This is a genomic window from Pseudoxanthomonas mexicana (assembly GCF_014397415.1).
In the GTDB taxonomy this organism is placed as follows: domain Bacteria; phylum Pseudomonadota; class Gammaproteobacteria; order Xanthomonadales; family Xanthomonadaceae; genus Pseudoxanthomonas_A; species Pseudoxanthomonas_A mexicana.
Genome location: NZ_CP060731.1, coordinates 896,881 through 954,551 on the forward strand (window position 1 = coordinate 896,881; position 57,671 = coordinate 954,551).

The 57,671-nt window shown below is 68.2% G+C and carries 44 protein-coding genes and 3 pseudogenes (2 of these 47 only partly in view); 28 read left to right on the plus strand and 19 right to left on the minus strand.

All coding sequences use genetic code 11. The annotated features are described in order from the left end of the window. The 3 genes in view from IAE60_RS04085 to IAE60_RS04095 are tightly spaced (at most 54 nt apart) and all read right to left on the minus strand, a layout consistent with a single transcriptional unit that may run on beyond the window. Positions 1-745: the 5' portion of a MurR/RpiR family transcriptional regulator gene (locus IAE60_RS04085; protein WP_185894767.1), read on the minus strand. It extends 113 nt beyond the left edge of the window; the window shows 745 of its 858 coding nt (coding positions 1-745); it begins with the start codon at positions 743-745; the stop codon falls past the left edge of the window. Positions 746-799: 54 nt separating this feature from the next. Continuing rightward, on the minus strand, positions 800-1,897 hold the full coding sequence (locus IAE60_RS04090) for a dipeptide epimerase (protein WP_185894768.1): 1,098 nt from the start codon (positions 1,895-1,897) through the stop codon (positions 800-802). Then, the gene (locus IAE60_RS04095; RefSeq protein ID WP_187573975.1) at positions 1,894-3,348 is read right to left on the minus strand and encodes a C40 family peptidase; all 1,455 of its coding nucleotides are present in this window, start codon (positions 3,346-3,348) and stop codon (positions 1,894-1,896) included. The genes IAE60_RS04090 and IAE60_RS04095 overlap by 4 nt, the downstream gene beginning before the upstream one ends. Before the next feature lie 260 nt (positions 3,349-3,608). Between IAE60_RS04095 and IAE60_RS04100 the strand changes: the two genes are divergently transcribed. The 7 genes and pseudogenes from IAE60_RS04100 to IAE60_RS04130 all read left to right on the plus strand — a co-directional run bounded on the left by IAE60_RS04100 (position 3,609) and on the right by IAE60_RS04130 (position 15,873). Then, entirely contained in the window at positions 3,609-5,024 is a 1,416-nt protein-coding gene (locus IAE60_RS04100) for a transglutaminase-like domain-containing protein (protein ID WP_187574654.1), read from the plus strand. Positions 5,025-5,078: 54 nt separating this feature from the next. Continuing rightward, positions 5,079-8,108, plus strand: coding sequence for a TonB-dependent receptor (locus IAE60_RS04105; protein ID WP_187573976.1), 3,030 nt, complete (start codon positions 5,079-5,081; stop codon positions 8,106-8,108). Positions 8,109-8,247: 139 nt separating this feature from the next. After that, positions 8,248-9,024: an N-acetylmuramoyl-L-alanine amidase gene (locus IAE60_RS04110; protein ID WP_187573977.1), complete on the plus strand. Its 777-nt coding sequence runs from the start codon at positions 8,248-8,250 to the stop codon at positions 9,022-9,024. 365 nt (positions 9,025-9,389) lie between these two features. Beyond that, complete coding sequence (locus IAE60_RS04115; RefSeq protein WP_187573978.1) at positions 9,390-12,266, plus strand: TonB-dependent receptor plug domain-containing protein; 2,877 nt, start codon at positions 9,390-9,392, stop codon at positions 12,264-12,266. A gap of 152 nt (positions 12,267-12,418) precedes the next feature. After that, positions 12,419-13,879 (plus strand): annotated as a pseudogene (locus IAE60_RS04120) (serine hydrolase); the annotation flags it as partial. 60 nt (positions 13,880-13,939) lie between these two features. Then, positions 13,940-14,611, plus strand: a complete 672-nt coding sequence (locus IAE60_RS18950) for a M15 family metallopeptidase (protein ID WP_187574655.1) — start codon at positions 13,940-13,942, stop codon at positions 14,609-14,611. After that, a complete protein-coding gene (locus IAE60_RS04130; RefSeq protein ID WP_187573979.1) occupies positions 14,608-15,873 on the plus strand; it encodes an NAD(P)/FAD-dependent oxidoreductase in 1,266 nt (421 codons plus the stop codon). The genes IAE60_RS18950 and IAE60_RS04130 overlap by 4 nt, the downstream gene beginning before the upstream one ends. A 184-nt stretch (positions 15,874-16,057) precedes the next feature. On the opposite strand, the gene trmL is transcribed toward IAE60_RS04130, so the two are convergent. The 3 genes from trmL to IAE60_RS04145 all read right to left on the minus strand — a co-directional run bounded on the left by trmL (position 16,058) and on the right by IAE60_RS04145 (position 18,133). Continuing rightward, complete coding sequence (trmL, locus tag IAE60_RS04135) at positions 16,058-16,537, minus strand: tRNA (uridine(34)/cytosine(34)/5-carboxymethylaminomethyluridine(34)-2'-O)-methyltransferase TrmL (protein ID WP_162110027.1); 480 nt, start codon at positions 16,535-16,537, stop codon at positions 16,058-16,060. Positions 16,538-16,644: 107 nt separating this feature from the next. Next, positions 16,645-17,034 carry a hypothetical protein gene (locus tag IAE60_RS04140; protein WP_185894776.1) on the minus strand — a complete coding sequence of 130 codons (390 nt, stop codon included), beginning with the start codon at positions 17,032-17,034 and terminating at the stop codon, positions 16,645-16,647. A 394-nt stretch (positions 17,035-17,428) separates the two neighbouring features. Then, positions 17,429-18,133: an SDR family oxidoreductase gene (locus tag IAE60_RS04145; RefSeq protein ID WP_162110025.1), complete on the minus strand. Its 705-nt coding sequence runs from the start codon at positions 18,131-18,133 to the stop codon at positions 17,429-17,431. 144 nt (positions 18,134-18,277) lie between these two features. Here IAE60_RS04145 and IAE60_RS04150 point away from each other — a divergent pair, with 144 nt between their 5' ends. The 4 genes from IAE60_RS04150 (at position 18,278) to IAE60_RS04165 (ending at position 23,662) form a co-directional block, all read left to right on the plus strand. Next, entirely contained in the window at positions 18,278-21,142 is a 2,865-nt protein-coding gene (locus IAE60_RS04150; protein WP_187573980.1) for a M16 family metallopeptidase, read from the plus strand. Positions 21,143-21,244: 102 nt separating this feature from the next. After that, the gene (locus IAE60_RS04155) at positions 21,245-21,562 is read left to right on the plus strand and encodes a DUF4156 domain-containing protein (protein WP_162110023.1); all 318 of its coding nucleotides are present in this window, start codon (positions 21,245-21,247) and stop codon (positions 21,560-21,562) included. Positions 21,563-21,687: 125 nt separating this feature from the next. Then, complete coding sequence (locus tag IAE60_RS04160) at positions 21,688-22,704, plus strand: 3-oxoacyl-ACP synthase III (protein ID WP_162110022.1); 1,017 nt, start codon at positions 21,688-21,690, stop codon at positions 22,702-22,704. A gap of 67 nt (positions 22,705-22,771) precedes the next feature. After that, positions 22,772-23,662, plus strand: a complete 891-nt coding sequence (locus IAE60_RS04165) for an alpha/beta fold hydrolase (RefSeq protein WP_187573981.1) — start codon at positions 22,772-22,774, stop codon at positions 23,660-23,662. A gap of 22 nt (positions 23,663-23,684) precedes the next feature. Here IAE60_RS04165 and IAE60_RS04170 read toward each other — a convergent pair whose 3' ends face one another. Then, a complete protein-coding gene (locus tag IAE60_RS04170) occupies positions 23,685-24,065 on the minus strand; it encodes a YkgJ family cysteine cluster protein (protein ID WP_187574656.1) in 381 nt (126 codons plus the stop codon). A gap of 92 nt (positions 24,066-24,157) precedes the next feature. Between IAE60_RS04170 and oleC the strand changes: the two genes are divergently transcribed. The 5 genes from oleC to ubiB all read left to right on the plus strand — a co-directional run bounded on the left by oleC (position 24,158) and on the right by ubiB (position 29,635). Then, a complete protein-coding gene (oleC, locus tag IAE60_RS04175) occupies positions 24,158-25,801 on the plus strand; it encodes an olefin beta-lactone synthetase (RefSeq protein ID WP_187573982.1) in 1,644 nt (547 codons plus the stop codon). Continuing rightward, entirely contained in the window at positions 25,798-26,799 is a 1,002-nt protein-coding gene (gene oleD / locus IAE60_RS04180; RefSeq protein ID WP_187573983.1) for a 2-alkyl-3-oxoalkanoate reductase, read from the plus strand. Before oleC ends, oleD begins: the two co-directional genes overlap by 4 nt. Positions 26,800-27,069: 270 nt before the next feature. After that, positions 27,070-27,228 (plus strand): DUF1328 domain-containing protein, encoded by a 159-nt coding sequence (locus IAE60_RS04185; RefSeq protein ID WP_082563134.1) that lies wholly within the window; start codon positions 27,070-27,072, stop codon positions 27,226-27,228. A 116-nt stretch (positions 27,229-27,344) separates the two neighbouring features. Beyond that, a complete protein-coding gene (locus IAE60_RS04190; RefSeq protein WP_187573984.1) occupies positions 27,345-27,986 on the plus strand; it encodes a ubiquinone biosynthesis accessory factor UbiJ in 642 nt (213 codons plus the stop codon). After that, entirely contained in the window at positions 27,983-29,635 is a 1,653-nt protein-coding gene (gene ubiB, locus IAE60_RS04195; RefSeq protein WP_187573985.1) for a ubiquinone biosynthesis regulatory protein kinase UbiB, read from the plus strand. The genes IAE60_RS04190 and ubiB overlap by 4 nt, the downstream gene beginning before the upstream one ends. 62 nt (positions 29,636-29,697) lie before the next feature. On the opposite strand, the gene IAE60_RS04200 is transcribed toward ubiB, so the two are convergent. Continuing rightward, positions 29,698-30,123, minus strand: coding sequence for a hypothetical protein (locus IAE60_RS04200; RefSeq protein WP_187573986.1), 426 nt, complete (start codon positions 30,121-30,123; stop codon positions 29,698-29,700). 109 nt (positions 30,124-30,232) lie between these two features. Between IAE60_RS04200 and IAE60_RS04205 the strand changes: the two genes are divergently transcribed. After that, complete coding sequence (locus tag IAE60_RS04205; RefSeq protein WP_162110016.1) at positions 30,233-30,799, plus strand: type 1 glutamine amidotransferase domain-containing protein; 567 nt, start codon at positions 30,233-30,235, stop codon at positions 30,797-30,799. A gap of 33 nt (positions 30,800-30,832) precedes the next feature. Here IAE60_RS04205 and IAE60_RS04210 read toward each other — a convergent pair whose 3' ends face one another. Further along, positions 30,833-31,243: a hypothetical protein gene (locus IAE60_RS04210; RefSeq protein ID WP_187573987.1), complete on the minus strand. Its 411-nt coding sequence runs from the start codon at positions 31,241-31,243 to the stop codon at positions 30,833-30,835. A gap of 132 nt (positions 31,244-31,375) precedes the next feature. Here IAE60_RS04210 and IAE60_RS04215 point away from each other — a divergent pair, with 132 nt between their 5' ends. Next, a complete protein-coding gene (locus IAE60_RS04215) occupies positions 31,376-32,209 on the plus strand; it encodes an endonuclease/exonuclease/phosphatase family protein (RefSeq protein ID WP_187573988.1) in 834 nt (277 codons plus the stop codon). Between the two features lie 394 nt (positions 32,210-32,603). Here the strand turns inward: IAE60_RS04215 and IAE60_RS04220 are convergent, their stop codons facing one another. Then, positions 32,604-35,390: a M16 family metallopeptidase gene (locus IAE60_RS04220; protein ID WP_187573989.1), complete on the minus strand. Its 2,787-nt coding sequence runs from the start codon at positions 35,388-35,390 to the stop codon at positions 32,604-32,606. Positions 35,391-35,472: 82 nt separating this feature from the next. Here IAE60_RS04220 and IAE60_RS04225 point away from each other — a divergent pair, with 82 nt between their 5' ends. From IAE60_RS04225 to IAE60_RS04235, 3 genes are all read left to right on the plus strand, one after another. Next, entirely contained in the window at positions 35,473-36,201 is a 729-nt protein-coding gene (locus IAE60_RS04225; RefSeq protein ID WP_187573990.1) for a pseudouridine synthase, read from the plus strand. Positions 36,202-36,300: 99 nt separating this feature from the next. Continuing rightward, a complete protein-coding gene (locus IAE60_RS04230) occupies positions 36,301-37,080 on the plus strand; it encodes a cytochrome b/b6 domain-containing protein (protein ID WP_187573991.1) in 780 nt (259 codons plus the stop codon). Continuing rightward, positions 37,064-37,645 (plus strand): helix-turn-helix transcriptional regulator, encoded by a 582-nt coding sequence (locus tag IAE60_RS04235; protein ID WP_222937204.1) that lies wholly within the window; start codon positions 37,064-37,066, stop codon positions 37,643-37,645. The genes IAE60_RS04230 and IAE60_RS04235 overlap by 17 nt, the downstream gene beginning before the upstream one ends. Here IAE60_RS04235 and IAE60_RS04240 read toward each other — a convergent pair. The 3 genes from IAE60_RS04240 to IAE60_RS04250 all read right to left on the minus strand — a co-directional run bounded on the left by IAE60_RS04240 (position 37,614) and on the right by IAE60_RS04250 (position 40,735). Continuing rightward, a complete protein-coding gene (locus IAE60_RS04240) occupies positions 37,614-38,006 on the minus strand; it encodes an MAPEG family protein (RefSeq protein ID WP_187573992.1) in 393 nt (130 codons plus the stop codon). The genes IAE60_RS04235 and IAE60_RS04240 overlap by 32 nt on opposite strands. Before the next feature lie 280 nt (positions 38,007-38,286). Beyond that, positions 38,287-39,990, minus strand: coding sequence for a M28 family metallopeptidase (locus IAE60_RS04245; RefSeq protein WP_187573993.1), 1,704 nt, complete (start codon positions 39,988-39,990; stop codon positions 38,287-38,289). Between the two features lie 85 nt (positions 39,991-40,075). Beyond that, complete coding sequence (locus IAE60_RS04250; RefSeq protein WP_187573994.1) at positions 40,076-40,735, minus strand: DUF4097 family beta strand repeat-containing protein; 660 nt, start codon at positions 40,733-40,735, stop codon at positions 40,076-40,078. 154 nt (positions 40,736-40,889) lie between these two features. On the opposite strand from IAE60_RS04250, the gene gpmI reads away from it, so the two are divergent. The 3 genes and pseudogenes from gpmI to IAE60_RS04265 all read left to right on the plus strand — a co-directional run. Beyond that, positions 40,890-42,416 (plus strand): 2,3-bisphosphoglycerate-independent phosphoglycerate mutase, encoded by a 1,527-nt coding sequence (gene gpmI, locus IAE60_RS04255; RefSeq protein WP_244966650.1) that lies wholly within the window; start codon positions 40,890-40,892, stop codon positions 42,414-42,416. Beyond that, positions 42,416-43,675, plus strand: coding sequence for a murein hydrolase activator EnvC family protein (locus IAE60_RS04260; RefSeq protein WP_187573996.1), 1,260 nt, complete (start codon positions 42,416-42,418; stop codon positions 43,673-43,675). The genes gpmI and IAE60_RS04260 overlap by 1 nt, the downstream gene beginning before the upstream one ends. A gap of 116 nt (positions 43,676-43,791) precedes the next feature. Beyond that, positions 43,792-45,111: pseudogene (locus tag IAE60_RS04265) on the plus strand (S41 family peptidase); the annotation flags it as partial. Between the two features lie 31 nt (positions 45,112-45,142). Here the strand turns inward: IAE60_RS04265 and IAE60_RS04270 are convergent. The 3 genes and pseudogenes from IAE60_RS04270 to IAE60_RS04280 form a co-directional block, all read right to left on the minus strand. After that, complete coding sequence (locus tag IAE60_RS04270) at positions 45,143-46,408, minus strand: cation:proton antiporter (protein WP_187573997.1); 1,266 nt, start codon at positions 46,406-46,408, stop codon at positions 45,143-45,145. A 63-nt stretch (positions 46,409-46,471) separates the two neighbouring features. Beyond that, complete coding sequence (locus IAE60_RS04275; protein WP_162108593.1) at positions 46,472-46,792, minus strand: DUF1820 family protein; 321 nt, start codon at positions 46,790-46,792, stop codon at positions 46,472-46,474. Between the two features lie 82 nt (positions 46,793-46,874). Further along, a pseudogene (locus IAE60_RS04280) lies at positions 46,875-47,438 on the minus strand (rhomboid family intramembrane serine protease); the annotation flags it as partial. Positions 47,439-47,792: 354 nt separating this feature from the next. Here IAE60_RS04280 and IAE60_RS04285 point away from each other — a divergent pair. Next, a complete protein-coding gene (locus tag IAE60_RS04285) occupies positions 47,793-49,175 on the plus strand; it encodes an OmpP1/FadL family transporter (protein WP_185894798.1) in 1,383 nt (460 codons plus the stop codon). 61 nt (positions 49,176-49,236) lie between these two features. Here IAE60_RS04285 and IAE60_RS04290 read toward each other — a convergent pair whose 3' ends face one another. The 3 genes from IAE60_RS04290 to putA all read right to left on the minus strand — a co-directional run bounded on the left by IAE60_RS04290 (position 49,237) and on the right by putA (position 54,824). Continuing rightward, positions 49,237-50,190, minus strand: a complete 954-nt coding sequence (locus tag IAE60_RS04290; protein WP_244966651.1) for an SMP-30/gluconolactonase/LRE family protein — start codon at positions 50,188-50,190, stop codon at positions 49,237-49,239. 14 nt (positions 50,191-50,204) lie between these two features. After that, positions 50,205-51,365 carry a GGDEF domain-containing protein gene (locus IAE60_RS04295; protein ID WP_187573998.1) on the minus strand — a complete coding sequence of 387 codons (1,161 nt, stop codon included), beginning with the start codon at positions 51,363-51,365 and terminating at the stop codon, positions 50,205-50,207. 243 nt (positions 51,366-51,608) lie between these two features. Next, positions 51,609-54,824: a bifunctional proline dehydrogenase/L-glutamate gamma-semialdehyde dehydrogenase PutA gene (gene putA / locus IAE60_RS04300; RefSeq protein ID WP_187573999.1), complete on the minus strand. Its 3,216-nt coding sequence runs from the start codon at positions 54,822-54,824 to the stop codon at positions 51,609-51,611. Between the two features lie 262 nt (positions 54,825-55,086). Here putA and IAE60_RS04305 point away from each other — a divergent pair, with 262 nt between their 5' ends. The 3 genes in view from IAE60_RS04305 to ctaD are tightly spaced (at most 35 nt apart) and all read left to right on the plus strand, a layout consistent with a single transcriptional unit that may run on beyond the window. After that, on the plus strand, positions 55,087-55,563 hold the full coding sequence (locus IAE60_RS04305) for a DUF2244 domain-containing protein (protein WP_187574659.1): 477 nt from the start codon (positions 55,087-55,089) through the stop codon (positions 55,561-55,563). An 18-nt stretch (positions 55,564-55,581) separates the two neighbouring features. Further along, on the plus strand, positions 55,582-56,496 hold the full coding sequence (gene coxB, locus IAE60_RS04310; protein ID WP_187574000.1) for a cytochrome c oxidase subunit II: 915 nt from the start codon (positions 55,582-55,584) through the stop codon (positions 56,494-56,496). A 35-nt stretch (positions 56,497-56,531) separates the two neighbouring features. Further along, positions 56,532-57,671: the 5' portion of a cytochrome c oxidase subunit I gene (ctaD, locus tag IAE60_RS04315; protein ID WP_162108601.1), read on the plus strand. The gene runs 474 nt beyond the window's last position; only the first 1,140 of its 1,614 coding nucleotides appear in the window; it begins with the start codon at positions 56,532-56,534; its stop codon lies beyond the right edge, outside the window.

Here is a 57,671-nt window from a genome sequence, read left to right on the forward strand (position 1 = left end):
ACGAGCGGTAGAGCAGCTGTTCCACGTGCGCCGCCGGATCGTGCGCGGAGATCACCAGGGCGGCGTCGGCATGCGCGCGCAACGGGTTGGCGGTATGGCGGGTGATCGAGATGACCTTGCCCTCGCACGCCTGGAACTGCCGGCTGACCTGCGAAAGTTCGGGCAGCTTGCCGAACTCGGAGAACATCAGCAGCACGTCGCCCGGCCGCGCCGCGGACAGGTTGGCCATCATCAGGATGGGGTCGGCATGATGGACCGTCAGCAGTCCCAGCAACGACAGCCGCATGGCGAACTCGCGCGCGAACAGGCCGTCATCGCCCAGGCCGCAGACGAACACCTTGCCGGCCTGGTCGATCATCTCCACGATCGGCTCGATCTGCGTGCGGGGATTGAGGCTGCGGGTCTCTTCCTCGGCGGCCAACTTGCTGCGGCGCAATCCATCCTGCAGCCGCTGGTAGGCGTCGGGCGCATCGTCCTGGACGGCCTCCGGTAGCTGGGTGTGGCCGTTGCCGTTGCGGGCGATCGCTTCGCCGATGGTGTACTTGAGGTCGGGATAGCCCTTGAAGCCGGACTTCTGGGCGAACTTCACCACGCTGGACTGGCTGATGCCCAGCGCGCTGGCCAGCTGCTGCGAGGAGTAGTCGCGCAGCAGGTGCGCGTTGTCCAGGATGAAGTCGGCGATGCGGCGCTCGATGGCCGACATCTGGTCGCGTTCGGAACGGATCTTCACCAGGGGGTTCGTCATGGCCGGAGTGTGATGGGGCCGGACGGCGCTGACAACGGGCCGTCGCCGCCGGGCTCAGCCCGGCAGCAGCTCCAGCCCGCGGATCTCGCGGATGCCCAGGCCCGGCGCATCGGTGATGGTGATTTCCGATTCGTTGAAGATCACCCCGCCTTCGACCGGGTTGAACTGCCCCAGCGACGGACCGTCCAGGTCCACCTTGGTGATGACGTTGGCCTTGGCCGCGGCCACGTGCACGGCGGCGGCCACGCTGATGCTGGTCTCGATCATGCAGCCGATCATGCATTCCACCCCGTACAGCGAGGCGATGTCGGCGATGCGGATGGCGTTGGAGATGCCGCCGGTCTTCATCAGCTTGATGTTGATGATGTCGGCGGCGCGCATCTTGATCAGGTCGATCACCTCGGTGGGGCCGAACACGCTCTCGTCCGCCATCACCGGCGTGTGCACGCGATCGGTGACGTACTTCAGTCCGTCCAGGTCGCGCGCTTTCACCGGCTGTTCCAGCAGCTCCAGCACCACCCCGGCCTCCTCCAGGTGCTGCATGGCGAACACCGCCTGCTTGGCAGTCCAGCCCTGGTTGGCGTCCAGGCGCAGCAGCGCGCGGCCCTCGACGGCCGAATAGATGGCCTTCACCCGCTCGATGTCCAGGCCGATGTCCTTGCCCACCTTGATCTTCAGCGATTCGAAGCCGCGCTCCACCGCGCTGATCGAGTCGGCCACCATCTTGTCGATGTAGTCCACGCTGATGGTGATGTCGGTGGTGATGACCGGATCGCCGCCGCCCAGCATCTTGTACAGCGGCGCGTCGTAGAGCTGCGCCCACAGGTCGTACACCGCGATCTCCACCGCGGCCTTGGCGCTGGTGTTGCGCTCCAGCGCGGTCTGGATGAGGTCGGTGATGCGGTTGAGGTTGGCGATGTCCTGGCCGATCAGGCGGGGCCGGATGAACTTGCCGACCGCTTCGACGATGGAGCCATGCGTGTCGCCGGTGATGACCGCGGTCGCCGGCGCCTCGCCATAGCCGACGTGGCCGGTGTCCGTGTGCACGATCACCACGATGTCCTCCACCGTGTCCACCGTGCGCAGGGCGGTCTTGAACGGTGTCTTCAGGGGCACGCGCAGCATGCCGAACTTGATATCGGTGATCTTCATGGAGCCCCTTGGGGACGGATGCGCTGGATGGCGGTGATGCGGTCGACGGTGGACTGTTCGCTGTTGAACAGCAAGGGCTCCAGCGGGGTGACCGCGACGGAGTTGAGCCTGGCGCGCACGGTCTTGCCGTCGGCGCCGCGATAGGTGATGCCGGTGGTGTCGTGGATGGTGTAGGTGATGCCGTTGTCGTGGCCGATCACCATCATCACGTGGCCGGGGATGTACACCAGGTCGCCCACCTGCAGCGTGCGCAGCACGGCCAGCCGCTTCTCGTGGCTGTCGCCGGGGTCGAAGCCGATGCGTTCCAGCGCCGGGCTGACCGCCTGCGCACTGGTGTTGCGGGGCAGGACGATGCCCATGCTGCGGTAGACCTCGGACACGAATCCGCTGCAATCGCGGCTGTCGTACCCGTGCCCCCAGCCGTAGCGCTCGCCCAGGAACTTGAAACCCTGCTGCAGGAGGTTGGCCGGCGTCAGCGGCAGATAGTCCGGCGCCACATCGGCGGTGCGCGGCAGCAGGGCAGGCAGCAGGGCCAGCGAGCCGTCCCCGCGCCGCACCGGCAGCTGGATCACGTGCGAGGTGTAGGGGTGTTGCCCGTTCACCGGGGCATCGGCCGGCCAGTCGGCCAGCACCGGTACGCGCACGCCCATGTCCAGTTGCAGCGCCGACAGGCCGGGCTCCTCGGGGTTGTAGACGGTTCGGGCGGTCGCGCCCGTCACCACCAGGCCCGGGCCGCTGCGGCCGTAGCCGAACACGGCGTCGCGGCTGCCCACGGCGACATGCCGCTTCTCGATCCAGGCGGCATACAGCGGGCTCACCACGAAGTACCACGCGCCGTCCGCACTGGTATGCGCGATGACCACCGGCGTGCCGGGGAACAGGGCGCTTTCCTGGAAGCGGTCGATGTCGGTGTCATCCGCGCTGTTGAACACGCGCTCGCGGGTGGGGAACGTCCGCAGGTCCGCGCGGTGCACCACCAGGCCGTAACTTGCGGGGGCCTGTTCGGCCACGGCATCGACCGCCGCGTTGGCCGCGATCGCCGCCAGGCGGGCCGCCGCGATCTCGCGGCCCTGGTCGTCGTACAGCGTGCGGGTGGGCGGGGCCGACAGCGGATCCAGCCATGCACGCACATCGGTGCGCGTCAGCGTCGCGGGCAGGGCTTCCAGGTCGTGGACGTGGCGGTCCTGCTGGCGCATGCGCGCGTTCTGCGCGGCGACCCCGGGGGCGTCCAGCAGGAGGCGCTGCGGCTGGGCCAGCCTGCCGATCCAGTAGTCGGCCTGCAGGTGGTGGTCTTCGACCCCGATGACCGCGTGGCGCGGCACCGGCAGGGGCTCGCGTGCGGTGGCCGACAGCGTGGCGCCCAGCAGGACCAGCGCCAGTGCGCGGGCCAGGGCGCCGCGTCCGGGTGTGCGCGGCCACGCGCTGGGCCGGTACGGCGTCGATACGTTCATCCACTCCCCTCCATCAGTCCCGCCCTTGGATGCACATGACGCCATGCCGGGGGTGGGTTCTGCAAGAATATTTATTTCTCACGAGATAAAAATCAAGAATAAATTATTGACCCTCGCATTTGCCTCGTGTTACACAACCGTGACCAGTCGGCTAGGGGATGTTCGACGTGGATGCCAGCGGTAGCCAGCACACCATTGCAGTACGCGGCAGGCGCCGGCAGCGCCGGCTGGCCGCGTGGCTGTGTCTGGGCGGGTGGCCGATGGTACTCCTGGCGCCGGGACTGGCCATGGCGGGCGATCCGCTGGCGGCGATCGTCGCCGACATCGACCGCGGGCGCTTCCACGAGGCAGATCAGGCGATCGATCGGGCGTTGCAGGCGCGCGGCGTCGCCGACGCCCGGGCGCTGCAGTTCCAGCGCGAGCGCATGCGCCGCATCCGACTGGACTTCGGCCTGGATGGTGCGACGGTCAGGCAGCGCATCCGCGCACAGGTACCGGACCTGCGCGAAGACGAGTTCCAGCGGTGGGACGCCGCCGGATTGATCGAGCGCCTCGACATCGACGGCGAGCCCCGCTACTTCAACCGCTCGGTGTCCAACCTGTTCCGGCTGAGCCCGGAAGCGGCCGCCCGCCGCGCAGCGCCGGTGCGCCCCTTCGTCCAGGGGCCCTACGAAACGCTGCATCGCCATCACCGCGACGTAGTGCAGGTATCCAAGGCGACGGGCGCGACCAGCGTGCTGCCCCGCCGCGTCCGCATCACCCACCGCATCACCGTCAAGCCCGACGCGGTGCCGGCTGGCGAGACGGTGCGCGCATGGATTCCCTATCCGCGTGCCATCGCCGGCCAGCAGGAAGCCATCGCCCTGGTCGAGAGCCGACCGGCCAGGCCGCAGGTCGCGCCCGAGCGCGCGCTGCAACGCACGGCCTATCTCGAACAGTCCGCCATCGCGGGCCAGCCGACGACCTTCTCGCTGACCTACGAAGTCACCGTGCACGCGCGCCGCGTCGCGATAGATCCGGACCGCGTGGTGCCGCCCACGCTGACGCCGGAGCTGGAGCCGTTCGTGGCCGAACGCGCGCCGCATGTGGTCTTCAGCGACGACCTGCGCCGCTTCAGCGCCGACGTCGTCGGCGACGAGACGAACCCCTACCGCATCGCGCAGAAGCTGTTCGCGGCGGTGGACCGCATCCCGTGGGCGGGCGCCCGCGAATATTCCACCCTCAGCAACATCAGCGACTACGCCTTCCGCGCCGGCCACGCCGACTGCGGACAGCAGACGCTGCTGCTGATCACGCTGTTGCGGATGAACGGCATTCCCGCGCGCTGGCAGTCGGGTTGGGCGTATTCCGAAGACGTCGAAGGCCACGACACCATGCACGACTGGGGCGCGCTGTACCTGGCGCCCTACGGCTGGGTGCCGATGGACGTGACCAGCGGTCAGTTGGCCTCGGACGATCCGGCCCTGCGCTGGTTCTACCTGGGCGGGCTGGATGCCTACCGCGTCGCCTTCAACGACGACTATTCGCGCGACTTCATCCCCGCCAAGCAGCACGAGCGCTCAGAGACGGTCGACCTGCAGCGCGGTGAAGTGGAGTGGAGGGGCGGGAACCTCTACTTCGACCAATGGGATTACCAGTTCGAATGGACCGTGCTGCCCCGGGACGGGCGCGGCTGATCGCAACACCACCACCACACGATTCAACACCATCTTTAGCAGGAGAGAGCGGGGATGAAAGGCAAGGTTCTGAAGAAGGCGGCACTGGGCATGGCGTTGGGCGCCTGCCTGGCGTCGATGGCGCCCCTGGCGATGGCGCAGAGCGCGACAGGTGCGGTCGCCGGCCGTGCAAGCGCGGGCGACCAGATCATGATCACCAACACCGCCACGGGCGCGACGCGCTCGGTGACGGTGGGCGGCGACGGCGGCTACCGCCTCAGCCAGCTGCCGGTGGGCGACTACCAGCTGCAGGTCAAGCGCAACGGCGAGGACGTGGGCGAGTCCGTGGCCGTCAACGTCGCGCTGGGCGGCACCACCACCGTCAACCTGGGCAGCGACGGCGGCGTGGTGAACCTCAACGCCGTGCAGGTGGTGGGTTCGCGCGTGATCAACCGCGTGGACGTGCGTTCGACGGAGTCGGCCACCACTATCAACCGTGAGGAACTGGCCCGCCTGCCGGTGGCGCAGGATCTCAGCTCGGTCGCCCTGCTCGCACCGGGCGTGGTCGGCGGCAATTCCAGCTTCGGCGGCATTTCCTTCGGCGGCTCGTCGGTGGCCGAGAACTCGGTATTCATCAATGGCCTGAACGTTACCGACTTCTACCGTCGCCAGAGCTTCTCCACTGCGCCGTTCGCGTTCTTCCAGGAATTCCAGGTCAAGACCGGCGGTTACTCGGTGGAATTCGGTCGCAGTACCGGTGGCGTGATCAATGCGGTGACGCGCTCGGGCAGCAACGAGTTCAAGGGCGGTGTCGAAGTGACCTTCGAGCCGGAAGCCGGGCGCGCGACGGCTGATGATCACCTGTTCTACGACACCGATGCGAACGGCAATCCGGTGCCGGTCTATTACCGCGCCAGCCAGGACAGGCGCACCTTCAGCAAGGCCAACGTCTGGGCTTCCGGACCTGTCGTGAAGGACAAGCTGTTCCTGTTCGCCATGTTCGAGCAGCGGGACAACCGCACGGGCTACACCAACGCCAGTGGCACCACGTGGACGACCGGCGAGTCGGGCAACGGGTTCTGGGGCACCAAGCTGGACTGGAACCTCAACGACGATCACCGTCTGGAGCTGCTCGCATTCTCCGACGAAGGTGATACCGACAGCACCACTTACGCGTACGACTGGGACACCGCCACCCGCGGTGGAATGAGCGGTGTGAGCACGACAGAGAGCGGCGGCAAGAGCGGCTCGCTGACCTACACCGGCCGCTTCGGCGACAACTTCTCCGTCAAGGCGATGTACGGCGAGAACAACAGCAGCAGCTTCGTGCGCTCGCCTGCCGATGCGCTGTGCTCGCAGGTGATCATCAACTCCAGCTACAACAGCGTCTACGCGGGCATGGGCCGGCCGCCGGTCAGCTGCCATCCGGGCGGCACGGTCATCAACCACGAGGACAAGCGCGAAGTCGGTCGTCTCGACTTCGAATGGGCGCTCGGCGATCACCTGTTGCGGTTCGGTCTGGATCGCGAGGTGATGACGACCGACCGCGCCTCGTTCTATCCGGGTCCGTCGCAGATGACCTATACGGTCTATTCGATGACGCCGGGGTCCGCACTGGACAACGGCGCCACCGTGCCGGCGGGCGTCAACGCCGTCGTAATGGGGCGCAAGCGCATCGATGGCGGCGTGTTCGACACCACCGCCAATGCCTGGTACGTCGAGGACAACTGGAGCGTCACGCCCAACCTGCTGCTGAACCTGGGCCTGCGCGTCGATGCGTTCAACAACAAGACCGCGGCCGGCAGCAGCTTCATCAAGATCGACGACCTCGTCTCGCCGCGCTTCGGTTTCTCGTGGGACATGAAGGGCGACGGCAGCACCAAGCTGTTCGGCAACCTGGGCCGCTACTACCTGCCGGTCACCAACAACATCAACTACACGTTTGCCGGCGGTCTGACCGACGAATACACCTACTGGGCGCTCAGCGGCTGGAGCCCGGCGACCAACCCGATCACCGGCTCCAGCTACATGCAGCCGGTGCTCGGGGCCCAGATCGGTCCGGTGGACGACGACATGAACGTCAGCGTCGGCGACCTGCGCCAGAGCGTGGATCGCGACCTCGACGCGGTCTACCAGGACGAGGCGATCCTGGGCTTCCAGACCATGATCAACCAGGCCTGGTCGTGGGGCGTCAATGCCACGTATCGCCGGATGACCAACGCGCTGGACGACATCCGCATCAACGCGCTGTGCGGCGTGCGCCACGGCAACCTGTGGCCTATCGCCAACCCCGGCGACCAGCTCACCCTCTGGGGCACCACCGCCATGGGCTGCGCCCAGGACGGCTGGGTCACCATCGACACCTCGCGGGAAGGCTACATCACCAGCGGCAGCAACCGGATCATCGGCTACTCCAAGCCCAAGCGCACCTACAAGGCGGTCGAGTTCCAGATCGACCGCGCGTGGGATGACAAGTGGGCGTTCAATGCGTCCTATCTGTGGTCGAAGTCGGAAGGCAACCACGAGGGCCCGGTCAACTCCGACACCAATTACGGTGACACCGGCATGGTCCAGCACTGGGACCACCCGGCCAACAACGAACGCTATGGCGTGCTGTTCAACGACCACGAGCACCAGATCAAGCTGCGTGCAAGCTACAAGTTCAACGAGATGTGGGCGGTGGGCGGTACGTTCACCGCGCTCTCGGGCGGTCCGATCACCGCGTTCGGCGTGACGTGGCCGGACGAGAACCTGGCCGTGGCCAGCTACACCAGCGAAGGCAGCGGCGGCGGCACCGGTTGGATCTGCGTGCAGAACTGCGGCGGCGCCTACGACCAGCGCGTCTATGAGTTCACCGAGCGTGGCGCATTCGGTCGCATGCCATGGACCTACAACCTGGGCGCCAACGTGACCTGGACGCTGCCGGTGGAAGGGATCGACCTGAAGGCGCGTCTTTCGGTCTACAACCTGCTCAATGACCAGGAAGTCATCAACGTGCGTGGTCGCTACGAGAAGCAGCCCGGGGTTTACCGCACGACGTTCGGTACCGGCACGCGCTGGCAGTCCCCCCGCTACACCCAGCTCGTGGTGACGTGGAACTTCTGATCGCGCAGCGCATGCGGTCGAAGCTGTGTCTCTCCCGTGGCCTGCCGTTCGCGGCAGGCCTTTCTTTTGCCCTGGTGCGCGTGCGCAGGGTGCGTGCGCCGTACTATTCCTGTAGCCCTGCCTTTGCGGAGGAACCGTCATGACCCTGTCCGTCCCACCCGCGCGGCGCATCCTGGCCGTCGCCGCCCTGACCGTGCTGCTGGCCGCCTGCGCGCACAGCGGTCCGCGCAACCCGCTGGCGACCTGGGTCCCGTCGAAGAACTTCGACGAGCGCCGGCCGGTGGTCATCGTGCTGCACTACACCGAGCAGGACTCCGTCGAGCAGTCGCTGGATACGCTGCGCAGCCGCAATAGCGGAGGACGCGTCAGTTCGCACTACCTGCTCGGCAAGGACGGAAAGATCTACCAGCTGGTCAGCGACGCGAAGCGTGCCTGGCATGCGGGCGCCGGACGCTGGGGCGCGATCACCGACGTCAACAACGCCTCCATCGGCATCGAGATCGACAACGACGGAAAAAGTCCGTTCCCCGATGCGCAGATCGACAGCCTGATCGTCCTGCTGCGCGACCTGACCACGCGTCTGCGCATTCCGCCCACGCAGATCATCGGCCACTCGGACCTGGCGCCGACGCGCAAGATCGATCCGGGCCCGCTGTTCCCGTGGAAGCGGCTGCACGATGCAGGTTTCGGCGTGTGGCCAGCCGACGCCACGCAGGACCCCCCGGCCGGGTTCGATCCCTGGTTGGCGCTGCAGGCCATCGGCTATTCCACCGACAACCGGGCAGATACCGTGCGTGCATTCCACCACCGTTTCCGCGGCATGGAAGGCACCGAACTGGACGCTCAGGACCTGCGCATCCTGCATGCGCTCACGCGCACCGCCGACACGACGCCACCCGCGCCGGCATCGCCCTGATCAGGAATATTCCAGTCAGTTTTTCTGTGATGCGAGAATAATTTATTGACTCATCGCAAGGGGCATGCTACACCGCTGTGAAAGGGGTTTTCCGTCGATCGCGGTAGGGGTCGACGGTGAGGTAGCCGGCGGGGGTGCCGGCGCAACAACCGAAGCATCAGGCAATGCCTGCAATGCGCGTCCGGAACGGGATGCGCCGGATGGCACGGATGGGGATCCATACGTTCCGGGGATGCATCAATGCGGTGTCCATGTCCTGCCAGGACCCACCGTACGCACGCAATCCCACGGGCGACGTGCTCCGCGCAATGCAGTGCATCGTATCGACCATGTAGTGCAGCGTCCTTTCAGCCCGGAGATCCCGCATGCCCATTCGCTCCCTTCCGCTCAAGCCAAGCCATCTCGCCGCCGCCATCATGTTGGGGCTTGCCGTTCCCGGCATCGGACTTGCGCAGGACGCGGCGTCTCCTCCCGAAAGCACGGCGCGCACGCTGGACACGGTGACGGTCACCGGTTCGCGCATCAAGCGCACGGAGATCGAGACCCAGTTGCCGATCACGGTGCTGCAGAAGGAGCGCATCGACGCCCTGGGCATTTCGTCCGCAGAGCAACTGCTGATGTTCCTCAACATCGCGGGCAATTCGTCCGACAACCTCGCCAGTAATGCCGGCATCGTGAGCGACGAACAGCGCGGCAACAACGGCGTATCGGGCGCCAACCTGCGCGGCCAGGGAGCCGACGCGACGCTGGTGCTGTTGAATGGGCGCCGCGTCGCCACTCATGGCCTGAAGGGCCGCGCGGTCGACCTGAATTCGATCCCCTTCGCGGCGATCGAACGGGTGGAGGTGCTGCGTGACGGCGCCTCGGCGGTTTACGGCACCGATGCCATCGGCGGCGTCATCAACTTCATCACCAAATCCGACTACACCGGTATTGAGGCATCCGCCTTCGTGGATGCCACCGAGGCCGGTGGCGGCAACATTTACCGGACCAACCTGCTGGCCGGCTGGGGCGACCTGGACCAGAACCGCTGGAACGTCTTCGGTTCGCTGACCTTCAAGAAGAACGACATCCTGCGCGGCAGCGACCGCGATTTCTCCAACACCTTCCAGCCGGACAGGGGCCTGTCGCCGGATACGCGGGGCACCCCGTTCGCCACCGTTTTCGGCCTGGCGGGCGGAATGATCGGGACGGGTCTGCAGGATCCCCAGGGTACGGCACGGCAGAGCGCCATCAACATCCTGAACCTGCCGGGCGGAGGCGGGTGCGAGGCCGGTGGCGATGCCATGGGGGCCTACGACTACCGGCTGTGGAATGTGCCGGGGTCGAAGTACGCATGCGCCTGGGATTACCCCGCCGCCGCGGTCATCCAGCAGCCGCAGGAAAGCGTGGATTTCATCGGCCGCGCGACGTTCAAGATCAACGACGACCATCAGGCCTACGTCGAGTTCATGGGCTCGCAGGTCGATGTCACCAAGATCTTCGAGCCCAACCAGATCTCGTCCAGCACCAGCGCCACGGCGGCGTTCAACCCCAACACCTGGTTCCCGCTCAATGCGACCACCCAGGACACGTACGACATGCTGTACGACGCCCTGTCCGATTACTTCGGACCGGCCGGCATCACGTACGGAAACCGCATCGCCTACCGCTGGCGCTGCATGGAGTGCGGTTACCGCCAGATCGACACGACCACCAAGGCCTATCGCCTGCTGGCCGCCTTCGAAGGCAAGTTCATCGGCAGCTGGGACTACAACGTCGGCCTGTCGCGCGCTTCCAGCGAGTCGTGGTCCGAGCTGGGCGGCGGCTACTTCTATACCGCCAACCTGCAGCAGCTGCTCGGCGACGGCATCCTGAATCCGTTCCTGCTGCCCGGCCAGAGCCAGTCGGCCGCTGCCATGCAGGGCCTGGCCGCGGCTTCCGCGCGCGGCGTACGGTTGTACGGCGGCGAATCGATCGTCACGACCCTGGATGCGTCGTTCTCCGGAAGCCTGGGCTTCTCGCTGCCGGGCGGTGACGTGCTGGCCGCGACCGGCTTCGACCTGCGCCGGGAGGAGTTCAAGTTCGACGGCAACACCTCGTCACAGGCGTCGCTGATCTTCAATGCGCCGTTCGACAACGCCAACATCCTCGACGACGTCAGTCGCGACATCAAGGCCGTGTTCGCGGAAGTCTATCTGCCTGTCACCCGCAACTTCGACCTGACGCTGGCCGCGCGTTACGACGAATACGACGGCTTCGGCGGCACCACCAACCCGAAGGTGTCCTTCAAGTACCAGCCCATCGAGGGTGTCGCGTTCCGTGGTGCCTACAGCACGGGCTTCAAGGTGCCTTCGTTCAACCAGCTGTTCAACGGCGTCACCGAAAGCCCTTACACCGGCCTGGATCTCGCGGATCCGGCAACGTGCCCGGGCGCCGTGGCCGATGCCAGCGTGCCGGGTTGCGAATCCATCCGCCCGGTCATCCTGACCGGCGGCAAGGAGGACCTGGATCCGGAGGAGTCCACGCAGAAGAGCTTCGGCGTGGTGCTGGCGCCGGTGGAATGGTTGAACGTGAGCGTGGACTGGTGGGAGATCGAACGCGAGAACACCATCCGTGGCGCTCCCCTGGAAACCCTCGTCGATTACTACGATCTGTTCTCGGCCAACTGGATCCGGGACGCGAGTGGCGAGGTGATCGCCATCGACCGCCGCTACATCAATTCGGGCGGCAGCCTGATGCGGGGCATCGAGATCGACGGCAACGTCATGGGCGAGCTGGCCGGTGGCAGCTGGCGCCTCAACCTCAACGGCAGCTACATCAACACCTTCAAGACCAAGGCGCTGGAAGCGCTGCCGTACACCGAGAGCCTGGTGGGCGACTACGTCCGCTACTACAACCTGCCGATCAAGTGGAAGCACACGCTCAACTTCGTCTGGCAGAAGGGCGACTGGGCGCACACGTTCAGCCAGATCTACCGCGACGGCTACAACGACGAGCTCCCCATCAGCGTGCGCAACGGCAGCTACATCCCCGAGAACTGGAATCCGCGCGTCTCCAACTACACCACGTACAACTACAGCCTGGCGTACTCCGGCTTCGACAACATGAAGCTGACCTTCGGCGTGAAAAACCTCACCGACGAAGATCCGCCGTTCACCGCGCACATGAACGACTATGCGGCGGGTGCGGGCTGGGAGACGCGTATCGCCGATCCGCGCGGGCGCGCCTACAGCCTGTTGGTCGAATACAAGTTCCGCTGAGCAATAGTGCGGAGCCCCAGGCGCGGCCGGTCCCTGGACCGGCCGCGCCGCATCAGTACGAACGCCACGTCGCTTCGGTGGCGGAGGAAGCAAGCGTGCGAAAGACAACGAACCTGCGACGGCCATTCCGGGGATGGCGGCAGGCATGCGCGATGCTGCTGGCCCTGTCGGGGCTGGGTGGCGGCCAGGTGCTGGCCGGTGACGATGGCCTGCGTGCGGCCCGCGACCGGGCCATCGACGAGGCCTTCGAACACTACCGCCTGCCCGGCCTTGCCGTCGGCGTGATCCGCGACGGCGAGATCGTCTACACGCGTACCCTGGGCGAACGCGAAGCCGGCGGCGGAGAACGGATCGACAACGCCACGCTGTTCAAGATCGCCTCCAACAGCAAGGCGATGACGGCCGGCGTGCTGGCGCGCCTGGTCGATGCCGGCAGACTGAAGTGGGACGACCCGGTCACGAAGCACCTGCCGCAGTTCCGCATGCACGACCCGTGGGTCACGCAGCAGATGCAGGTGCGCGACCTGCTGATCCACAACAGCGGCCTGGGCCTGGGCGCCGGCGACCTGATGCTGTGGCCGGAGCCCAACCGGTTCACCCGCGCCGACATCATCGCCGGCCTGCAGCACCTGAAGCCCACGCACAGCTTCCGTGCCGCCTACGCCTACGACAACCTGCTGTACGTCGTCGCCGGCGAAGTGGCCGCCGCGGCGGGCGGCGCGCCGTACGAGGAGCTGGTCAAGCGTGAACTGTTCCAACCGCTCGGCCTGTCGCGTTGCCAGGTCGGTGAATGGAACCGCGCCGAGGTAGGCAACGTGGCGCAGCCGCACATGCGCACGCCGCACGGCAACCGGGTCATCCGCGAGGACGAGACCATCGTGCCCAACGTCACCTCGATGGCCGCCGGCGGGATCCGTTGCAGCCTCGACGACATGCTGTCCTGGATGCGCATGTGGCTGTCGCCGGAGGCGCAGCCGGCCTGGTTGTCGCCCGCGCAGCGCCGGGCCGTCTGGACGGCCCACATGCCGATGCCCGTGAGCGCGCGCATGCGCGCCTGGGACAACAGCCACTTCTCCGCCTATGGCTACGGATGGCGGCTGTCCGACGTCGACGGCGCCTGGAAGGTGGCCCACACCGGGACGCTGGCGGGCATGTATTCGTCGGTGATCCTGCTGCCCGATCAGCGCACCGGCATCGTCATCCTGATCAATGGCGAAGGCGAGGCCGCGCGCACCGTGCTGGGGCAGGTGCTGACCAAGCAGATCACCCGGCCGGGCGAGACGCACAGCGTGGCGCACTACGCCGCGCTGCTGGACGAGGAGCGCGCCGGCGAACGCGCCGCCAAGCCGAAGCCGGATACCCGTCATCGCAAACCCGCCACCGCGGCGGCGCTGTCAGCCTGGACGGGCCGCTACCGGGATCCCTGGTTCGGCGATGCGACGGTCTGCGCGCAGGGCGATCGCGTGCGCTTCGCGTCGGCGCGTTCGCCGATGCTCACCGGCACCGTGATGCAGGTGGACGCGCGCTGGCTGGTCGACTGGGACGACGACAGCGTCGATGCCGAGCCCTGGCTGCATTTTTCGGCCGATGCCGGGTCGACCACGCTGGCGCTTTCGCACGTGGATCCCGAGGCGGACTTCAGCTACGACTACCAGGACCTCGCCTTCACCCGCGTGGCGGCGTGCGATGCGGCAGCCACGACGAAGGTCGACGTGTCGCCGGCCACCGATGCGGCCAGCGCGGGCCTGGTGGATGTCGCGCCGCTGGCGGAGGGCGTGCGACTGGACATGCGCTATGCCGGCACCGCCAACTTCACCGGCGCGCGCGTGCCCGGCTACGAAGCGAACACCTGCCTGCTGCTGGCGCCCGTGGCGCAGGCGCTGGCGAAGGTGCAGGCGGACGTGCAGCGCGAGGGCCTGTCGCTGAAGCTGTTCGACTGCTACCGGCCGGTGCGGTCGGTGAAGCATTTCGTGGCCTGGGCACGCGACGCCGCCGACCAGCGAACCAAGCCCGCGTTCTATCCCAACGTCGAGAAAGCGGCGTTGCTCGACGGCTACATCGCGGAAACCTCCGGGCACAGCCGCGGCGCCACGCTGGACCTCACGCTGACCCGCTGTGAGCGCGGAGCCTGCGTCGACCTGGACATGGGCACGCCCTTCGACTTCTTCGATCCCCGCGCCAACACCGCGCATGCCGACCTGTCGCCTGCACAGAAGGCCAACCGAGCGCGCCTGCTCGATGCGATGGCGCGGCACGGGTTCCATAATTACCCGATGGAATGGTGGCATTTCACCTTCCGGCCCGAGCCTTCCCCCCAGACCGCGTACGACGTTCCGATCCAATGACTTCCTCCCCCTCCTCCCTCCCGTCGCGGACCACCGATGTCGCGGTGATCGGCAGCGGCATCGTCGGTCTGTCGACGGCGCACCACCTGCTCGACCGCGGCCTGTCCTGCATGCTGATCGACCCCAAGGGTCCGGCGGGCGAGACGTCGTTCGGCAACGCGGGTTCGATTTCCGTCGGCAACGTGATGCCGCAGTCGACGCCGGGCATCGTGGTGAAGGCGCTGCGCATGCTCGCCAACCCGCTGGCGCCGCTGAAGCTGGACTGGGGCGTCAGCCCTTCGTATGCACGCTGGCTGCTGCAGTTCCTGGTGCAGGGACGTCCGCAGCACGTGCTGCCGATCATCGACGCGCTGAGCGCGATCAATCGCGCGTCGCGTGACGCGTGGCTCGCCCTGGGCGAGCGCATCCAGGCGCAGGACCTGATCGCGCATACCGGCTACCTGCATGTCTACAGCGAACAGGAGACGTTCGCGAAGGGCGAGTGGGAGCGCGACCTGATGCGCAGGCACGGCGTCGCCTTCGACGTGCTCGATGCCGCACAGCTGCGCGAGCTGGAACCCGGGATCGGTGCCGGCTTCCAGCGCGCGGTGTTCCAGCGCGAATCGCTGGCGATGCGCGACCCGGGCGATTTCTGCCGGCGCCTGTTCAACCACCTGAGCGCGCGCGGCGCCGTGCCGCTGACCGCGAGCGTATCGTCGATCGCGCGCCGCGACGGCGGCTACCAGGTCGATACCGATCATGGTCCGGTGCATGCGGGCCGTGTCGTCGTGGCGGCAGGCGCGTGGAGCAATGCGCTGCTGCGGCCGTTCGGACTGAAGATTCCGGTGATTCCCGCACGCGGCTATCACCTGATGTATCCGCAGGCGCAGGCCGTGGTCGGGCGCCCCACGCTGTGGGCCGAGCGCTACATGGTGGTGTCGCCGATGCAGGCGGGCATCCGCATGACCAGCATCAAGGAACTGACCGCACTCGACCGCGATCCGCACTATCACCTCATCCGCAGGCTCGACCCCGAGGCGCGCAAGCTGTTCCCGGGCATCACCGGCGAACCGGTCTCGGAATGGGCGGGCAACCGGCCGTGCACGCCGGATTCGCTGCCGATCATCGACCGGGTGCCGGGCGAGGAGATCTTCGTCGCCACCGGGCACGGCCACCTGGGACTGACCCAGGGGCCGGTGACCGGGCGCCTGCTCGACCAGATGATGGCGGGCCAGCCGACGGAGATACCGCTGGCGCCGTATGGGCTGGCGCGGTTCGCGTAAATCCTGCCTGTTCTTGTGGGAGCGACGTAAGTCGCGATCGCGGACGGTGGCGGTCCGGGCGCTTTGAGGACGACGGGCGTCCTTATCGATGCGCACGCCATTCGCTCATTTGGCGCTGCTCCCGGATCTCAATGCACTGCGGCCTGTGTTCGCGACTTACGTCGCTCCCACAAAGGCACCCGCGCTAAGCGCCGCCCACGAACCCTGCCTGGCGCCAAACCTCGAACACCACCACCGCCACGGTGTTGGAGAGGTTGAGGCTGCGGTTGTCCGGCCGCATCGGCAGGCGCAGGCGCTGGTCCGGCGGCAGGCCGTCCAGCACGTCCTGCGGCAGGCCGCGCGTTTCCGGGCCGAACAGGAAGGCATCGCCGGGACGATACTCGGGCTGGTCGTAGCGCATGGTGCCCCGCGTGCTCAGCGCGAACAGGCGGCCGGGACGGATGCGCTGCAGGGCCGCTTCTAGCGAAGCGTGGACCTGCAGCGTGGCGTACTCGTGGTAATCCAGGCCGGCGCGCTTGAGCTGCCTGTCTTCCAGCGTGAACCCGAGGGGTTCGATCAGGTGCAGCCGCGCGCCGGTGTTCGCACAGAGGCGGATGGCATTGCCGGTATTCGGGGGAATTTCCGGCTGGTACAGCAGGACATCGAGGTCCAGGGCGTCGGTCATGGCGCGCATTCTACGCGGCGCTGCATGGCCTCGCGGGCGGGTGGTGCGGTGGAACTCCGGCCATGGCCGGCTTGCATATCACGCGGGTGGAACGTGTTGCCTGCGTATCAACGCGAAGCCAGCTGGCTGGCCAGCACACCTGCCTGCACGGCGACCTGCTGCATGTCTTCCGCCGACGGACGCACGGTGACCACCGGCATGTCGACCACGCGCACCGCCTGCTGGGCGACGAAGTAGGCCAGGTCCTCGGCGGTCGGCGTCACGTTGACGGCGGCCAGGTCGACGATCTTGGCGTCCTTGTAGGTGTTGTAGTGGGCCAGGTCGGCGGCGTCCGGGGTGACGGTGACGGTCGGCAGGTCGACGATGCGCTCTGCCGCGGCGGCGGCGGCCGTGCGGCCCGTGTCGGCCTGGGTGGCGGAGACGACCATGGCGCCGGCGCACAGGGCGAAGACGACGGCGGCGGTCAGCGGGAGGAGGTTCTTGGCGTTCATTGTCATGCCTCTGTAGTGATGTTGTGGGGTGGTGTGGTAGTAAGGTAGTACACCTAGACAGAACGGTCAAGCGAAACCTGTTGTTTCGATGAGTTGATTCAGGGTTCAGTCAGGTTTGGTTCGGAACAGCGGGCGGCTTGTTATAGGTAGAGCAGGAACCGTGCCAAACGTAAGTTGTTGATCCAGTTGAATTTAAATATGCAGTGTTGCTGTCCGGTGTCCGGGTTGCGTGTCCGTCCGGTTGTCCGTCCTGCATGCACAAGACGCGGCCGGGCGTGTGGTGTGACTGCGAACACGCCACCTGGGCCGGAGGCCGGTCAGCTTGGGGTGTGCTGGTTGTGATGCGGTTTAGGCAGGAACCGTTGCAGTTCCGCCGGAACGCCGGGGATGGCGTTCAGTTTCACCAGGGCAGGGACTGGCCCTGCCAATCGAGGAAGGACCCGCTGTCGTCGGGCGTGAGGCGGTCGATCACGTGCAGCAGCCCGGCGGCGGACTCCTCCACCGACAGCGCGGCGTTCTGCCCGCCCATGTCGGTGCGCACCCAGCCGGGATGCAGGGCCACGACGGTGACGTGCCGGGTGGACAGCGCCTGCGCCAGCAGCGAGGTGGCCATGTTCTGTGCCGCCTTGCCGATGGCGTAGCTGGGCGTGCGGAATTCCTGCCGCAGGCCGATCGAGCCGACTTCGGAGGAGATGTTGGCGACCACGCCCCCTTCGGCCAGCCGGGGCGCCAGCGCCTGGGTCAGCAGGAACGGGCCCGCCGCATTGGTGTGGAAGCTGGCATCGAGGTCGGCAGGCACGACCTGGCCGAAACGTTCACCCCCGCGCAGCACGCCGGCGTTGTTGATCAGCAGGTGCAGGGACTCTTCGTCGGTCACCAGGGGCAGTTCGCGCACCAGTTCGGCGCGGCTGCGGGGATCGGCCACATCCAGCGGCAGCACGTGCAGGCGCCCGGGATGTTCGCCGGCCAGGGTATTCAGGGCGGTGGCCTTGCCCGGCTGCCGGCAGGTGGCGACAACGTGGCAGTGCCGGCCGAGCAGCTGGCGGACGAGTTCCAGGCCCAACCCGCGGTTGGCGCCGGTGACCAGGCAGTGCTTGCGGTCCATGCAACCTCCGGGGAAGGCGCGAATGGCAGGGCCCACGGACGCATGGGCCATCCGTCATGGCTTGTGGCCTAGTGTAATGAGCCAGGGCCGCGGTTAGCATCGGGTGTTCTGTTCTGCCGACCCCGTATTACAAAGGAGTGTCCGATGCGCCTTACCCGCCGGCCCCGCGCCGCCCTGCTTGCCCTCGCCCTGTCCACCGCCCTCGGCGGCCTGGCCTATGCGCCGGCACCCACGTACGCGAAGCCGGCCGCCGCCGCGGACATCGTGATTCCCTATGAGGAGTTCACCCTGCCCAATGGCCTGCGCGTGATCGTGCATACCGACCGCAAGGCGCCGATCGTGGCGGTGAACATCTGGTACCACGTGGGCAGCAAGAACGAGAGCCCCGGGCGCACGGGTTTCGCGCACCTGTTCGAGCACCTGATGTTCCAGGGCAGCGAGAACCACGACGGCGAGTTCTTCACGCCGTTCGAACTGGTCGGCGCCACCGACCAGAACGGCACCACCAACCAGGACCGCACCAACTACTTCCAGAACGTGCCCACCACCGCGCTCGACATGGCGCTGTGGATGGAATCCGACCGCATGGGCCACCTGCTGGGCGCGATCGACCAGAAGGCGCTGGACGAACAGCGCGGCGTGGTGCAGAACGAGAAGCGCCAGGGCGAGAACCAGCCCTATGGCCGCCGCATCATGGCCCGCATGTTCGAGGCGCTGTACCCGGCCGGACACCCCTACAGCTGGCAGACCATCGGCTCCATGGCCGACCTGGATGCCGCCACCCTGGACGACGTGAAGACCTGGTTCCGCAGCTGGTACGGCCCCAACAACGCCGTGCTGGTGCTGGCCGGCGACATCGACGTGGCCACTGCGAAGGAGAAGGTGACGCGCTATTTCGGCGACATTCCGGCCAGCGCCACGCTGGCCGACATGAAGACCCACATTCCGAAGCATGCCCAGGATACCCGCGAGACCATCCCGGACCGCGTGCCGCAGGTGCGCCTGTACCGCGGTTGGCCGGTGGCCGAGATGGGCACCCGGGACGCGGCGCTGCTGGATCTGTTCGCCCAGGTGCTGGGCGGCAGCGCGGCCTCGCGCTTCGACACCCGCCTGGTGCACGGCGACAAGATCGCCGACCAGGCCAGCGCCTACCAGTGGAGCAGCGAGATCAGCGGCACCTTCTTCCTGGTCTCGACCGTGAAGGAAGGCGTGGACCCGGCCAAGGTGGAGAAGGCGCTGGACGAAGAACTCAAGCGCTTGATCGCCGAAGGCCCCACCGCCGACGAACTGGAACGCGCCAAGGTGGCCGGTCGCGCGGCATTCGTGCGCGGCATCGAGCGCATCGGCGGTTTCGGCGGCAAGTCCGACGTGCTGGCCTCGTGCGCCGTCTACCAGGGCACGCCGGACTGCTACCAGGAAGAGCTGGACATCCTCGCCAACGCGACCGCGGCCGACGTGCAGGCGGCCGCGAAGAAGTGGCTGGCGGGCGCGTCGCACACCATCCTCGTGCAGCCCAGCGAAACCCCGGCCTCGGCCCTCCCGGAAACCGTGTTCGCGGCACCGGCCACTACGCCGGCCGCCACCCCGAAGGTCGACCCGAAGTTCAAGACGGTGAAGACCGACGTCGACCGCAGCGCCGGCGTGCCGAAGACCACCACCTTCCCCGATCTGAAGTTCCCCGCCGTCCAGCGCGCCACGCTGTCCAACGGCATGCAGGTGGTGCTGGCCGAGCGCCATGAGACGCCGGTGGTGCAGATCAATGTCGAGTTCCCGGGCGGCTATGCGGCCGACGTGGGCAAGAAGCTGGGCACCGCGAGCTTCGCGCTGCAGATGATGGACGAGGGGGCGGGCCAGTACGGCGCGCTGGCGCTCGCCGCACGCAAGGAAGCCCTGGGCGCGGAGCTCAGCACCGCTGGCGGACTGGATTCGGCCTCGGTGGGCCTGTCCGCGCTGACCGAGAAACTGGAGCCGTCGCTGGACCTGCTGGCCGACGTGTTGCGCCGGCCGACCTTCGATCCGGCGGAAATCGAGCGCGTCCGCGCCACCTGGATCGCCGGCATCAAGCAGGAGAAGGCGCGTCCGCAGACCGCCGCGCTGCGCACGCTGCCGCCGCTGCTGTACGGCGCCGGCCATCCGTACGCCATCCCCTTCACCGGTTCGGGGACGGAAGCCTCCATCGCCTCGCTGACCCGCGACGACCTGGTCGCCTTCCACCGCGACTGGCTGCAGCCGGACCAGGCCCGCATCACCGTCGTGGGCGACACCACGCTGGCGCAGATCGTGCCGCTGCTGGAGGCCCGCCTGGGCGACTGGAAGCCCGCGCCCAACGCGCCGAAGCTGCCCGCAGTACCGAAGGTGGCCAATCCGACCAAGCCGCGCGTTTTCCTGATCGACCAGCCGGGCGCCATCCAGTCCAACGTCTACGCCGCGCAGCTGGTACCGCCCACGGGCGACGCCGGCACCATCGACTTCGACTTCGCCAACGGGGTGCTGGGCGGCCAGTTCAGCTCGCGCCTCAACATGAACCTGCGCGAGGACAAGCACTGGGCGTATGGCGCTTACAGCGGCGCCCGCAACACGCTGGGCCAGCGTCCCTGGTGGGCCAGCGCGGCGGTGCAGAGCGACCGCACGGCCGATTCCATGAAGGAACTGCAAAAGGAGATCAGCCAGTTCGCCACCGGCCAGGCCCCGGCCAAGGCGGAGGAAATCGCCAAGATCCGCGCGGCCAACACCCTGGAACTGCCGGGCGCGTACGAAACCGCCTCGGCGGTGCTTGGCCAGATCGTCTCCAACCAGCGCTACGGCCGTCCGGACGATTACATCGTCCAGTACAAGGCCCGCAACGAAGCCATCGGCGCCGCCGATGTGGCCAAGGCCGCCGCCACGCTGTCGCCCTCGTCCCTGACCTGGGTGGTGGTGGGCGACCTGTCCAAGGTGGGCGACTCGGTCCGCGCGCTGCAGCTGGGCGAGGCGGTCCAGCTGGATGCCGACGGCAACGTGAAGAAGTGAGCCCCGCCTGCCGCCCCTCCCCGGAGGGGCGGCTGATGGCCCGGTTCGATTCATCCGGAATCCGCCAGAATGGCCGCGACTCACATTCCGAAGGTGTCCCCGATGCGTCTTGCCGTCCTTGCCGCGGCTTCCGCCGTGTTGTTGTCCGCCTGCACCTGGGTGCACCTGGCCCCGGCCGCGAAGAACGTGCGGGTGATCCCCGCCGGCGCGACCCCGGCCGGCTGCGAAAAACGCGGCGAGGTGTCGGTGTCGGTCAAGGACAGCGTGGCGTTCTACGAGCGCAATACCCTGCGCGTCCGCGACGAACTGGAAACCCTGGCCCGCAACGAAGCGCCGGGATTGCAGGCCGATACCCTGCAGCCCCTGGGTGATCCGGTCCACGGCGAGCAGCGGTTCGCGGCGTTCCGCTGCAGCCGATAAAATGTGACGAGCGTCACCTTTTGGCGTGAGGGGGGGCCCCGCGCGATCCTGCGTAAAGATGCGGTGAAGGCGGGAAGTGAGTACCCTTGTCGGCCCCCTCTGCCCGAGCCTTGGCGCTAACCTCGATGCTCTTCAAGAATGTCTCCATCGCGGGACTGGCGCATATCGATGCGCCGCACACGCTGACGTCCGACGAGATCAACGCCCGCCTGCAGCCCACGCTCGATCGCCTGGGCATCAAGACCGACGTGCTCAACGACATCGCCGGCGTGCACTCCCGTCGCCTGTGGGACGCCGACGTGCAGGCCTCCGACGCCGCCACCCTGGCCGCCCGGAAGGCCCTGCTGGACGCCGGCATCGGTGCCGACAAGATCGGCCTGGTGGTCAACACCTCGGTCAGCCGCGACTACCTCGAACCGTCCACCGCCAGCATCGTCTGCGGCAACCTGGGCGTGGGCGACGAGTGCCAGACCTTCGACGTGGCCAACGCCTGCCTGGCCTTCATCAATGGCATGGACATCGCCGCGCGCATGCTGGAGCGTGGCGAGATCGACTATGCGCTGGTGGTCGATGGCGAGACCGCCAACCTGGTCTACGAGAAGACCATCGAGCGCCTCAATGCGCCCGATGTCACCGAACAGCAGTTCCGCGACGAGCTGGCCGCCCTGACCCTGGGCTGCGGCGCCGTGGCGATGGTGATGGCGCGTCGCGAACTGGCCCCGGAAGCCCCGCGTTACAAGGGCGGCGTGACCCGTTCGGCCACCGAGTGGAACAAGCTCTGCCGCGGCAACCTGGACCGCATGGTCACCGACACCCGCATGCTGCTGATCGAGGGCATGAAGCTGGCCAACAAGACCTTCGCCGCTGCCAAGGTGGCGCTGGGCTGGGCGGTGGACGAACTGGACCAGTTCGTCATCCACCAGGTCAGCCGGCCGCACACCCAGGCCTTCATCAAGTCCTTCGGCATCGATCCGCAGAAGGTCATGACCATCTTCACCGAACACGGCAACATCGGTCCGGCCAGCGTGCCGATCGTGCTGAGCAAGCTGAAGGAACTGGGCAAGCTGAAGAAGGGCGACCGCATCGCCCTGCTCGGCATCGGCTCGGGCCTGAACTGCACGATGGCCGAGGTGGAGTGGTAATCCCACCCGGCATGTGCATTCCAGGGGCCGGTTCGCCGGCCCTTTTCTTTGACGGCGGCGACGCGCGATGAACCTTCCCGGCTACCCCTCCCATCCGAAGCGCTTCGAGGTCCGCCCGGGCCTGTCGATGAACTACCTCGACGAAGGCCCGCGCGACGGCGAGGTGGTGGTGATGCTGCACGGCAATCCGTCGTGGAGCTACTACTGGCGCACGCTGGTGGCGGGTCTGTCCGACAAGTATCGCTGCATCGTGCCCGACCACATCGGCATGGGCCTGTCCGACAAGCCCGACGACAGTCGCTACGAATACACCCTGCAGTCGCGCGTGGACGACGTGGCCGCGCTGTTGCGCCATCTGGGCATCACCGGTCCGGTGACGCTGGCCGTGCACGACTGGGGCGGCATGATCGGTTTCGGCTGGGCGCTTTCGCACGCCGCGCAGGTCAAGCGCCTGGTGATCACCAACACCGCGGCGTTTCCGATGCCCGCTGCGAAGAAGATGCCCTGGCAGATCGCGCTCGGCCGCGACTGGACCATCGGCGAATGGATCATCCGCGGCTTCAACGCATTCTCCGCCGGCGCCTCATGGATCGGTGTGGAACGCCGCATGCCGGCGGACGTGCGCCGAGCGTACGTGTCGCCCTATGACACGTGGGCCAACCGGATCGCCACGATCCGCTTCATGCAGGACATCCCGCTGGGGCCGCAGGACAAGGCGTGGTCGCTGCTCGAGGCTGCCGGCAAGGCGCTGCCGTCGTTCGCCGACCGTCCGGCGTTCCTGGGCTGGGGGCTGAAGGACTTCGTGTTCGACCGGCATTTCCTCGACGGCTTCCGTGCCGCGCTGCCGAAGGCGGAAGTGCACGCGTACGAAGACGCCGGCCACTACGTGCTGGAAGACAAGCACGAGATCCTGGTGCCGTTGATCCGCGACTTCCTGGATCGTCATCCATTGACCTGATTCCTTCGCAAGGAGAGAAGGCTTAAAGCTCCGGCAACGGATTCTTCTCGGCCTCCACCACGCCCGCCCAATCCGCCTGCACCAGCAGCGGCAACCCATGCGCCAGCCGCGCCTTGTCGCACTGTGCGCTGCGTTCGCCGAACTCCAGCGAGGCCGGTACCAGCGCGCATACCGACGGCCGACGGTCGTGGATCGTGCAGCGGCTGTAGCGGCCGATGTCGGCATCCAGGGCCACGCAGCGCGGGTCCTTCTGCGAGGTGCCGCGCATCACCCGCTCGTGCACGCGCAGCGGTTCGGTCAGTGCGGCCGGTACCGCGCCGCCCTGCTCGGGGTCCGCCTCGCTCCAGTGGAAGCTGACGCGGAAATGGGCGCAGCAGGCGCCGCAGGTCAGGCAGGGATGCATCGGGGCGGGCTGGCGGCTGGGCGCGGGCGGGACGCGCATTCTGCCAACGCCGCGGGCTGACGCAAGTACCGTCCAGCGGCGACAATGCCCGCATGACCGATCCGTGCAACATCGCCGCCAGCCTGCCCCGGCTGGCCCGCGAGCAGCCCGACCGCGTGGCCATGCGCTGCCCCGATGGCGCCGGCCGCTACACCCGCGAGCTCACCTACGCGCAGCTCGATGCCCGCAGCGATGCCATCGCGGCCGGTCTGGGCGCCTACGGCATCGGCCGCGGCAGCCGCACGGTGGTGATGGTGCGGCCCACGCCGGAGTTCTTCCTGCTGATGTTCGCGCTGTTCAAGGCCGGCGCCGTGCCGGTACTGGTCGACCCCGGCATCGACCGCCGCGCGCTGAAGCAGTGCCTGGACGAAGCCGAGCCCGAAGCCTTCATCGGCATCCCGCTGGCCCAGTTCGCGCGCCGCGTGCTGGGCTGGGCGAAGTCGGCGAAGAAGATCGTGACCGTAGGCCCGCGCTGGGCCTGGGGCGGCACCACGCTGGCGAAGATCGAGGCGCGCGGCGCCGGCGCCGGCCCGCAACTCGCGGACACGGCGCCCGACGATGTCGCCGGCATCCTGTTCACCAGCGGATCCACCGGCGTGCCGAAGGGCGTGGTGTACCGCCATCGTCATTTCGTCGCCCAGATCGAGTTGCTGCGCAACGCCTTCGGCATGCAGCCCGGCGGCGTGGACCTGCCGACGTTCCCGCCGTTCGCGCTGTTCGATCCTGCGCTGGGGCTCACCTCGGTGATTCCCGACATGGACCCCACGCGTCCTGCCAGCGCCGATCCGGACAAGCTGCACGCGGCCATCGCGCGCTTCGGAGTCACCCAGCTCTTCGGCTCGCCGGCGCTGATGAAGGTGCTGGCCGACCACGGCGCGCCGCTGCCCACCGTGCAGCGCGTGACCTCCGCCGGTGCCCCGGTGCCGCCGGACACCGTGGCGAAGATCCGCACCCTGCTGCCGGAGGGCGCGCAGTTCTGGACGCCGTACGGCGCCACCGAATGCCTGCCCGTTGCCGTCATCGAAGGCCGCGAACTGGAATCCACGCGCGCCGCCACCGAGGCCGGCGCCGGCACCTGCGTCGGTCGTGCCGTGCCGCCGAACGAAGTCCGCATCATCCGCATCGTCGATGCGCCGATCGCCGACTGGAACGACGTCGACGAAGTGCCCGATGGCGAAGTCGGCGAAATCACGGTCGCCGGTCCCACCGCCACCGATACCTATTTTCGCCGCGATGCGGCCACGCGCATCGCCAAGATCCGCGAAGCGCTGCCCGACGGTGGCGAGCGCATCGTGCACCGCATGGGCGACGTGGGCTGGTTCGATGGCGAGGGCCGGCTGTGGTTCTGCGGCCGCAAGACACAGCGCGTCGAAACCGCCGACGGCCCGCTCTACACCGAACAGGTCGAACCCGTGTTCAATACGCATCCCCAGGTCCGCCGCACCGCGCTGGTCGGGGTCGGCGAACCCGGACGCCAAACGCCGGTGCTCTGCTACGAACTGCAGCCGGGTGTCGGCGTCGACCGCGCGCGGCTGGAGGCCGACCTGCGCGCCATCGGCGCACGTCATCCGCATACCGCGCGCATCGCCAGGTTCCTGCCGCACCCGGGCTTTCCGGTGGATATCCGCCACAACGCCAAGATCGGCCGCGAGACGCTGGCCGCATGGGCCGCTGCGCAGAAGGAGCCGCACGCATGAAGATCCTCGTCACCGGCGGTGGTGGCTTTCTGGGACAGGCGTTGTGCCGCGGCTTGGTCGAACGCGGGCATGAGGTCATCAGCCTCAACCGCGGTTATTACCCCGTGCTGCGCGAACTCGGCGTGGGCCAGGTGCAGGGCGACCTCGCCGATGCGCACGCGGTGCGGCATGCCGCCGACGGCGTGGACGCGATCTTCCACAATGCAGCCAAGGCCGGCGCCTGGGGCAGCTACAAGAGTTACCACGATGCCAACGTGGTCGGCACGCAGAACGTGCTGGATGCCTGCCGGCTGCACGGCATCGCGCGCCTGGTCTACACCTCCACGCCCAGCGTGACCCATCGCGCCACCCATCCGGTGGAGGGCGGCACTGCCGACAGCGTTCCGTACGGCGAAGGCTTCAAGGCACCTTACGCCACCACCAAGACCATCGCCGAGAAGGCGGTGCTCGCCGCCAACGACGCATCACTGGCGACAGTGGCGCTGCGGCCGCGCCTGATCTGGGGTCCCGGCGATCACCAGATCCTGCCGCGGCTGGTGTCGCGCGCGCGCGCCGGCCGCCTGCGCATCGTCGGCAGCGGCGAGAACCACGTCGATACCACCTACATCGACAACGCCGCGCAGGCGCACTTCGACGCTTTCGACCATCTCGCGCCGGGTGCCGCCTGCGCAGGCAAGGCCTACTTCATCTCCAATGGCGAACCCTGGCCGATGCGCAAGCTGCTCAACGCGCTGCTGGAAACGGCCGGCGCTCCGCACGTGGACAAGCACCTCTCGTTCAAGGCGGCCTACCGTGTCGGCGCGGTGTGCGAGGCGCTGTGGACGGTGCTGCCGCTGAAGGGCGAACCGCCGATGACACGCTTTCTCGCCCAGCAGTTGAGTACCGCGCACTGGTACGACATGGCGCCGGCACGCCGTGACTTCGGCTACGTGCCGCGCGTGTCGATGGACGCAGGCTTCGAACGCCTGAAGGCCTGGCTGCGCGATCATCCTGTGTAGAAGGGGCTTCAGCCCGCGGCTCGCACACCTCGCCGCATGCGCGCCTATGAGCGTGGTGCCGCGAGATCACGCAGTCGACGGATCCGTTACGGCATTCCGGACGGGACAGGGGCGGTGGTCGAGCCCCTGAAGCCTTCACGCACGAATCACGACGCTGAAGGCCGTCCATATCGCGCCGGGCGACAATCACGCGGCGACGACTTCCCGCATTCCAGCATGGCGCACGCCACTAACGGCTGTACCACTGGCCACATGCCAAAGGGAGTTTCCATGCTGCGCTACGCCATCATCTTCTTCGTCATCGCCCTGATCGCCGCCGTGCTGGGCTTCAGCGGCATCGCCGGCGCCGCCACCAACATCGCGTGGGTGCTGTTCGTCGTGTTCGTGATCCTGGCGATCATCTCGCTGCTGCGCGGCAAGCGCGTCTGACGCCTCACCGTCTCTCTCCGCCGGGACGGCAGGACGCCGTCGAGCCCGCCCCGAGCCTGCATGAAGCAGGCGAACGGGCGGGCGGGGTGCGCAGGCTTTGCCGCTAGAATGGCCGCATGGACCTGTCTCCGTTCGATGCCCTCAAGCCGCTCGCCGGCCGTGCGCTGGAAACCGCGCTCAACCACGCCCTCGCCCTGGATCCCGATACCGAAGCCGCGCTGCGTCCGCTGGAGGGACGTCGCATCCAGGTAGCCGTGGACGCGCCATCCCTGGCGATGGACATCATGGTCGGGGGCGGCCGACTGCAGGTCGGCCCCGCCAGCGAAGTGCTGGAGGCCGACCTGGCCGTGCGCGGCACGCTGGGCGGCCTGCTGGGCCAACTGCCGTTCTTCCGTCGCGACCACGCCACGCCGGTCGGCAAGGTCAAGGTGTCCGGCGACGCCGAGCTGGCGCGCCGCCTGCAGACGCTGGCCACCCGTTTCGATCCCGACTGGTCGCTGCCCTTTACCCGGGTGTTCGGCGACATCGTCGGCGTGCAGGTCGCCAATGCCGTGCGCGCAGGCCTGCAGCAGGCGCGTGCCGCCGCAGGCAGCCTGGCAGGAAGCGCCGCCGAGTACGTCACCGAGGAATCGCGCGACGTGGTCGGCCGCGAGGAACTCAATGCCTTCCATGACGATGTCGACGCCATCCGCGACGACGTCGAGCGCCTCGCCGTGCGCATCGGTCGCCTCGCCGCCCGCGTGGAGCACCGCGCATGAAGTCGGTGCTGCGGGCCAGCCGCATCGGTCGCGTGTTGTTGCGCTACCGCCTCGACGACCTGCTGGAAGGCACGCAGGTCGAGCGCTGGCTGAGGCTGGCCCGTCCCTTCGTGCCGCGCGCATCGGCCGAGATCGCCGCGCAGCCGCGGGGTGCGCGCCTGCGGCTGGCGCTGCAGGAACTGGGCCCGATCTTCGTGAAGTTCGGCCAGATTCTATCCACGCGGCGCGATCTGATCCCGCCCGACATCGCCGAAGAGCTGACCCTGCTGCAGGACCGGGTGGCGCCATTCGACGGCGAACTTGCGCGTGCGCGGGTCGAGCAGGAACTCGCGCGCGACATTCGCGATGCCTTCGAGACCTTCGACACCACGCCGCTGGCGTCTGCCAGCATCGCGCAGGTGCACGCCGCCACGCTGCCGGGCGGGCGCGAGGTGGTGGTGAAGGTGTTGCGCCCGGACATCGGCCGCCAGATCGCGGGCGACATCGCGCTGCTGGAGAGCATCGCCGCCATCGTCGAACGCGCGCATCCCAACGCGGACAAGATCCGCCCGCGCGAGATCGTCGCCGAGATCGAGAACACGCTGGCCGCCGAACTCGACCTGCAGCGCGAGGCCGGCAATGCCAGTCTGCTGCGCCGCAACTGGGCCGGGTCGCCCGACCTGTACGTACCGGAAGTGATCTGGTCGCACACGGCGCAGGGTGCGATGACGATGGAGCGCGTGCGCGGCATCCCGTCGGACGACATCGCCGCGCTGGACGCGGCCGGCATCGACCGCAAGGCGCTCGCCGCCAAGGGCGTGCGCGTGTTCTACCAGCAGGTGTTCCGCGACAACTTCTTCCACGCCGATGCGCACGCCGGCAACATCTGGGTGGATCCCGAACGCAAGACCGATCCGCGCTTCATCGCGCTGGATTTCGGCATCATGGGCCAGCTCTCGCGCGACGACCAGTACTGGCTCGCCGAGAACTTCATGGCGATCTTCAACCGCGACTATCGCCGCATCGCCGAGCTGCACGTGCAGGCCGGCTGGATGCCCGCGCACATCCGCATCGACGAACTGGAAGCCGCCGCGCGCGCGGTGTGCGAGCCGTACTTCACCCGCCCGCTCAGCGAGATCTCGCTGGCCGAAGTGCTGGCCAAGCTGTTCCGCACCGCGCAGCGCTACGAACTGACCCTGCAGCCGCAGCTGATCCTGCTGCAGAAGACCCTGCTCAACATCGAAGGGGTGGGCCGCCAGCTGGACCCGCAGATCGACATCTGGGCCGTGGCCAAGCCGGTGCTGGAACGCATCCTGGTGGAGCGCTACAGCCCGCAGCGTGCCGCGCAGGAATTCCGCAAGCGCCTGCCCGAGATCATGACCCACGCGCCGGACATGCCGCGCCTGGTGCATGCGTGGCTGAGCCAGCAGGTGGAGGGCCGCCACGAACTGTCGATGCGGTCCCGCGACCTCACCGAACTGACGCAGACCATGAAAGGCCTGCAGCGCCGCGTGGTGGCCGCCATCCTCGGCGTGGGCCTGCTGATCGTCGCGGCGGTGCTGTATGCGCTGGAAGCCGGCGGTCCGCGCCTGCTCGACGTCCCGGCCTCGGCCTGGATCGCCGGCATCGGCGGCCTGTGGGCCCTGCTGGCGGCGTGGCCCAGGCGGTGAAGCGAGAAGTGAGGGCAGAGAAGTGAGGAGTGAGTGCAAGCTCGGACGCCTCTACTCACTACTCACTCCTCTGCACTCGTTCCTCGCTTCACAACCAGCCACCACCCCAGCCAGACCTGCACGGGCAACGTTAGCAGGCAGGCGAGGGTGAACCAGCGCGGGAAGTCGTCCCACGCCATCACCGTCACGTAGAGGCTCAGTGCCAGATACAGCGCGAACAACACCCATGCGTGTGCCGTCTTCGCCACCGCGGCCATGCCGACCATCAGCGCGCTGCCCGCCACTCCGGCAAGGAACACCCAAAGCAGGTCGTAGGCCAGTCGCGCATCACCGCCCCGCGGCAGTCGCAGCAGGTCCGCGAGCTCGCCGCCGGCCAGGTTCACCAGCGGCACCGCAACCGCGGCGAGCGCAAGTGCCAGCACGCTGCGCAGCACCACGCTGAAGTGACGCGCCATCCGGAAGCCCTGGGTGATGAACGGGAGCGCCATTGAAGCACGGCGTCCGTGCGCGTTGACGCGTTCGCAACGATTCCTTCGCGCCTCGTGCGCATCGCGGGGACTACGGTGGTCGCTCTTCCCCACTGAAGGAGCACACGCCATGAGCCATCTCACCGGAAAGCGCGTCGCCATCCTCGCTACCGATGGATTCGAGCAGTCCGAACTCACCGAGCCGCTGCGCGCGCTGCGCGAGCACAAGGCCGACGTGGACATCGTCTCGCTGGACGGTGGCCGCATCCAGGGTTTCAAGCACTTCGACAAGGGCGATCAGGTCGAAGTGGATCATGTGCTGTCCGAGGTGTCGGCCAAGGACTACGACGCGCTGGTCATTCCCGGCGGCCTGTTCAATCCCGATGCGCTGCGCGTGGACGATCAGGCGCTGGCCTTCACCCGCGGGTTCTTCGAGGCCGGCAAGCCGGTCGGTGCGATCTGCCACGGCCCCTGGGTGCTGGCCAATGCCGACGTGCTGCGTGGCCGCACCGTCACCTCGGTGCCCAACATCCGCAAGGACCTGGAGAACGCGGGTGCGAACTGGAAAGACGACGAGGTGATCGTCGACAAGGGCTTGGTGACCAGCCGCACGCCGAAGGACCTGCCCGCGTTCTGCGCCAAACTGGTGGAGGAAATCGCCGAGGGCACGCACGGCGGCCAGCGGCGTTCGGCGTAAACCCGAGCTCCCAGGACGGGCTCCCGTCGCCGCTCAGCGCGGCGACGCCGGCTGCGCTCCGGTATCGGCGCCGGGCGCGCACTGCGGCAGCGGCAACGGACCATACACCTTGAACGTACCGGCGAAGCCGCCCTGCTCGACCACGTAGACCGCGCGTGCAGCGGTGTCGACATGCAGGAACTGCTGGTAGCCGTCGGCGATCATGCCGGTGTCGGACAGCGGGGTTCCCATCGTGTGATGCAGCCCCGCGGGCGGCGATGCCATCACCGGCCACGCCTGCTGTACGCCGTACGGGCCGACAAAGGGTTTGAGGCGGCGCGCCGCACAGGCGGTTACCGGATCCGCAGGTGCCTGCGTGCCCGTGTCGAGGGTGAGGGTCACGGGGGGAGGCGGCTGGCCGGACGCGGCGGTGGCCAGAACGAAGATCAGGGTGTTTGCGAGCATCGAGTTTCCTTCTTCCGACGGGCGCATCTTGCACGAGCCAACGCCAGCGGTGGACGCAGGCCGTCCCCGCGTTCGCTCGCGGTTCAAGCGGTGCCTGCGCGACAATGGCGGCCCGCCATCGTGGAATCGCTCATGAGCCGTTGGAGTCTGGTGCTGGCAGGCCTGCTGGGCCTCGCGTCGATGCAGGCACGTGCCACCGATCCGCTTTCGGTGATGAGCTTCAACATCCGCCTGCCCGCGGAGAGCGACGGCGTGGATTACTGGGAGACGCGCAAACCACTCGCCGTGCGCATGCTGCGCGAGCAGCAGCCCGACGTGATCGGCCTGCAGGAACTGGTGAAGGCGCAGGCCGACTACCTCGCACGCGAACTGCCGCAGTACGCCTGGTTCGGCCGCGGGCGCGAGGCCGATGGCGGCGGCGAACACATGGGCGTGTTCTACCGGAAGGATCGGCTGAAGGTCATCGAGTCCGGCGACTTCTGGTTGTCGGACACGCCCGACGTGGCGGGCAGCATCACCTGGGGCCACCCCCATCCCCGCATGGTGACGTGGGCACTGTTCGAACAGCGCAGCGACGGCAGGCGCTTCTACCTGTTCAACACCCACCTGCCATACCGCGACGAGGATGAAGCCGCGCGCCTGAAGGGCGCGCAGGCCATCGCGCGCCACCTGGCGACGCTGCCGGACGATGTGCCGGTGGTGCTGACCGGCGATTTCAACACCACGCCCGACAGCGACGCGCATGCGGTGCTCGCCGGCACATTGCAGGATGCCTGGACCACCGCGCCGCGCGTGGAGGGCATCGACGCCACCTTCCATGGATTCACCGGCAAGGCCGACCGGCGCATCGACTGGATCTTCGTCCGCGGCGCGCAGCTGGAGTCGATCACCTCGGTGACTACGCGCTGGAACCATCGGTACCCGTCCGACCACTTCCCGCTGGTGGTGACACTGCGGTTGCCGTAAGCCTCGCGAGCGAAGCTCCATGTGAGAAAGAGGGCGCTCCGAGCTCCATCGATGGCTTTCCGAGCCTCGCGGATGGAGCTCAATGTGAGAGAGATGGGGCTCCAAGCTCGCTCGATGGCTTTCCGAGCCTCGCGGGTGGAGCTTAATGTGAGAGAGATGGCGCTCCGAGCTCCATCGATGGCTTTCCGAGCCTCGCGGATGGAGCTCAATGTGAGAGAGAGGGTGCTCCGAGCCCCATCGATCACGCCCCGAGCCCCATCGATGGCCCGCGGCCCCTCGCGTGCTTCATGTGACGCCTATCGGGCGCCGGACCCTGTCTGGGCAGAAGGCCACGACGCGGGCCTGTAAACAAGAACGGCCCCTTGCGGGGCCGTTCCGTGTCACGTCGTGCGGTCTACTTCGTCGGCGCCGCGGTAGCCGCTGCTCCGGCCTTCCCTGCGAAGTCGCCCGCCAGGAACACGCTCAGCGCGTCCGGCTTGAAGTACGTGCGGATCGCGGCGTTCACCTGGTCCACCGTCAGCGCGGCGTACTTCGCGTCCAGCTCGGCGGTGAACTGCATGGTGCGCCCGTAGAACAGCTGGTCGGCCAGCATGCCGGCGACGGTGCCGTCCTCGGCGCGCGCCTGCTGGCGCTCGGTCAGCGTGCCGGCCACGGCGTCCTTCAACTCCTCGGCGGTGATGCCGTCCTTGACCAGCCTGGCCAGCTCCTCGCGCACCAGCGCCTCGACCTTCGCCATGTTCTCCGGCGCGGCGATGGCCTGGATGCTGAAGCTGCCGGCATCGTCCTTGCCGGTCAGGCTGTCGTCGGCGCGCACGCCGCTGGAGACGCCATAGCTGAGGCCTTCCTGCTGACGGATGCGATCGCCCAGGCGCGACTTCAACGCGCCGCCACCGAAGATGCGGTTGGCCACCACCAGCGCGGGATAATCGGCGTCGGTGACCTTCAGCGGCAGGTTGTGGCGGGCCAGCAGGACGGCATTGGGCTTGTCCGGGGTTTCGAAACGGGCCTGCTTCGCCGCCACATCGGTGTACTGCGTGGGGATGGAGGCGAACGGCTTGCCGCTCTTCCAGCCGGCGAACAGCTGTTCCAGCTGCGCGCGCACGGCGGCGGCATCGAAGTCGCCGACGATGGCGATCTCGCCGTGGGCAGTGCCGTAGACGTCGCGATGGAACGCGCGCACGTCCTCCAGTTTCAGTGCCTTCAGTTCGGCCAGCGATTCGTCCAGCGTGCGGTTGCGCAGCGGATGGCCGGCCGGCCACGGATCGAAGTACTGCGCCAGGGCGCGGCCGGCGATGGCGCCGGGCTCGAAGCGCGAGGCCTCCATGCCGGTGATGGCCTGCGTGCGCAGCTGCTCGAATTCGCTCTCAGGGAACGCCGGGTTGCGCAGCACGTCGGCCGCCAGCGCCAACGCGTCGGCCAGGTGCTCGCGCCGCGTCTGCAGGCCGATGGTGGCGCCCTGCAGGCCGCCACCCACGCTGCCCTGGGTCTTCAGCTGCTCCAGGCGCTGGTCGATCTGCTCGCGCGTCATGGTCTTGCTGCCGCGCATCAGCATGGCGCCGGCGATGCCGGCGGCGCCTTCGCGGCCCTTCAGCGCGGCTTCGTCGGCGAAGCGGAAATTCGCATCGACGATGACGGTGCCGCCGCGGGTCTTCTTCGGCAGCAGCGAGACCTTCAGGCCGTCGCCAAGGGTGAAGGTCTGGGTGCGCGCATCGATGTTCGCCGGCGAGGGGTCGAACACTTCGCCCGCACTGACCGCCGCGCGTCCGGTATAGCCATCGACCAGCGTGGCCACCGGCGGTGCGGCGGGGATCTCCACGCGGTCCGGCGCGGGCGTCGGTACGAAGCGGCCCAGCGTGCGGTTGCTGGACTTCAGGTAGGCGGCGGCGACGCGGTTGACGTCGGCGACGGTGACCTTCTCCACCGCATCGCGGCTGGTGAACAGCAGGCGCCAGTCGCCGGCGGACTGGAACTCCGCCAGGCCCATGCCCACGGCATTGACGTCGGTGAAGTACAGCTCGTATGCGTTGCCGATGCGCTGCTTGGCTTCGTCCACTTCCTGCTGGGTGATCGGGCGCGCGGCGAGTTGCTCGACCTGCGTCAGCAGTTCGGCCTCGGCCTTGGCGGCATCGCCGTCGTTGGGTACCACCGCGATGGCGGTCAGCAGGCCCGGGTCGCGCATGGACTCGCCATTGGCACCGGCGGCCGCGGCCAGCTTGGCTTCCACCAGCGCCTTGTGCAGGCGCCCGCCGGGCGTGTGGCCCAGCACGTTGGCCAGGACGCTGAGCGGCGCGTTGTCGGGGTGCGCCAGCGCGGGGGTGTGGTAGGCGGCCGCGACCAGGCGCAGGTTGCCGACGCGGCGCACGGTGACCTCACGCTCGCCGTCCTGGGCGGGTTCGGTGGTGTAGAAGCGCGGCAGTGCGCGCGCGGGCTTCTTCAGCGGGCCGAAGTGGCGCGCCACGCGGGCGAGCACGTCGGCGCTGTCGATACGGCCGGCAATCACCAGGGTGGCGTTGTCCGGCTGGTACCACTGGCGGTAGAACGCCTGCAGCTTGTCGATCGGTACGCCTTCCACATCACTGCGCGCACCGATGGTGGTGTTGCCGTAGTTGTGCCACAGGAAGGCGGTGGAGCGGATGCGCTGGAACAGCACGCCGGCGGGATTGTTCTCGCCGGCTTCCAGTTCGTTGCGTACCACGGTCATCTCGCTGTCCAGGTCCTTCCTGGCCACGTTCGAGTTGACCATGCGGTCGGCTTCCATCTTCAGCACCCACTCCAGGGTGTCGGCGTTGGCCGGGAAGGAGGCGAAGTAGTTGGTGCGGTCCAGGCCGGTGGTGGCGTTGAAGTCGATGCCGCGCTTCTTCATTTCGCCGCTGATGTCCGACTGCGTGGGCGTGCCCTTGAACAGCAGGTGCTCCAGCAGGTGGGCCATGCCGGTCTCGCCGTAGTTCTCGTGCATCGAACCCACGCCGTAGACCAGGTTGACGGTCACGGTGGGCTTGGTGGCGTCGGGGAACAGCAGCACGCGCAGGCCGTTGGGCAGCGTGTACTCGCTGATGCCTTCGATGCTGGGGCCGGCGGCGACGCCCCTGGGCAGCGTGGCGGGGGCATCGGCCCAGGCCGGCTGGCCCAGGGCGAGCGTCACGGCCAGGCCGAGTGCGACAATGAAACGGGGTGACTTCATCCTCAATTCTCCATCGGGGCCGCGTGCGTCCATCGCGTGCGGCGAACCCCGAGTTTCGCAGATTCGAAAGGCGCGCAGATTCATGGATTACCGTGAGACGAAGACGGACGACGGCGCATTGCCCGTGCTGTATGCGGATGCGCAGATCGCGGTGGTCGACAAGCCCGCGGGCGTGATGGCGCACGACAGCAAGCTGGCGGGCGGCGAGACCGACTTCGTCGCCGACCGCCTGCGTGTGCAGTTCGGCAAGCCCGTTTTCCTTATCCATCGGCTGGACCGCGCCACCAGTGGCTGCCTGCTGGTGGCGTTCGACCGCGACAGTGCGTCGGCGCTGGGCAAGGTGTTCATGTCGCGCGCCGTGGAGAAGGACTACTTGGCCCTCTGCCGGGGCTGGCCGGAACCGGCGTTCACCGTCGACCATCCGCTCGATGGCGGCCCGGGCAAGCCGGAGAAGAAGCCGTCGGTGACGCGCTTCGTGCGTCTGGCGACGGGCGAGCTGCCGCTGCCGTCGGGGGGGTTCGAGACTTCGCGCTATGCGCTGCTGCGCTGCCAGCCGGAGACCGGACGCTTCCGCCAGATCCGCCGGCACCTGAAGCACGCCTTCCATCACCTGATCGGCGACACCAGCCACGGTGATGGGCGGCACAACCGCCACTTCCGCATGCAGGGCGTGCACCGCATGCTGCTGCACGCGGTGCGGTTGTCGTTCCCGCACCCGGCCACCGGCGAAAGGATCGAGGCGGTGGCGCCGCTGGATGCGGAGTTCCGCAAGGCCTTCGCTCTGTTCGGCTGGGAAGAGGATCTGCGCTGATCCGGTAACGCCTTGATGCGGAAGGGATGCGGCATTTGTCCGATGACGCCGCGGCATGCCGGCGCGAAGGTGGGCACCCTTCCCCTGGAGCGCGTCGCCATGTCCTCTCCCCGCATCTACGACCTGCCCACGCGGGTCTTCCACTGGACCTTCGCCGGCCTGTTCGTCGCCGCGTACACCATCGGCAGTACGGTCGACGACGCGTCGCCACGGTTCGTGCTGCACATGCTGGCCGGCGGCCTGCTGGCGGCGGCGGTGCTGCTGCGCCTGGTGTGGGGGGTGGCGGGAACGCGTCACGCCCGGCTGTCGGATTTCAGCCTGAGCCCTGCCGCGCTGGTGGGCTACCTGCGTGGCGTGCTGTCCGGCCAGGCGCGGACGTGGGCGGGACACAACCCCGCCTCCAGCTGGGCGGCGCTGGTGATGATGGGGCTGGGCCTGGGCATGGCGGCCACCGGACTGGCGATGGTCGCGGGCGTGGCGCCGCACGCGGTCGAGGAGGTGCACGAGGTGCTCGCCAACGCCTTGCTGGCCGTGGCGCTGCTGCACGTGGCCGGCGTGCTGGTGCATGTACTGCGACACCGCGACGCGCTTCCGTTGAGCATGGTGACCGGGCGCAAGCGCGGCATTCCCGCCGGAGAGACCGACGTGCGCCCGCACGCGGGGGTGGCGATGGCGTTCGTCGCGGTGCTGGTGGCGGTGGGCGCAGGCGTTGCGAGTCGCTACGATGCCAGCCGTGGCCAGGTCACGCTCTTCGGCCAGACGCTGATGCTCCGCGAGGCGGACGAGGGGTCCGGGGAACGGAGTGGGGCCGACGATGAGCAGGCCGAACATGAAGCGCATGCGCGCGAGGAGCGGGCCGAGGATGTCCCCCACGGTTGAGCGTCGTCCCCTGCAGGGCAGCGAACGTGGCGTCATCGCGGGCGTCCTGCTGCTGATCGCGCTGCTGGTGGTGATGGATGTCGTGGGCGACCTAGGGCAGGGCGCTTCCGCCTGGCACGTGGCGCTGGAAATCCTGGCGGCCGGGTTGGCCCTGCTGGGCGCCGTGCACCTGCTGCGCAGCACGCTGCGCCTGCGCCGCCGTCTGGTCCGGCAGGCGGAAGACCTCAGCCGGGTGCGTGCGCAGGCCGAGGCCTGGCGGCAGCAGGCGCGACGTCATGTCGAAGGGCTGTCGCGCTCGATCGACGCGCAGCTGGATGGATGGCGTCTGTCGCCTGCCGAGAAGGAGGTCGCCTTCCTGCTGCTGAAGGGCCTGGGGCTGCGTGAGATCGCGGATCTGCGCGGCACCCACGAGAAGACGGTGCGCGCGCAGTCCGCGTCGATCTATGCCAAGGCCGGGCTGGCCGGACGGTCCGAGCTGGCCGCCTTCTTCCTGGAAGACCTCTTGGTGCCGCGCGCCGACCTTGATCCAGGGGTCACGCGACCCGCAGCGCCGCCAGCACCATGAGCCCCACGGCGCACAGCATGCCGACCAGCCACGAGAGGCTCCGCAGCGAGTGCTTGTCGGTGAGGTAAAACACGCCATGAAGCACGCGCGCGACGACGAAACCGATAGCCAGCGGCGTGATGGTGTCCGCCGGCACGCCGGCCAGCTGCGCCATCAGCACGCCGGCCACGAACGCCGGGAACGCCTCGAAACCGTTGAGGTGCGCCGCATTGGCGCGCTGCACCTTGTAGTTGCCTTCCTGCTTGGCCATCCACGCCCGCGGATTGCGGTTGTTGTAGCGATCGCCCGAGCGCTTGGCGATGAAGACCCACAGGTACGGCAGCAGCGCGGTGACCAGGATGCACCAGTAAGCGATCGACATGACGTTTCCCTCCGAGGATGGCGCAGGGTAGTGCGGGGAGTCGGTTGGCGTCCATGCTTGCATCTTCCCCCGACGCCGGAGGAGGCATGCGAGGGGGCGCAATGGATGGAGTACCGGAGGCGGGATTGTCGTGGGAGCGACGTAAGTCGCGATGGGCGATTTGTGGTGCTTCATCGCGACTTACGTCGCTCCCACGGTGTGCGTTCGAGGGTCGGTCGCAGGACCAGAAACAGAAAACGGCGCCTTTCGGCGCCGTTTTCATATCGCATCGGAACGCGGCTTACTGCTTGGCCGGCTCCGCCTTCATCATCGTGTCGCGCGCGGCCTTGAAGGGGTTGCCTTCGTACCAGTTCGGCCACTTGTCTTCGACGGCCAGGTCCTTGCCGACGCCGTACAGCGCCTGCAGGTCCTGCACCACGCCGTCCAGCTTCCAGCCCTCGTGCATTTCGTCGCTGGCCTGGTGGTAGCGCTTGGCGTACTCCTCGCTCGCCGCCTTGCCGGCTTCCACGCCGCCTTCCAGCAGGTCGTTGCCGCCCTTGGCATACAGCGCCGGCACGCCGGCCTTGGCGAAGTTGAAGTGGTCGCTGCGGAAGTAGTAACCGCCGGCCGGGTTGCCTTCCTCGGTGAGTACGCGGCCCTGCTGGTCCGCGTAGACCTTCAGCATGTCCTCCAGCTCCGAATTGCCCTTGCCGGTGACGACGAAGTCGCGCGACTTGCCGCCCACGCTCATCGCGTCCAGGTTGATGACGCCGGCGATCTTGTCCATCGGGAAGGTCGGGTGGGCGACGTAGTACTTGGAGCCGAGCAGCCCCGATTCCTCCAGCGTCACCGCCACGAACACCACCGAACGCGCAGGCTTCGGATCCTGGTGGGCGAAGGCTTCGGCGATCTCCAGGATGCCGGCCACGCCGGTCGCGTTGTCGACGGCGCCGTTATAGATGTTGTCGCCTTCCTCACCCTCGTGCTTGCCCAGGTGGTCCCAGTGCGCCATGTACAGCACGGCTTCGTCGGGCTTGGTGGCGCCCGGCAGCACGCCGATCACATTGCGCGAGGTCTTCTCGGTGATGCTGCTCTTCAGCGACACCGTCGCCTTGGCCTTCAGCGGCACCGGCTTGAAGCCGCGCTTGCCCGCACTGGCGTAGGCGGCGTCCAGGTCGAGCCCGGCGTCGGCGAACAGCTGCCTGGCCGCTTCCGCGCTCAGCCAGCCCTGCAGCGGGATGCGCTTCTCCGGATCGTCCTTCGCGGGCAGGTCGTACTGCGGGCCGGCCCAGGAGTTCTTCACCACGTCCCAGCCATAGCTGGCGCCGGCGGTGTCGTGCACGATCAGCGCGGCGGCGGCGCCCTTGCGCGCGGCTTCTTCGAACTTGTACGTCCAGCGGCCGTAGTAGGTCATGCGGTTGCCGCCGAACAGTGCTCCGTCCTTGGCGTGGAAACCGGGGTCGTTGACGAACATCACCACCGTCTTGCCGGTCCAGTCCTGGCCGGCGTAGTCGTTCCACTGCTGTTCCGGCGCGTCCACGCCGTAGCCGACGAACACCATGTCGCTGGCGTCCAGCTTCACCTCGGTCTGACCGGTGCGGGTGCCGATGACGTAGTCGGTGCCGAACTTCAGCGCGTGGTCGCCCTTGGCCGTGGCCAGGGTCATCGTGGTGGCGGCTTCGTCCGCGGTGGTTTCCACCATCGGCACGTCCTGGAAATAGCTGCCGTTGTTGCCCGGCTGCAGGCCGATGCGCTTCATCTGCGCTTCGAGGTAGGCGGTGGTCTTCTCCTCGCCCACGGAGCCCGGCGCGCGGCCCTCGAATTCATCGGACGACAGCGCCTTCACCATGTCGGCGAAGTCGGCCTCGGTGATGTCGGCGGTGAAGGTGTGCGCCGCGGCGGGCGGCGTGGCGGCTTCGGGCGCGGCGGCGGGCGCCTCGGGTTCGCGCTTGCACGCGGCCAATGCGGCCGTGGCGGCAAGCACCAGCATCAACTTGCGGGACATCGATCGGGATTCCTCAACGAAAGGAATCCCGATTCTAGCCATAACCGGCGGGCCGGACCTGTGCCGGCCCCGCCGGTGCGCGGATTCACTCGGTCGGCGCGGTGTCGGTGCTGAACGGCTTGGCGGTGGCGCCGGTTACCGCGCCGATCCTGGCGCTGGTGTGCACGTACAGCGTGACGGGGCGCTCGAACACCAGCGGGCCTTCGACGACGGCGTTCGGTCCGATGATGATGCGCGGATCGCGCCGGGGCTTCATGCTCCATCCACGCGGCTTCTCCACCTTGATGCCGCCCTTCACGTGCGAGCCGATGCCCACGGTGATGTCGCCGTTGACCGTTTCGATGCCGCCGGCCAGTTGGGTACCGACCAGGCCGATGGCGCCGTTGACGGTGTCGACGTTGCCGCCGATGGTCGTGCCGCGGTCGGTGAAGATGCTGCCGTTGACGGTTTCCACATCCTTGCGCACCTGCACGTCCTTGCCGATGCGGATCGCGCCGTTGACGGTCTCCAGGGAGGCGGCCTGGGCCTTGTCGCCCACGGTGATGCTGCCGTTGACGGTGCTGGCGTCCTCGACAGTGGCGCCGGCGGCGATGCTGACGCTGCCGTTGACGGTTTCCAGGTCGCCATAGGCCTGGCCGGCGTCGGCGGAAACGCTGCCGTTCACCTTGGAAACATCCTGCTGGGCCAGGGCGGGCGTGGTGGCCAGGGCCAGGGTCAGCAGCAGTGCGGTACGGGTACGGGTCATGGGGTTGCCTCTCGGGTGGTCTCGTATCGGTCTGATGCGGCGGCGTGCCCGAGGGTTTAAACACGCCGCATCGGCCTGCATGGGAGCACGCTTCGCTACAATCGGCACCTGCCTGAAGTCACCGGAATCCGCCGTGTCCGCATCCCCCGCGTCCGTGAAACGTCCCAAGCCTGTCGTGCTGCTGATCCTGGATGGCTGGGGCCACCGTGAGGATCCCACCGACAACGCGCTCGCGCAGGCGGAGCTCCCGAACTGGCGGCGCCTGCTGGCCACCGCGCCGCACACGCTGATCCACACCGAGGGCCGCCATGTCGGCCTGCCGGACGGACAGATGGGCAATTCCGAAGTGGGCCACATGAACCTGGGCGCAGGCCGCATCGTCTACCAGGACCTGACCCGCATCGACGCCGCCATCGAGGATGGCAGCTTCTTCGCCAACGCCGAACTGGTGGCCGCGTGCGACGCTGCCAAGGCCGACGGCAAGACCCTGCACGTGTTCGGCCTGCTCTCGCCGGGCGGCGTGCACAGCCATGAGCAGCACATCTTCGCGATGCTGGAGCTGGCCAAGCGCCAGGGCGTGCCGCGCGTGGCGGTACACGCCTTCCTCGATGGCCGCGACACGCCGCCGAAGTCGGCCGAACCCAGCCTGCGTGCGCTGCAGGCGCTGTGCGCGAAGCTCGGCAACGCGCACATCGCCTCGGTCAGTGGCCGCTACTACGCGATGGACCGCGACAAGCGCTGGGACCGCGTGCGCCTGGCGTGGGATGCGATGGTCGAAGCCAGCAGCGACCACCACGCACCCAGCGGCGTCGCCGCGCTGGAAGCGGCGTACGCCCGCGGCGAGAACGACGAATTCGTGCTGCCGACCGTCATCGACGGCGCGCAGCCCATGGCCGATGGCGATGCGGTGGTGTTCATGAATTTCCGCGCCGACCGCGCGCGCCAGCTGACGGCGGCGTTCGTGTCGCCGGCGTTCGACGGATTCGACGCGCGCGTGCCGGCGCTGGCGCGTTTCGTCTGCCTGACCGAATACGACGCGAAGTTGCCGGCGCCGGTGGCGTTCGCGCCGGACGACCTGCGGCATACCTTCGGCGAATTGCTGGCCGAGGCCGGCCTGACCCAGCTGCGCATCGCCGAGACGGAGAAGTACGCGCACGTGACGTTCTTCTTCAGCGGCGGGCGCGAGGATGTGTTCGCCGGCGAGGAGCGCATCCTGATTCCCAGCCCGAAGGTTGCCACCTACGACCTGCAGCCGGAAATGAGCTGCCCCGAACTGACCGAGAAGCTGGTGGCCGCGATCCATTCGGGCCGCTTCGATGCGATCGTCTGCAACATCGCCAATCCCGACATGGTCGGCCACAGCGGCGACCTGCAGGCCGCGATCCTGGCAGCGCAGGCGGTGGACAAGGCGATCGGCGAAGTCGACGCCGCGGTGCGCGCCGCCGGTGGCGCGATGATCATCACCGCCGACCACGGCAACCTGGAAATGATGCGCGACCCGGAGACCGGACAGCCGCACACCGCCCATACCGTGGGTCCGGTGCCGCTGGTTTACGTCGGCGAGCGCGCAGCGACGCTGCGCAGCGGTGGCGCGCTGCGCGATGTCGCGCCGACCCTGCTCGACCTGCTCGGCCTGCCGCAACCGGCCGACATGACCGGCCGCAGCCTGATCGTCGCCTGATGCCGCATCGCCTGCGCGCCACCTGCGTCGCGGTCCTGCTGGCCGGCGTGTCGTTCGTCGCCGCCGCGCCGGCGCAGACCTCGCGCGAGGCCGAGCAGAAGCTGCAGCGCGTGCGCAGCGAACTGAAATCGATCGCGCAGGAACGCCGCAAGCTGGAAGGCGAACGCGGCGCGGCATCCCGCCAGCTGCGCGAGGCCGACGAGAAGGTCGGCCGCACGTCGCGGTCGCTGGCCGAGACGGAGGCCGCCATGCGCCGCGAAGCCGCGGCGCTGGCCGAGTTGCAGCAGCGGCGCGACACGCTGCAGGCGCAGCGTCAGCGGCAGCGCGCGCAACTGGGCGCGCTGGTGCGTGCGGCCTACCAGCAGGGCGGCGACGCACCGCTGAAGGTACTGCTGTCGCAGGACCGCGTGGCCGATGCGAACCGCCTGCTGGCCTACCATCGCTACGTGCAACGCGACCAGGCGCGCCGTATCGACGCGCTGTCCACCGATCTGGCGGCGCTCGAGCAAGTGGAACAGGAGATCGTCGCCCGGCGCGCCCAACTCGAGGCCGCGCGCGCGCAGCAGCGCGACGCGGTCATGCAGCTGGAAAAGGACCGCAAGACGCGCGCGAGCCTGGTCGCCGACCTGGATGAGCGCTACCAGGACCGCGCGGCCAAGGAAAAGGCCCTGGGCCAGGACGCCCGTTCGCTGGAACGCCTGCTCGCCAACCTGCGCGCCGCCGCCGCGCGTGCCGAAGCCGAACGCCGGGCCGCCGCGCGCCGCGCTGCGGCCGAAGCCGCCGCGGCGAAGAAGCGCGAGAACGCCGCGGGTACCGGTCGGTCCACGCGCGACAGCGCGCCTGCGCGACCCGTCGTTGCATCGGCGCCGCCCTTGAAGGTGGGCGGCCTGGGCTGGCCGGTCTCGGGCAGCCTGCTGGCCCGTTACGGCGGCCGCATGCCCGATGGCCGCACCAGCACCGGCGTGTTGATCGGCGCAGCGGCGGGCACGCCGGTGACGGCGGTGGCGGACGGCACCGTCGTCTTCTCCGAATGGATGACCGGCTACGGCCTGATCCTCATCCTCGACCACGGCAACGGCTACATGAGCCTGTACGCTCACAACGACAGCCTGCTCAAGGACAGCGGCGACCGGGTCAAGCGTGGCGATGCAGTGGCCCGCGTGGGCACCTCGGGCGGACAGGGCCAGGCGGCGCTGTACTTCGAACTGCGGCGCAATGGCCAACCCGTGGACCCGTCCTCGTGGCTGCAGCGGCGATGAACGGTGCGGCGGCGCATAACCGGGCTTGAACATCCGCGTCGCACGGCTTCACGCATAATCCGGGGGAACTCCCGCACCGTGCGCGGAGTCCATCCAGGCCCCACCCGGAGTTCCGCATGCTGCAGCGTCTTCCCCTGGCCCTCCTGACTGTCGCGCTGCTCGCGGCCATGCCCGCGCGGGCGCAGCAGGCGCCGCAGGAATCGCCGCCGGTGGTGGCGCCCAGCGACGACCCCGATGCCGCCGAGAATGCGCCGTCGAAGGTGCCGCTGGAAGAGATCCGCCGCTACGTCGCCGTATTCAATGCGGTGAAGGAAGCGTACGTGGAGCCGGTGGAGGACAAGCAGCTGATGCAGTCCGCGATCCGCGGGCTGCTGCTGGACCTGGATCCGCACAGCACCTACTTCGACAAGGCGGATTCGGAGGCGTTCGACGAGCAGGCCAACGGTGCCTACGAAGGCATCGGCGTGGAACTGCAGCAGGAGCCGGACCGCAGCCTGCGCGTGGTCGCGCCCATCGACGACACGCCCGCCGCCCGCGCCGGCATCCGGTCCGGCGACCTCATCACCGCCATCGACGGCAAGCCCATCAGTGCCGAAGACGGCATGGAGCCGCTGCGTGGCGCACCCGGCAGCAAGATCGTGCTGACCATCGTGCGCGAGGGCACGCCCAAGCCGTTCGACGTCACCCTGGTGCGCGACACCATCCGCGTGACCAGCGTGCGCGGCCGCCTGCTGGAGCCGGGCTACGGCTACGTGCGCATCAGCGCGTTCCAGACCGACACCGCCGCCGATTTCCAGAAGCAGCTTGAGCGCCTGCAGGAAGGCGGTGCCCTGCGCGGGCTGGTGCTGGACCTGCGCAGCAACCCGGGTGGGCTGCTGCTGGCCGCCGTGCAGGTGGCCGACGACCTGCTGGACAAGGGCACCATCGTCAGCACGCGCGGGCGCCTGCCGATCAGCGATTCCAAGTTCGATGCCACACCGGGCGACCGCCTGAACGGCGCGCCGGTGGTGGTGCTGGTCGACGCTGGCTCGGCCAGCGCCTCGGAAGTGCTGGCCGGCGCGCTGCGCGACAACGGCCGGGCGCGCGTGGTCGGCAGCCGCACCTTCGGCAAGGGCTCCGTGCAGACGGTGCTGCCCTTGGACAACGGCGATTCGGTCAAGCTGACGACGGCCCGCTATTACACGCCCAGCGGCAAGTCGATCCAGGCCAGCGGCATCGTCCCCGACGTGGTGGTCAAACCGGAAGACGGAACGCCCGATGCCATCGTCGGCCAGGACGGCCAGCTCTATGTCACCGAGGCCACCCTGCCGGGTCACCTGCGCGGCGATGAAGAAGGCCTGGCGGGCTACACGCCCGGCGATGTGCTGGACGGCGAAGCGCCGGTGAATGCCGCATTGGCGGAGCTGAAGAAACTCGCCGTCACCGCGCGCGCCAGACCGACCGCCGTCCCGCGCTGATTCCCGCGGCTCATGCCGGCGGGCCGTCCGTCGCCGGCAAGGCGGTCGCGGGACAGTCGCGCATGATCCGGTTGAACAGCGGCGTGGCCATCAGCGTGGTCAGGATCGCCATGATCACCAGGATGGTGAAGAGGCCGGGCTTGATGAGACCCGCCTGCAGGCCGATGTTGATGATGATCAGCTCCATCAGGCCGCGCGCGTTCATCAGCGCGCCGATGGCTTTCGCGTCGCGCGGCGATTCGCCGGACAGCCGTGCCGCCGCCCAGCACGCGATCGCCTTTCCGCCGAACGAGGCCAGCAGGATGACGATCGCCGGCATCAGGATGGCGGGATCGAGCAGCACGGAGAGCTGGGTCTTCAAGCCGGAGTAGGTGAAGAACAGCGGCAGCAGGACCACCACGACCACGCCCTGCAGGCGCTCGCGCAGGCGTTCGGTCAGCGCGCCACGCGGCAGGCAGACACCGAGGATGAAGCCGCCGAACACCGCGTGGATGCCGATGGCGTCCATCGCCCACGCGCACAGGAAGAACGTCGCCATCACCCACGCGAACACCGGCGTCGGCAACGGTCCTTCGGCGGGCACCTGCGCGCCCAGCGGCGCGAGCAGCCGGCGCCCGGCCAGCAGCATGAAGGCGAGGTAGGCGATGCCGCCGCCGATCGCCAGCCATGCCTGTTCCCAACTGCCGCCGAAGCTGGCCAGCACGATCGCCAGGATGCACCAGGCGGCCGCGTCGTCCATCGCGCCGGCGGTGAGCGCCAGCGTGCCCAGTGGCGTTCCGGCCAGGCCGCGTTCCTGGATGATCCGCGCCAGCATCGGGAACGCGGTGATCGCGATCGCCGCGCCGAGGAAGAGCGCGACTTCGAGGAAGCGCGCGTTGTCTGCGAACAGGCCCGGCACGTGCTGCAGCCACGGCGCCAAGGCGAAGGCGAGCACGAAGGGCACCGCGATGCCGGCCCACGACACCGCCATCGCACTGCGATAGCGCGAGCGGATGTGCGCCGCCTGGAATTCCGTACCGACCAGGAACATGTACATGCCCACGCCCACCTGCCCGCCCACGTAGAGCATGTCGAGCGTGGCCTTCGGGAACAGCGCCGCCTGCGTGTCGGGAAGCACGGCGCCGAACAGCGACGGCCCCAACAGCACGCCGGCGATCATCTCGCCCACGACCTGCGGCTGTCCGATGCGCTGGGCGAGCTTCCCGACCAGACGGCACGCCAGGATGATCAGGCCCGCCTGCAGGAAGAAGTAGACCGAAAGCTGTGAGGTGGACATCGTGCGCCCCGTGCGTGGAGCGCCATCATAGGGCCGGCGGGGCCGCCCCGTACCTGCGTCGGGTCAGCGCGGCTTGGCCGGCATGGGGAACGGCGTCACCACCTTCTCGCCGGTGGCGGCATCGCGGATCGCGGACTGGCCTTTCCGTTCCACTTCTTCCACCCGGATGATGCTCTGCATGGGCAGGTGCAGCACCTTGGTGTTGCCGAACTCATCGCGCAGGCGCTCTTCGGTGGGGTCCACCACCAGCCCTTCGTGCACATCGAACACCAGTTCGGCGACTTCCGTGAACCCCCACAGGCCGCTGGCCGCGACCTTGCGCGCGTACACCTCGTAGACCTTGGTGTGGTTGTGGAAGGTGACCTTGTAGAGCGTGTTCTTCATGCAGGGATTATAGGAGCGAGCGAGGAGTAGTGAGGAGTGAGTGGAAACCGCAGCGGCCGTCGCGCTCCCCTCACTCCTGCCTTCAGTATCCCTGTCGCTTGCGCATCCGGCGGGCGATAGCGGCGCGCACGAACAGCGCGAACACCACGCCGAACAGGAAGCCGGCGATGTGCGCCCACCAGGCCACCGCGCCGAAGGCCGGGCCGGTATAGGCGAACACCACCTGCAGCAGCGCCCAGATGCCGATCAGCAGCGAAGCCGGAGCCTTCACGAACTCCAGGAACAGTCCCAGGGGCAGCACGACGCCCAGCTTGGCCGTCGGGAACAGGGCCAGGTAGGCGCCGATGACGGCGGAAATGGCGCCGCTGGCGCCGATGATGACGCGGTCCGGCGTGCCGATGCTCAGCACCGCCGCGACATTGGCCACTGCGCCGCCCACCAGGAACAGCAGCAGGAACCGCCACGGCCCCATGGCCCGCTCCGCGGGCAGGCCGAAGATCAGCAGGAACACCAGGTTGCCCAGCAGGTGCGCCCAGTCCGCGTGCAGGAACAGCGCCGTGAACAGCCGCAGCACGGTGCCGCGCTGCAGCGAGGCCAGCCAGACTTCGGGCGCCACCATGCCGCCGGTCAGCGCGCCCCATTGGGTCAGCAGGTGGGCCTTGGCCGCTTCCTCCAGGGTCAACGCCCAGCAGAACGTCGCCGACAGCAGCACCAGCAGCGCCGGCGTGGCCCAGCGGACGGGGGGTTTCCGGCGGGAAGGCAGGGAAACGAACATGGCGCCGAACTGTACCGGGTCGCCGCCGCACTGCCCATGGTGCGGCGCAACGAAACTGAATAGGGGCAATGACTTACAGCCGATTGTTAGTGTTTGGTTAGCAGGTATACTGCATACGGCGTCGTATGTCGGGAGGGGCTTCCGGCAGGTCGGAAAGGTGGATTACACACCGCGGCCGTGGACGACGCAGACGAACTTTTACCCACGTCTCCGGAGAGATCACTGATGGAATTCACCAAGAACCTGGCCCGCGTTTCCGCGCTGGCCCTCGGCATTGCAGGCGTGCTGGCCTACGGCGACGTGCATGCCGCCGCCTTCCAGCTGAAGGAAAACAGCGTCAAGGCCCAGGGCCGCGCGATGGCCGGTGCGGCCTCCGCCAAGGGCGACGCTTCGGTCGTGGTCAACAACCCGGCCGTCATGTCGACCTTCACCGAGCGCACGCTGCAGGCCGACGTCACCGCGATCGACCTGTCCTACACCTTCTCCGGTAACGGCACCGCCGCCACCGGCACGCCGTTCCAGCAGCCGCTGACCGGCGGCAACGGCGGCGACGCCGGTGACGTGGCCGCCGTGCCGGCCGCGTCCTTCATCCTGCCGCTGAGCGGCGACTTCGAGTACCTGACGCTGGGCGCGATGATCAGCGCGCCGTTCGGCCTGAAGACCGAGTACGACGCCGGCTGGAAGGGTCGCTACCACGCGCTGGAATCGGACGTGAAGATCATCGACCTGACCCTGGCCGCATCGCTCGAGCTGAGCGACAGCTTCTCGATCGGCGCCGGCCTGGTCTACGAGCACGCGGACGTGACCCTGTCGCAGGCCGTCGACTTCGGCACCGTCATCTGCGGCCAGAACCCCGCCGCCTGCCTGACGCCCGGCTCGCCCTACGGCCCGCAGCGCAACGATGGCCTGGCGTACGTCAACGGCACCGACAACGGCTGGGGCTGGATCGTCGGCGTGAACTGGCGCCCGAGCGAGAAGTGGTCGCTGGGCTACTCGCACCGCTCCGAAATCGATCATGAGCTGGAAGGCGACGGCGACTTCACCGTGCCGCCGGCCGTCCGCACCGCGTTCGATGCCAATCCGCTGACCCGTCCGCTGTTCCTGGATGGCGGCGCGCTGGCCAAGCTCACCACGCCGGCCGTGGACACCTTCAGCGCCACCTACTACGCCACGGACCGCTTCACCGTGATGGCCGAAGCCAGCCGCACGGACTGGACCTCGCTGCAGGAAATCCGCATCGAGTTCGACAACCCCGGCCAGCCGGATTCGGCCGAGGAGTACAACTGGGCCGAGAACTGGTTCTACTCGATCGGCGGCGAATACAAGTTCAGCGACGCGTTCACCTTCCGCGCCGGCGTGGCCCGCGACGACTCCCCGGTGAGCCGTCCGTACCGCACCCCGCGCCTGCCCGACCAGGACCGCATGTGGTACTCGCTGGGCCTGACCTGGGCGCTGTCGGAGCACTTCGAGATCAACGCCAGCTACGTCAAGATCGACATCGTCGATACGCCGGAAGTGGACCTGACCACCAGCACCCGTGCGCGCCTGGTCGGCGAGTTCGACGGCGGCGCCGATCTGTACGGCGTGTCGATGCAGTACCGGTTCTGATCGCTTCGCGCATCAGCCCGACGAAAAACCCCGCTTCGGCGGGGTTTTTCTTTTCATGGCGTCAGTATGGCAGGCCGGCAACGTCCAGCTCGATCGACCACAGGCTCGCCGCGCCGGTGAGGAACAGCGTGCGCCGGTCTTCGCCACCGAAGGCGGCATTGGTGATGTTGGCATCCACGCCGATGGTGGCCAGCACATCACCCGCCGGCGAGAACACGCGCACGCGCCGTTCGCCGTGTTCGGTCACGTAGAGGTTGCCCAGGCAGTCCACCGCCAGGCCGTCGCCGCCCGAGATGCGGGCCAAGTCGCGACCGGCACCCGGGATACCATCGATCACCGGATAGGCGCGCAGCACATCGCCGTCGCCGGTGCCGCCAGCCACATACAGCATGTCGCCCTCCGGCGACAGCGCGATGCCATTGGGATTGCGCAGCGTGTCGTCCACCACGGTGGTCGCGCCGTCGCGATGGCGGTACACGCGGGTCAGCGGTTGGCCGCCCGGCGCCGCCTTGCGCTGGTAGTCCGGATCGGTGAAGAACAGCGTGCCGTCGGCGGCCATCACCAGGTCGTTCGGCGAATTGAACGGCGCACCCTCGTACGTGGAAACGAGCGCCGTCCGCGTGCCGTCGTTCAGAGCGATGCGCGCCACCTGCTTGCGGTCGTGGGTGGCGGCGATGAGGTGGCCCTCGGTATCCAGCGCCAGACCATTGCTACCGCTGTCCTCGACCGCGGTTTCCCAGCGATCAGGCGGCGTGAAGCGGCGGATGCGCGAAGGGAAGCGTCCGCTGTGCACGAAATCCGACAGGTACAGCGCGCCGTCCTTCCACACGGCGCCTTCATAGAGGCGGTCCTGGTCGTCGTCGACGGTCGCGGCGGCGATGCGTGTCGCGGTCAGTTCGCCCGACGGTGCATGGCCGGGATCGGCGGGGCACACCGAACGGTACGCGGATGCCTGGGCGAGGGGCGCGGCACCGCACAGGAGCAACGCAAGGGCAAGACGATGGCGACGCGGCACGGCGGTCCTCGGGGTCAGGCGGGGTGCCAGCGTACCTCGATCCGGTTGCGGCCCTTGTGCTTGGCGGCATACAGGGCTTCGTCGGCCAGGCGCACCAGGGTGTCGTAGGGCGCATGGCGGTCGGCGGTGAACGACATGCCCAGGCTCACGGTGACGCGGAAGCCGGTGCCGATCGGCGCGAATTCCAGTGCCATCACCTGCTGGCGGATGCGCTCGGCCAGTGCCTGCGCGGCATCGGCCTGGGTGTCGCGCAGCACCAGCATGAACTCCTCGCCGCCCAGCCGCGCGAACAGGTCGTCGCTGCGGATGCACCCGCGGACCACGTCCGAGAACCGCTGCAGCACCAGATCGCCGGCCTCGTGCCCATGGTCGTCGTTGACCGTCTTGAAGTGGTCCAGGTCCAGCGCGATGACCGCCAGCCCGTGTTCGGCCGCGCGCCACGCGCCTTGCGACTGCAGCTCGTTGTCCAGGCCGCGGCGGTTCAGCGCGCCGGTCAGCGGATCGAAGAGCGCGCCGCGCCGCAGGGGTTCGGCGGCACGGAAGCTGGCGAGCATCAGCATGCAGAAGTTGAGCAGGTACCAGATCGAGAGATCCAGGTTCACCCAGATCGGATTGGGCCCGTACGTTCCGGTCAATGCCGCCAGCAGGTCGCTGCCGTACAGCCACAGCAGCACCAGGCAGCCGCCGATCATCAGGCGCGCAGGGACATGGTCGGGCGCCCGCCGAAGCACCAGCAGGTGGCCGATCATCACGACCAGCACGATCACTTCGGTGGCGCTCATCGCCGCGCCCTGCGCATCCACCGTGCCGCGCAGCACCCAGCCGACCAGCGAGAACGTGATGCACACCGGCAGCAGCGCGCGTTCCCACCGCGAGAGCGCACGCTGCTGCACGAACTGGATGATCGACCAGGCCAGTCCCACCAGGCCCGCACAGGCCAGCAGTCCGCCCAGGCCCGCGGTCCAGTGCGCGAGGCTGTCGTCGCCCGCGCGCGCCAGTTCCTGCGCGGTGCCGTCCAGCATGGCCGCACCCAGCGAATACAGGAAGTGCGCGACGCCCCACGTGGCGATGCCGCGCACGCCGCGCGACACGCGGCCGACATACAGGAACAGCGCCAGCAGCACGGCCGCCAGCGCACAGTCGGTCAGCAGCAGATTGTAGAAATCGGTGGTCATGCCCGGGGCCTTGATGGCCGTGTATCTCCCTGTGGTCGCTCCAACGCGGAAAGTGCCGTGATCCGGCAGCGTGCCGCCGCGGATGCTGCGCTGTGCGGCGTGAAGGGTCAGCGATGGCGCTGCGCATGCGCAGCATCACCTCTCCGCGCCGATGGATTCAGTGCGGTTGGTCATGGACGGTACAAAAGAAAAGCCCCGCCGGAGCGGGGCTCGAAGATCGCCGACGGCCGTATCGCGTGCGGCTCAGTCGCCCAGCGTCAGCAGCGACGCATTGCCGCCAGCGGCCGTGGTGTTGACGGTGACGGTCTTCTCGGTGGCGAAGCGCGGCAGGTAGTGCGGGCCGCCGGCCTTGGGGCCGGTGCCGGACAGGCCCTGGCCGCCGAACGGCTGCACGCCGACCACGGCGCCGATCTGGTTGCGGTTGACGTAGACGTTGCCCACCTTCACCCGCGCCGCGATGCGGTCGATGGTTTCGTCGATGCGCGAGTGCACGCCCAGGGTCAGGCCGTAGCCGGTGGCGTTGATCTGGTCGATCACCGCATCCAGCTGGTCGGCCTTCCAGCGCACCACGTGCAGGGCCGGTCCGAAGATCTCCCTGTGCAACTGGTCCAGCGAGGTCAGTTCCCATGCGCGTGGCGCGAAGAACGTCCCGTGCGCGGTGTCCTCGCCGGCATTGGCCTGCTTGATCAGGCGCGCTTCCTTGGCCATGCGCGCGGCGTGGTCTTCGAGGATCTTCAGCGCATCGGCATCGATCACCGGGCCGACGTCGGTCGACAGCAGGCCCGGATCGCCGATCTTCAGTTCGTCCATCGCACCGGCGAGCATCGTCATGACCTTGTCGGCGATGTCGTCCTGCACGAACAGCACGCGCGCCGCCGAGCAGCGCTGGCCCGCGGAGGTGAAGGCCGAGCCCATCGCGTCCTTGACCAGCTGTTCCGGCAGTGCGGAGGAGTCGGCGATGAAGGCGTTCTGGCCGCCGGTTTCGGCGATCAGCGTGGCGATCGGGCCGCTCTCGCGGCCGGCGAGCGCACGGTTGATCGCGCGCGCGGTGTCGGTGGAGCCGGTGAACGCCACGCCGGCCACGCGCGGATCCTGGGTCAGCGCGGCGCCGACGGTGGCGCCGTCGCCGGGCAGGAACTGCAGCACCACTTCGGGAACCCCGGCCTCGTGCAGCAGCTTCACCGCGGCATGGCCAATCAGGTTGGTCTGCTCGGCCGGCTTGGCGATCACGCTGTTGCCGGCGGCGAGCGCGGCGCTGACCTGGCCCAGGAAGATCGCCAGCGGGAAGTTCCACGGGCTGATGCAGACGAACACGCCACGGCCCTGCAGCTGCAGCTGGTTGGACTCGCCGGTCGGGCCGGGCAGCTGTTCCGGTGCACCGAACTGCGCGCGCGCCTGCGCGGCGTAGTAGCGCAGGAAGTCCACCGCTTCGCGCACTTCGGCCACGCTGTCGGGGATGGTTTTGCCGGCTTCCTTCACGCACAGCGCGATGTAGTCGGCCATCCGCTGTTCCAGCAGGTGGGCGGCATGCTCGAGGATCGCCGCGCGGCTGGCGGCGGGCGTGCGGTCCCAGGCCGGCTGCGCGGTCACCGCGTTCGCCAGCGCCTTCTCGACGGTGCCGCTGTCGGCGGGCTGCCACTCGCCGACGGTCTGACGGCGGTCGGCCGGATTGGTCACCGGCAACGGCGTGCTGGATACGACGGCGCCCGGCACCAGCGGCGCGGCGCGCCATGGCTTGACGGCGGCGTTGACGCGCTCGGCCAGCGCGCGCAGGTCGTTGTCGTTGGCGAGGTTGGCGCCCATGGAGTTGTCCCTGTCTGAATTCTGGATGGGAGCCGGCTGGCTCCGGAAAAGGTCGACCGGCAGCGGGATGCGCGGATGCGGGATGGCGTCGAATGCCGACACCGTCTGCACCGGGTCGCGCACCAGGTCTTCGATGGCGACGTTCTCGTCGGTGATGCGGTTGACGAAGCTGCTGTTGGCGCCGTTCTCAAGCAGGCGGCGCACCAGGTACGGCAGCAGGTCCTCGTGCGAACCGACCGGCGCATAGACACGGCACGGGATGTCCTGTCGATGCTTCGGCACCACTTCGGCATACAGGTCGTCGCCCATGCCGTGCAGCTTCTGGTGCTCGTATGGCCGGCCCTGCGCGATGGAGCGGATCGCCGCGATCGTCTGTGCGTTGTGGGTGGCGAACATCGGGTACAGCGCATCGCCCTGGTCGAGCATGCGGCGTGCGTTGGCCAGGTACGACACGTCGGTGTTCGGCTTGCGCGTGAACACCGGGTAGCCCGGGTGGCCGTCGATCTGCGCGCGCTTGATCTCGGCGTCCCAGTACGCGCCCTTCACCAGGCGCACCGGCATGCGGCGGCCGACGCGGCGGGCCAGGTCGGCCAGGAAATCGATCACGTACGGCGTGCGCTTCTGGTAGGCCTGCACGGCCAGGCCGTAGCCTTCCCAGCCGTCGAGCGACGCGTCGGAGAAGGTGGCCTCGATCAGGTCCAGCGACAGCTCAAGCCGGTCGGCCTCCTCGGCATCGATGGTGAAGCCGATCCCGTACGACTTGGCCAGCTGCGCCAGCTCCAGGATGGCAGGGGCCAGTTCCTTCATAACGCGGGCGCGCTTGGCATGCTCGTAGCGCGGGTGCAGCGCGGACAGCTTGACCGAGATGCTGGGGGCGGCGAACACATCCGCGAACGGCCCGGTACGGCCGATCGCATGGATCGCCTGGCGGTAGGCTTCCAGATACCGGGCGGCGTCCTTCGTGGTCAGCGCGCCCTCGCCCAGCATGTCGAAGGAGTAACGGTAGTCGGCGTTCCCGCCCTTGCGGCTGCGCGCCAACGCCTCGTCGATGGTCCGGCCCATGACGAATTGGTGCCCCATGATGCGCATGGCCTGGCGCACGGCCAGCCGGATCACCGGTTCGCCCACGCGGCCGACCAGACGCTTGAACGCGCCCGGCACGTCGGCGCGGGTCAGGTCGTTCAGGTTGACCAGCTTGCCGGTCAGCATCAGGCCCCAGGTGGAGGCGTTGACCAGCACCGAGTCGCTCTGGCCCAGGTGCTTTTCCCAATCCGCATCGCCCAGCTTGTCGCGGATCAGCTTGTCGGCCGTGTCCTGGTCGGGGATGCGCAGCAGGGCCTCGGCCACGCACATCAGCAGCACGCCCTCCTCGCTGCCCAGGTCGTACTGGCGCATGAAGGCCTCGATGGCGCCCTGGTCCTGGGCGCGGGCGCGGACCCGCTTCACCAGGTCCACGGCCAGTTTCTGGGCCTGGGCCTGCTCGGCGGCGGGCAGGCGGGCCTGTTCCAGCAGTTCCCGCACGTGTTCGGTCTCGTCGCGCAGCCAGGCGGCCGTGATGGCGGCGCGCAGCGGCGACGGCGGTGCGGGGAGTTCGGGGGCGATGATGCCGTCCGCGGGCGGGGCGGCGGGCGACGGCGAGGGAGAGGGGCTCGACATGACGGCGGGGCAGTCCAAAGGCAGTCCATTAGTTTAGGGCCGCAAGGTCGGCCCGGATATGCCCGTCGCCCGCCCTCTGCCGGGGGCCCCGGGCGCGCTTGTCCGTGCGGTGATGACCGTCGCGGAATGCCTCCGGAACGCCACGCCAGCGCGGGCACGACGGGCCGGCGCGCCTTGTCCAGGATCAATGCAACTTGCCGCAAAGTGTGGCCGGGGCTACCATTTGGCGGTTTTCCGCAGCCCGGATCGTGTGGCGGACGACATGATCGAAGTGGTGCCGTCAACGTGGGACGGACACGGTGCGCGGCTCAGGCTGCGGCCACCGAGGGCGCTTTCGCGCCGCCAGTTCATCCTGTTGTTCGCCGTGCTGTCGGGCGCGATGTGGATCGTCGCCATGCTGGGCTGGTGGGGAGGCAACGCCTTCGCGCCGGCTTTTGCATTGCTCCATTCGGCCATCCTCGCCCTGGCGCTGCGCGCGCTGTGGCGCGGCGGCGAACGGGGCGAGGAGATCCGCATCGGTCCCGAGGCGGTGGAGGTGACCACCTCCCGGTCCGGGGCGGTGTTCCGGGCGCATCCCTACTGGGTGCGGCTGTGCATCGAGCGGGGAGGCGAACGGGTTTCGCTGGCTTCCAGCGGCAGGCAGGTCCAGGTGGGCGATTTCCTGGGTCCGGCCGAACGCCGGGAGTTGGCGGACACGCTGCAGGATCTACTGGCGGCCGCGAGCGGCCGCAACCGATGACGCATTGGGGTCTAGGCAATGACGCAAGTGAATGGGATGTGGAAGCGGTTGGTGACGGCGTGCATGCTGCTGGCGATGCCGGCGCTGGCATGGGCGCAGTCGGCGGACCCGAAGCCGTGGCAGCTGAACATGGGCAAGGGCGTCACCGCCTCGTCCCAGCACGCCTACGACGCGCACATGGTGGCGCTGATCGTCTGCATCGTGATCGGCCTGATCGTGTTCGGCGCGATGGGCTATGCGATGTTCAAGTTCCGCAAGTCCAAGGGCGCGGTCCCGGCGCAGTTCAGCCACAACACCACCGCCGAGATCATCTGGACCGTCATCCCGGTGCTGATCCTGGTGGTGATGGCCTGGCCGGCCACCGCCAAGCTGATCGCCATGTACGACACCCGCGATGCCGAGATGACCGTGAAGGTCACCGGCTACCAGTGGATGTGGAAGTACGACTACCTGGGTGAGGACGTGTCCTTCACCAGCCGCCTGGACCGCGAATCCGACCGCATCCGCCAGAGCGGCGAGCAGCCCGACCTGGCCAAGAACCCGCACTACCTGCTGGATGTCGACAATCCGCTGGTGCTGCCCACCAACACCAAGATCCGCTTCGTCATCACCGCCGACGACGTGATCCATGCATGGTGGGTGCCGGCGCTGGGCTGGAAGCAGGACGCCATCCCGGGCATCGTCAACGAGGCCTGGACCGACATCAAGGAGCCGGGCATCTACCGTGGCCAGTGCGCCGAGCTGTGCGGCAAGGACCATGGCTTCATGCCGATCGTCGTGAAGGCCGTGCCGAAGGCCGAGTTCGAGCAGTGGTTGGCCTCGAAGAAGCCCGCCCCGGCCGCCGAACCCGCACCGGCCGCGCCGGCCGACGCCGCGCCGGCCACCGACGCCGCCCCCATCGCCGAGACCCCCGCGCCGTCGGCGCAGGGCTGATCGACCGCACGCATCAGCTGCAAGAGAGCAAGCACATGGCCAACTCCGCCGTCGACCATCACGACGATCACCACGGTCACCAGCAGGGCTTCATCGAGCGGTGGTTCTTCTCCACGAACCACAAGGACATCGGTACCCTCTACCTGATCTTCAGCTTCATCATGTTCATCATCGGCGCCGGCATGTCGGTGGTGATCCGTGCCGAACTGATGGTCCCGGGCCTGCAGTGGGTCACGCCCGAATTCTTCAACCAGATGACCACCGTGCACGCGCTGGTCATGATCTTCGGCGGCGTGATGCCGGCCTTCGTGGGCCTGGCCAACTGGATGATCCCGCTGCAGGTCGGCGCGCCGGACATGGCGCTGCCGCGCATGAACAACTGGTCCTTCTGGATCATGCCGTTCGCCTTCAGCCTGCTGCTGATGTCGCTGTTCCTGCCGGGCGGCGCGCCCGCGGGCGGCTGGACGCTGTACCCGCCGCTGTCGCTGCAGGGCGGCTACAACGTGGCCTTCACCATCTTCGCCATCCACATGATGGGCATCAGCTCGATCATGGGCGCGATCAACATCATCGCCACGGTGCTGAACATGCGCGCGCCGGGCATCGACCTGCTGAAGATGCCGATCTTCTGCTGGACCTGGCTGATCACCGCGTTCCTGCTGATCGCGGTGATGCCGGTGCTGGCGGGCGCGGTGACCATGCTGCTGACCGACAAGTTCTTCGGCACCAGCTTCTTCAACGCGGCCGGCGGCGGCGACCCGGTGATGTACCAGCACATCTTCTGGTTCTTCGGTCACCCCGAGGTCTACATCATGATCCTGCCGGCGTTCGGCGTGGTGTCGGAAATCATCCCGACCTTCAGCCGCAAGCCGCTGTTCGGCTACCAGGCCATGGTGTACGCGACCGCCTCGATCGCGTTCCTGTCGTTCATCGTGTGGGCGCACCACATGTTCACGGTGGGCATGCCGCTGGGCGGCGAGATCTACTTCATGTTCGCCACCATGCTGATCGCCATCCCGACCGGCGTGAAGGTGTTCAACTGGGTCAGCACGATGTGGCGCGGCTCGCTGAGCTTCGAAACCCCGATGCTGTGGGCGGTGGGCTTCGTCATCCTGTTCACCATCGGCGGCTTCTCCGGCCTGATGCTGGCCATCGTGCCGGCGGACTTCCAGTAC

Bases quoted from the DNA above. Each gene is read 5' to 3' on its own strand.
- IAE60_RS04090 (WP_185894768.1), bottom strand. From the start codon at position 1,897: ATGAAGATCACCGATATCAAGTTCGGCATGCTGCGCGTGCCCCTGAAG.
- IAE60_RS04095 (WP_187573975.1), bottom strand. From the start codon at position 3,348: ATGAACGTATCGACGCCGTACCGGCCCAGCGCGTGGCCGCGCACACCC.
- IAE60_RS04100 (WP_187574654.1), top strand. From the start codon at position 3,609: ATGGTACTCCTGGCGCCGGGACTGGCCATGGCGGGCGATCCGCTGGCG.
- IAE60_RS04105 (WP_187573976.1), top strand. From the start codon at position 5,079: ATGAAAGGCAAGGTTCTGAAGAAGGCGGCACTGGGCATGGCGTTGGGC.
- IAE60_RS04110 (WP_187573977.1), top strand. From the start codon at position 8,248: ATGACCCTGTCCGTCCCACCCGCGCGGCGCATCCTGGCCGTCGCCGCC.
- IAE60_RS04115 (WP_187573978.1), top strand. From the start codon at position 9,390: ATGCCCATTCGCTCCCTTCCGCTCAAGCCAAGCCATCTCGCCGCCGCC.
- IAE60_RS04130 (WP_187573979.1), top strand. From the start codon at position 14,608: ATGACTTCCTCCCCCTCCTCCCTCCCGTCGCGGACCACCGATGTCGCG.
- trmL (WP_162110027.1), bottom strand. From the start codon at position 16,537: ATGACCGACGCCCTGGACCTCGATGTCCTGCTGTACCAGCCGGAAATT.
- IAE60_RS04140 (WP_185894776.1), bottom strand. From the start codon at position 17,034: ATGACAATGAACGCCAAGAACCTCCTCCCGCTGACCGCCGCCGTCGTC.
- IAE60_RS04145 (WP_162110025.1), bottom strand. From the start codon at position 18,133: ATGGACCGCAAGCACTGCCTGGTCACCGGCGCCAACCGCGGGTTGGGC.
- IAE60_RS04150 (WP_187573980.1), top strand. From the start codon at position 18,278: ATGCGCCTTACCCGCCGGCCCCGCGCCGCCCTGCTTGCCCTCGCCCTG.
- IAE60_RS04155 (WP_162110023.1), top strand. From the start codon at position 21,245: ATGCGTCTTGCCGTCCTTGCCGCGGCTTCCGCCGTGTTGTTGTCCGCC.
- IAE60_RS04160 (WP_162110022.1), top strand. From the start codon at position 21,688: ATGCTCTTCAAGAATGTCTCCATCGCGGGACTGGCGCATATCGATGCG.
- IAE60_RS04165 (WP_187573981.1), top strand. From the start codon at position 22,772: ATGAACCTTCCCGGCTACCCCTCCCATCCGAAGCGCTTCGAGGTCCGC.
- IAE60_RS04170 (WP_187574656.1), bottom strand. From the start codon at position 24,065: ATGCATCCCTGCCTGACCTGCGGCGCCTGCTGCGCCCATTTCCGCGTC.
- oleC (WP_187573982.1), top strand. From the start codon at position 24,158: ATGACCGATCCGTGCAACATCGCCGCCAGCCTGCCCCGGCTGGCCCGC.
- oleD (WP_187573983.1), top strand. From the start codon at position 25,798: ATGAAGATCCTCGTCACCGGCGGTGGTGGCTTTCTGGGACAGGCGTTG.
- IAE60_RS04185 (WP_082563134.1), top strand. From the start codon at position 27,070: ATGCTGCGCTACGCCATCATCTTCTTCGTCATCGCCCTGATCGCCGCC.
- IAE60_RS04190 (WP_187573984.1), top strand. From the start codon at position 27,345: ATGGACCTGTCTCCGTTCGATGCCCTCAAGCCGCTCGCCGGCCGTGCG.
- ubiB (WP_187573985.1), top strand. From the start codon at position 27,983: ATGAAGTCGGTGCTGCGGGCCAGCCGCATCGGTCGCGTGTTGTTGCGC.
- IAE60_RS04200 (WP_187573986.1), bottom strand. From the start codon at position 30,123: ATGGCGCTCCCGTTCATCACCCAGGGCTTCCGGATGGCGCGTCACTTC.
- IAE60_RS04205 (WP_162110016.1), top strand. From the start codon at position 30,233: ATGAGCCATCTCACCGGAAAGCGCGTCGCCATCCTCGCTACCGATGGA.
- IAE60_RS04210 (WP_187573987.1), bottom strand. From the start codon at position 31,243: ATGCTCGCAAACACCCTGATCTTCGTTCTGGCCACCGCCGCGTCCGGC.
- IAE60_RS04215 (WP_187573988.1), top strand. From the start codon at position 31,376: ATGAGCCGTTGGAGTCTGGTGCTGGCAGGCCTGCTGGGCCTCGCGTCG.
- IAE60_RS04220 (WP_187573989.1), bottom strand. From the start codon at position 35,390: ATGAAGTCACCCCGTTTCATTGTCGCACTCGGCCTGGCCGTGACGCTC.
- IAE60_RS04225 (WP_187573990.1), top strand. From the start codon at position 35,473: ATGGATTACCGTGAGACGAAGACGGACGACGGCGCATTGCCCGTGCTG.
- IAE60_RS04230 (WP_187573991.1), top strand. From the start codon at position 36,301: ATGTCCTCTCCCCGCATCTACGACCTGCCCACGCGGGTCTTCCACTGG.
- IAE60_RS04235 (WP_222937204.1), top strand. From the start codon at position 37,064: ATGTCCCCCACGGTTGAGCGTCGTCCCCTGCAGGGCAGCGAACGTGGC.
- IAE60_RS04240 (WP_187573992.1), bottom strand. From the start codon at position 38,006: ATGTCGATCGCTTACTGGTGCATCCTGGTCACCGCGCTGCTGCCGTAC.
- IAE60_RS04245 (WP_187573993.1), bottom strand. From the start codon at position 39,990: ATGTCCCGCAAGTTGATGCTGGTGCTTGCCGCCACGGCCGCATTGGCC.
- IAE60_RS04250 (WP_187573994.1), bottom strand. From the start codon at position 40,735: ATGACCCGTACCCGTACCGCACTGCTGCTGACCCTGGCCCTGGCCACC.
- IAE60_RS04260 (WP_187573996.1), top strand. From the start codon at position 42,416: ATGCCGCATCGCCTGCGCGCCACCTGCGTCGCGGTCCTGCTGGCCGGC.
- IAE60_RS04270 (WP_187573997.1), bottom strand. From the start codon at position 46,408: ATGTCCACCTCACAGCTTTCGGTCTACTTCTTCCTGCAGGCGGGCCTG.
- IAE60_RS04275 (WP_162108593.1), bottom strand. From the start codon at position 46,792: ATGAAGAACACGCTCTACAAGGTCACCTTCCACAACCACACCAAGGTC.
- IAE60_RS04285 (WP_185894798.1), top strand. From the start codon at position 47,793: ATGGAATTCACCAAGAACCTGGCCCGCGTTTCCGCGCTGGCCCTCGGC.
- IAE60_RS04295 (WP_187573998.1), bottom strand. From the start codon at position 51,365: ATGACCACCGATTTCTACAATCTGCTGCTGACCGACTGTGCGCTGGCG.
- putA (WP_187573999.1), bottom strand. From the start codon at position 54,824: ATGTCGAGCCCCTCTCCCTCGCCGTCGCCCGCCGCCCCGCCCGCGGAC.
- IAE60_RS04305 (WP_187574659.1), top strand. From the start codon at position 55,087: ATGATCGAAGTGGTGCCGTCAACGTGGGACGGACACGGTGCGCGGCTC.
- coxB (WP_187574000.1), top strand. From the start codon at position 55,582: ATGACGCAAGTGAATGGGATGTGGAAGCGGTTGGTGACGGCGTGCATG.